Below are 56,661 nucleotides of genomic sequence, written 5' to 3'. Positions count from 1 at the left end.
TCCTGACCGACGCGGCCGTGGAGAACATCCTGCCGAGCCTGGGCAGGATGGCCGCGGGGTTCGCGGGGGGCGCGCTGGCCGGGGTCGTGCTCGGGCTGGCGGTGGGGCTGTCCGCCAGGGCGTACGACTATCTCGACGGGGTGCTGCAGTTCCTGCGCGCGATCCCGCCGCCCGCGCTGGTCACCGTCTTCCTCGTGGTGTTCGGGTTCGGGCTGCGGATGCAGCTGGCGTTCATCATGTTCAGCATCGTGTGGCCGGTGCTGCTCAACACCGCCGACGGCGCCCGCTCGGTCGAGCCGCTGCACCTGCAGACGAGCCAGGCGTTCCGGCTGTCGCGGGCCGAGCTGCTGCTGCGGGTGGTGGTGCCGTCCACGCTGCCCAAGATGTTCGCCGGGTTGCGGCTGGCCCTGTCGCTCTCGCTGATCGTCATGGTCTTCTCCGAACTGCTGCCCGGCACCACCAACGGCATCGGCTTCCAGATCACCGACGCGTACTCCACGTTCGACCTGCCCGGGATCTGGGCCGGAATCGTGCTGCTGGGCGTGCTGGGATACTTGCTCAACGAGCTTTTCCTGGTCGCGGAGCGCCGGGTGCTCGGCTGGCACCACGCCGCCCAGCAACTGGCGGCTCCGTGAGCGTCCCCCATGGCGGTTGCGCCCGTGAAAGACTGAGATCACGTTCCCAATAGGTTACCTAACCGACATGTCCGGCAATTTACCCTCCGATAAAGTTGTCGTCCCCGGCTCCGCAAGAGCCGCCGTGCAATCCGCGGCCTCGCCCCCAAGGACATCCATTGCTCGAGATAGACAACCTCTCCCACGTTTACGGCGGCGGCAGCCCGAACGCGCACCACGCCATCGACGGGCTCAACCTGAGCGTCGCGGCGGGTGAGCTGCTGTGCATCGTCGGCCCCTCGGGGTGCGGGAAGTCGACGCTGCTGCGCTCGATCGCCGGCCTGATCAACCCGACAGGTGGCGAGATCAGGGTCGAGGGCGACGTGGTGCGCCAGACCCCCGACAACCTGGCCGTCGTCTTCCAGGACTACAGCCGCTCGTTGTTCCCGTGGATGTCGGTGGCCGACAACGTGGCGCTGCCGCTGCGCCGCAAGAACATGGACAAGCGCCAGCGCCGCGAGGCCGCCCACGAGGCCCTGGAATCGGTCGGGCTGCAGGACGCGGGGCGCAAATATCCGTTCCAGCTCTCCGGCGGCATGCAGCAGCGGGTGGCGATCGCGCGTGCGCTGGCGTACCGGCCGACTCTGATGCTGATGGACGAGCCGTTCGGCTCGGTCGACGCCCAGACCCGCGAGGACCTGGAAGATCTGGTGCTCAAGGTGCGCGGCCACCACCAGATGACGATCGTGCTCATCACGCACGACATCGACGAGAGCGTCTACGTCGGCGACCGCGTGGTGGTGCTCTCCAAGGCCCCGGCGCACGTGGTGGGCGACCTCAAGGTGGAGCTGCCCGCGCCGCGCGACCAGATCTCCACCCGCGAGCACCCCGACTTCGTGCACCTGCGCGCCGAGGTCGGCCGTCTGGTCCGCGGCCACGCGACCGTGTGATCATCCGCACGTCCGCGCCCCTTCTGCCCGCAGCCACGCGGACGTGCGACCATCCCTCTTCAGGGCCGCGTCCGGCCCTGGGGTCCGCAGCCACGTGGGCCGTGCGGAAAAACCGCATTCTTTACGGCTGGCGCCAAGGTCACGCCACACGCCGCACGTGGCTGAGCGCCTCCAGGGGGACGCCCGCTGACCCGCACGGGGACGGCCGCCGTCACGGCGTGCCTTTGACCGGGTTATGTGGTTGTACTCCGGCCGGTCAGCGCATGAAAGCTTATTCTGGAAGTCGTGGCGGATGTGCTGGCAGGCCGGGGCTGCTCGTGGGAGTTCGAATCCGAATTCCTGCGTATCAAGCCCGAAAGCGGAAAAGCGCCCAAACTTCTCTCCGAACTCGGCGAGCGGGTGGTGCCCCACGAGGCGATCGCCAAGGTCACCCTCACTCCAGGCAAGCGGGGCACCGTGGTGTTGCGGGCCGACCTCAGGCGTGGGGCCGACCCTCTGATGGCCGCCGCGGCCGGGCAACTCAGGGAGGCCGCCGACCCCTACCGGCTGGTGCTGCCGGCCGACAAGGAGTCGCTCGCCGACTACTACGCGGATGAGCTGCGCTCGGTCCTCACCGACCGCGGTCCGGCCACACGTTTCCTGGTGTCCCCTCCCGAGCCGCCACGTGCCTTCAAGGGCTGGGACGGCGCGGCGGCCTTCGACGGCGAGACCGTCACCCTCACCTGGTTCTGGTCGGGCGCGACGTCGGCCAAGTACGCGGCGGGCGACCAGCGCTACACCCCCGCCGACCTGGAGGGTGTCGACTGGCACACGCCGGACGGAGGGAGCGGGTGCCTGCGGCTCAGGGTGCGCGGGCGGCGACCGCCTCCCGAGCCCGACAAGGATCCCGCCGCCGTCGTGTTCGGGCTGGGCTGGGGTGCCACCCACAAGTCCCTTCCCTTCGCCGCCGCCGTCCTCGCCGCCATCCCCGCCCCCGAGCCCGTCCCCGCGGCGAAGACGCTCCCCTGGGCCGTGGCCGACGTCGCCGGGTTGATCGTCAAGCTCGGCGAGCTGCGCGACGCCGGGCTGCTGACGGAGGAGGAGTTCCGGGTCAAGAAGGCGGAGCTGCTCTCCCGCATCTGAGGGCAGAGGCTCACACGAGTTCCAGGCCGCCGTCGACGGTGAGGACCTGGCCGGTGATCCAGGTGGCGGCGGGGTCGGCGAGGTGCACGATCCAGGCGGCCACCTCGTCGGGCTCGCCACGGCGGCCGAGCGGGATGCGGGCGGCCTCGTCCTGCTTGATCTGCTCGACCGTGTCCTGGGGCAGCCCGGAGGCGGCCAGTGCCTCGCTCTCGGTCGGGCCGGGGGCCAGGGCGTTGACGCGGATGCCGTCGGGTGCGAGCTCCAGGGCCCAGCTGCGGGTCAACTGCTCCAGGGCGGCCTTCGAGGCGGCGTAGTGGGCGGCGCCGGGCAGCGGGCGGTGCCCGTACGTGCTGGAGACGTTGACGATCGCGCCGCGGGCGGCCTTCAGGTGCGGCAGCGCGGCGCGGGCGAGCAGGCTGGGCGCGGTGACGTTGAGCGCGAACAGGTCCCCGACGCGCTCGGCGTCGGTGTCGGCCAGCGCCATCATGGCGGTGGCGCCGGCACTGTTGACGAGCACGTCGAGGCGCCCCCACCGCTCGATCGCCGCGCCGACGATCGTTTCCGGCGCGTGCTCGCCGCGGACGTCGGCGGCGTGGACGGCGATGGCGGGGTGCTGGTCCGCGGTCTCCCGCAGCACGTCGGCGCGGCGGCCCACCCCGAGCACGTGCGCTCCGCCGCGGGCGAAGGCGAGCGCGGCGGCGCGGCCGATCCCCGTGCCCGCCCCTGTCACGATCACCGCTCTGCCCTCCATCCGGCCGCCTGGTCGATCGGTCACGACGTTCCCCCATGTTCGATGTTCGTGAAACGTCGAACAAGCTAGCATGGACGCATGCATAAGGCACATCATCCCGAGTTGGGCGAGATCGCACTGACCGAGGTGATGGCCGCGCTGAGCGATCCGATCCGGGTCGGGCTGGTGCGCGTGCTGGCCGACGGCCGCGAGCGCGGCTGGGGGCAGCTACGCGCACCGGTGGCCAAATCGACGCTCAGCCATCACCTGCGCGTGCTGCGCGACGCCGGGCTGACCCGCACCCGCCAGGAGGGCACCCGTTGTTACGTGACCCTGCGCGGGGACGACTTACAGGCCCGCTTCCCCGGCCTGCTCCAGGTCGTGCTCGCGGCGATGGAGATCGACGACGTGGGCTGCCAGGTCGGCCTGCGCGACGACGCCGATCGTTGACGCCCCGCTCCGGCGAGCGCGCGGCAACCTTCCGGCACCACCGCGGGATCGTGGAGCGGTCGGGGTTCCGGCCGGTCCGGAGCCGGGGCAGCAAGCGGCCCGCCACCCCGGTCAGGCAAGGGTGGCGGGCCGTCGAGCCGGCTAGACCGGGCTGTGCATGCGGCGGGTCAGGGCGTGCTCGACCAGCGTGATCAAGGTGCCTTTGACGGATTCGCGCTGCCGGGCGTCCAGCCGCACGATCGGGATGTGGCCGCCGATCGACAGCGCCTCGCGGATCTCCTCCTCCGCGTGCGCGAACTGGCCGTCCCAGCCGTTGATGCCGATCACGAAGGGCAGCTTGGCCTCTTCGAAGTAGTCGATCGCCGGGAAACTGTCGGCCAGGCGGCGCGTGTCGACCAGCACCACCGCGCCGATGGCGCCGCGCACCAGGTCGTCCCACATGAACCAGAACCGGTGCTGCCCGGGCGTGCCGAACAGATAGAGGATCAGGTCACGGTCGAGGGAGACCCGGCCGAAGTCCATCGCCACGGTCGTCGTCGTCTTGTTCGGCGTGAGCGAGACGTCGTCGACGTGCGCCGAGGCGTCCGTCATGACCGCTTCGGTGGTGAGCGGCAGGATCTCCGACACCGCACCCACGAACGTCGTCTTCCCCACGCCGAAGCCCCCGGCCACGACGATCTTCGTCGAGGTTAGGCCGGGGCTAGAGCCTGCGAAGTCCACTGAGCACCCTTTCGAGCAAGTTGAGGTCCGGCTTTCCCGCGTCCAGCGCAGGCTGGTGCACGCGGATCAGGCCCTCCGACGCCATGTCGGCGATCAACACCCGGACCACACCGAGAGGCTGGCGTAAAAGGGCGGAGATCTCGGCAACCGACCTGACGTTCCGGGTCAGCTGAATGATCGCCTGATACTCCGGACTAAGTAGGGAAATGTCTTGGTATTCCGATGTCACGGAGGACACCAGGGCCTCCATGGCGAACTTCATCCGCGGCGCGGTACGCCCCCCGGTCACGGCATAGGGCCGTACCAGGGAACTCGGTTTCTGCGGACGGGGAACCGCCGGATGCGGCGGGGTACTATCACCAGCCCAACCCTGACCTGACACCATGATCTCCTGTCACCGCCCCCTAGCGGGGACGGGCCGCTTGCAGCTCCGCGCGCACCGCCGGAGTCAGCACCTGGCCCGCCCGCTCGACCAGCAGAGTCATCTGGTATGCCACCAGCCCCATGTCACAGTCTGGTGCGGCCAGGACAGCCAGGCAGGACCCATCGCTGATGGACATGATCATCAGGAGGCCCCGCTGCATTTCGATGACGGTCTGGGTCACCATACCGCCCTCGAAGACCCGTGCCGCTCCCTGGGTCAAACTGATCACGCCTGAGGCGACCGCGGCGAGCTGGTCGGCCCGGTCCTTCGGAAAGCCCTCGGAAAAGGCCAGCGGCAGCCCGTCGGACGACACCACGACCGTGTGAGCGACGCCGGGCACGTTGTTCACGAAGTCCGTGATCAGCCAGCTGATGCCGCGCGCTCCCTGGCTCATTTCTCTCATTTGTCCTCCTCATTTTCTTCTCCGCGGGTGAACGCTCGGCCTTGCCGGACACCCTGCTGGAAGCTGGAGAGCCTGCTGCGCAACCGCTCAGGTGAGATCTGCGGCGCCGGTGATGTGGCCTGGGGCTCGGCGAGGCTGGCCGTGCCGGGCACCAGGTTGGCCTTGGGGACGCGCCGGGGCAGCCCCGAAGGCGTCGTGCCGGCCTGCGCAGGCTGCGCGGCGGCCTGCGCGGCCTGGAAGCCGGTGTCCGCGGGCGAGGACCACGACGCGCCGGCGCCCGACTGCCCCGGCTTGCGCTGAGGCAGCTTGCCCGGCGTCTGCTGGGCGGGAGCGGCGGGCGGCGGGTCCGCGGGCACCGCCGGTTGCACCGCGGTGCTCTCGTGCTCGGGCTCGGGCTGCGGCTCGTGACGAGGCCGCAGCTGCTCCGGCTCCGGCCTGCGGAACCAGTCGGAGCCGACCGACGAGAAGATCGGCAGGAACTCCTCGCTCTGCTCCTCCATGGGCGAGTTGCGCACCGCGGGCAGCGGCCCGGTCATGTCCTGCGAGGAGTAGTCGCCCGGCCCGAACGGGTTGTAGGCGGAATTCCCGTTCTGCTCGAACTGGTCGGCGGGCTTGGGCTCCTCCGAGAACGGCGAGTGGTACGACGCGTCGAACTGCGGCCGCGGCCGGTCCTCCGCCTCGAACAACGACCTGCGCGGCAACGGGTCGGCGAACGACGACCACCGCGAATCGTCCTGCGGCTGCTGCTGCGGCGGCTCCGTCGCGAACGACGGCCAGCGCGGCTCGTCATCCTGCAGCGGCGGGGGCTGCTCGGCGAACGACGGCCACCGGTTCTCCGCGAACGGCTGCGACACGGAGGAGGGCGGGGGCTCGTCCGAGAACGAGGGCCAGCGCTGCTCGCCGAACGGCGACGGCGTGGCCGGCGGCTCCTGGGCGAAGGACGGCCAGGCCGGCTCCTCCTGCGCTTCCTGCGGCTGGCCCGCGAACGGAGCCGGCTGGTCGCCGAAGGCCGGCGGCTGCTCCCCGAACGCCGGCGGCTGCTCGCCGAACGCGGCAGGTTGCTGCTCGGGCTGCTCGCCGAAGGCGGCGGGCTGCTGCTGATCGCCGAACGACGGCCAGTTGCCGGTGCCCGGCGCGGGCAGCGACCCCGGCCACTGCGTGTCCACGACCTGCTCGGAGCTCTCGCCCGAGGGCGCCCCGGAGCGGGAGCCCGATCCGTTGGTGGACGGCTGCCCGAACATGCTCGGGTCGAACGTCGTGAACGCTTCGTACTGGCCGCCCTGCTGCGGCGCGCCCGAGCCGTCGCTGATGAGCATGTCGGGCATCATGACGAGCGCGCTCAGCCCGCCCGTCTCCCGCATGCTGAGCTGCACCCGGACGCCGTGACGCAGGGCCAGGCGGCCGACCACGAACAGACCCATGCGCCGCGACACGGACACGTCGACGACGGGCGGGTTCGCCAGCCGCCAGTTGGCCTCGGCCAGCTCTTCCTGGCTCATGCCGATGCCCAGGTCGTTGATCGACACGAGCACGCCGCCCTCGACCGGCGAGCTGGTCACCTGGACCTTGCTCTCGCGGGGAGAGAACGAGATGGCGTTCTCGATCAGCTCGGCGAGCAGGTGGACGGCGTCGGTGACGGCCGGGCCGACGATGAGGGTGCCGGACGCGATCTGGATCTGGACGCGTTCGTAGTTCTCGACCTCGGAGAGCGAGGCGCGGGCGATGTCGACCAGCGGCACCGGCTCGCTCCACTTGCGCGCGGCCTCCTGGCCGGCGAGAACCAGGAGGTTCTCGCTGTTGCGGCGCATGCGGGTGGCCAGGTGGTCGAGGCGGAACAGGTTGGCGAGCCGCTGCTCGTCCTCCTCGCCCTGCTCCAGGCCCTCGATGAGCTGCAGCTGCCGCTCGACGAGAGTCTGGCTGCGCCGGGAGAGGTTGACGAACATGGAGTTGACGTTCGCCCGCAGCTTGGCCTCGTCGCCGGCCAGCCGGATGGCCTCGCGGTGGACCTCGTCGAACGCCCGCGCCACTTCACCGATCTCGTCCCGGGTGTTGACGCCGACCGACGGCATCTCGGGCACGTGGGCGCCCTCGCCGGACTCGCGCAGCAGGCGGACGGTCTCGGGCAGCCGGGTCGTGGCGACCTGGAGCGCTTCGGCGCGCAGCCGGCGCAGCGGGCGGACCAGCGAGCCGGCCACGCGGGTGGTGATGATCAGGACGAGGAGCAGCAGCACGAGGATCATCGCACCGGACATGATCGCGTTGCGCTGCTCGGTGTCGCTGAGGTCGCGGGTGCCGGCCACGATCTTGGTGGCCAGGCCGTCCTCGACCTTGCGCATGGCGTTACCGGCCGCGGTGGTGCTCTCGAACCAGCGCGTACGGTCGGCGCGCGTGGTGACGTCGAGGTCCCTGATCCGGTTGAGGGCGCGCACCTGGGCGAGCGCCCGCTGCCGCATGGCGTCGGCGAGGTCGACCTCCAGGCCCTTGACGCCCTCGTGGAACGCCTCCAGGTCCGCCGGGGACGCCTCCTGCTCGAAGGTGAGCTGCTCGGCCTGCTGCTTGTTCCAGGAGCCGAGGAACTCCGCCCAGTCGTCGCTGTCGAGCTTGCTCTGGACGAGTGCCACGAGGAGGATGATCTGCTGCCGCGAGACCTCCTCCTTGACCCGCTGGAGCGCGCCGAGCGCGGCGACGTCGCCCAGGAGGGAGTCGTCGGTGACGCCGTCGCCCATGCCGGCCTGGACCGACGAGAAGACCTCGATCATCGTGGTGTAGGTGCCGATGACGGCGCGCGGGGGCACGTTGCCGACCATGGAGGCGCGCAGGCTGTCGAGGCCGTTGAGCCAGCGGTTCATGCTGGCGACGCCCTCGCGGACGCGGGCCGAGTGGGCGGCGTCGATGGCCGAGGCCGCGTTGACGACGTCCTGCTTGGCCTTGTCGGTCGTCTGCCGCTGGGTCTTGACCTGGACGAAGCGCTGGGCCTTCCTGCGGTCGGCGACGTACCACGCGGTGAGCGTGCGTTCCTTGCCCAGCTCGTGGTTGAGCGCGCCGATGCGCTGCACCAGCTCGGCGACCTGGGTGAGCCGGCGGTATTCGGCGCTGGTGCCGATGGCGTCGGCCAGCTGGATGCCGGCGAGCAGCACACCCACGACCGTGGGGATGAGGATCAGCGCGACCAGCCTTGAGCGCACACGCCAGTTCCCCAGCCGGAACCGTCCGCCTGTGTACTCCCCTGACCTCGTATGTCTGGGGTTATCCGTCCTCACTGACTCTCGCAACCTCTCGCCGGTACGTGCTCGAAAAAATCAGACACGCGTGTGGCGCATGGGATTCTGTCCGGCTGGGTAATTGGAACACAACCCGTACCAGATCGGCCAACCGAACATATCCCATCAAACACGCCCAAAGCAGCACTTCGGGGCGTCTACCGCCGTACACGTTTTCAGGCGGGCCGGAACGAATCCCGCTCGGCCGGTGCCGCGTGCTTCACCATGAGGTGGCGCGTCACCGAGTAGTCCTGCACCGCCTCCTGGCTCATGTCCTTGCCGAACCCGCTGCCCTTCACCCCGCCGTGCGGCGCCTCGCTGGCGATGGGCAGATGGTCGTTGACCCAGGTCACACCCACGTCGAGCCGATGCGACACGCGCATCGCCCGCGACACGTCGCGCGACCACACCGACGACGCCAGGCCGTACGTGGTGCCATTGGCCAGCCTGACGGCCTCGTCCTCGCCCTCGAACGGCAGAGCGACCAGCACAGGGCCGAAAAGCTCGCCTTGGACGATCTCGCTGTCCTGACCGACCTCGCTGACAAGCGTAGGCGAATAGTAAAACCCCGGCCCGTCGATCGGCGACCCCCCGTGGAGAATCCGCCCGCCCGACCTCGAGACGAACCCGTGCACCCGGTCCCGGTGGGCCGCCGAGATCAGGGGGCCGATGTCGGTCGCCGGGTCCCACGGGTCGCCGACGGTGATGTTGGCAAGAGTTGCCCGAATCGCCTCGACCGCGTCCGCGTACACCTCGCGGGCGACGTAGACGCGGGTGGCCGCCGTACAGTCCTGCCCGCTGTTGTACGTCGCCCCCATGGCCACGCCGTGAGCCATCTCGGCCAGATCGGCGTCCTCGAAGACCAGCGCCGGGGCCTTGCCGCCGAGCTCCAGATGGACCCGCTTGAGCGTGCCCGCCGCCCCGGCCATCACGGCGCGGCCGGTCTCCGTCGAGCCCGTGACGCTGACCATGTCGACCCCGGGGTCAGTGACCAGTGCCTGACCGACCTGCGCGTCCCCGGTGACCGCCTGGACGAGCCCTTCGGGCGCGCCCGCCGCGGCGAACAACTCCGCCAGCCGCAGCGTCGTGCGCGGCGTCTGAGGGGCGGGCTTGATCACCACCGCGTTGCCCGCGGCCACCGCCGGGCCGATCTTCCACACGGCCATGACGAAGGGGAAGTTCCATGGCGCGATCGACCCCACCACCCCGACGGGGCGGCGCAGCATGACCGAGGTGTACCCGGGGCTGAACACGCCGGCGCCCGACCCTTCGAGCGAGCGGGCGGCGCCGGCGAAGAAGCGCAGGTTGTCGACGGCGAACGGTAGCTCTCCGTCTCTGAACACCGCGGCGGGCTTGCCCGTCTCCTCCACTTCGAGCCTGGTCAGCTCTTCGGCGTCGGCCTCCACCAGGTCGGCCAGCCGCAGCAGCAGGCGCTGGCGCTCGGCCGGAGTGGTCTGCGACCACGTCTCGAACGCCGCGCGCGCCGACCGTACGGCGGTCGCCACGCCCTCCACCGGCGTGTCCGGAATTTCGGCACACGGGAGTCCGGTGGCGGGGTTGATCAGTTCACGCATCGGAAGACTTCGCTCTCAGGGGTCGTGCTACTTGCCGAGCTGCTCGATCAGGTCGGCGGCCTTGCGCAGCCCGTCGCGGCGCCGGATCTCCTCGCCCGCGGCGGCCAGCCTCGCGCGCAGCTCGGTGTCGCCGAGCAGCCGCGCGACCGCCCCCTTCAGCTCGTCGTCGGTGAAGGTATAGGTCGAAAGCCTGACACCATAGCCCAACTCATCCATTCTCTGGGCATTGTCGTACTGGTCCCAGAAGAGTGGCAGCAGGATCATCGGCTTGCCGAAGTGCAGCGCCTCGGTGGTCGTGTTGTTACCGCCGTGGGTGATGACGAGGTCACACAGTGGGATGATCCTAGTCTGCGGAAGGAACTCCGCGCCCCACATGTTGGCGGGAAGTTCGATCTCCTCGTGCAGCGGGCCCTTGGAGACGACGTACTGATGCGGAGTGTCGGCCAGCACGCCGATCACCCGCCGCATCAGCTCCACGTCGGACGAGCCCAGCGAGCCGAGCGAGAAGTAGATCAGCGAGCCCTCGCCACGCCGGAAGGGCAGTTCCCACTTCTCCTCCGTCTCGCGGACCGAGGAGTCGAGCCGGTGCCAGGTGTCGCCCAGCGGCCGGGCGTCGGCGTAGTCGGCGATCTCCGGATAGACGTAGAGGTTCAGGTCGCCGTTGTGCATGAAGTCGAGCTCCGGCAGCGGCTCGGCGCCCTGCTCGACGCACCACTCGTTCCAGGCGGCCCAGAGCTCGCGGTGGGTGCGGTCGTACTCCGCGCGGAAGGCCTCCCACTCCGAGCGGTCGCCGGCGGGGAGCCCGGAGAAGACCGGCGCGACGTTCTCGCCGCGGACCTCGAGCGGGTTGCAGGAGACGATGCGGACGAACTTCTTGCCCGCCGTGACCAGCGCCGGGAACGTGAGCACGTTGTCCTCGACGATGATGTCCGGCTGCACCCGCTCGATGATGGCCTTGAGCTGCGGCTCGCAGTATTTCGCGCCGTCGATCAGCTCGGCCCAGATGGGCTTGACGACGGTCTCGAGCTGCTCGCGGGTGCTCTTGCGGTACTCGGGCGCGGTCTCGCGGATGAAGTCCTTCCAGAACTGCCCGGGGTCCTGCTCCTCGGCGTCGTCGGGTGGCGGAGCGAGGTCGACCAGGTCCTCCTCGAAGCCGAGTGCTTCGAGCTTGCCCTTCCACGACGCCTCGGCGGCGAAGACGACGCGGTGACCGCGGCGACGCAGGATGTCGCCGATGCCGATGCTGTTGTTGGTGGGACCGTAGGCGCTTTCAGGCATGAACAGGATGGTGAGAGACATGGAGACTCCGGAACTGCTGATCAATTTGAAGGGGAATTCAAAAACGCATCTAGCGTGAAGGTCAACTTAAGGGCACTATGGTCACGGCCAACTGAACAGCAGCCGAACGGGTGAAGGTGGTGGGGGTGGCTCAGCGTAAAAGCCGGAGTGACCGGCGCATCGACTTGATCGAGGCCGCGCGCAGGGCCATCATCCGCCATGGCATCGACGGAGTACAACTCTCCCACGTGGCCGAGGAGGCCGGCCTGACCTCCGGAGCCGTGCTCTACCACTACCCCGACCTCAGCGAACTGCTGGTCGAGGCGCAGCACGCCGGCATGGAGCGCTTCTACGAGCAGCGGCTGCGCCGGCTCGCCGACTTCACCGATCCGGTGGAGAAGCTGGTCGTGACCATCAGGTCGGGGCTGCCGACCGGGCCGCTCGACCCCGACGTCCGCCTGCTCAACGAACTGGGCGGGGCCGCGGGCCGCAACAGGGTCTACGGCGTGTTGCTCACCTCGCTCTATGACCGCCAGGTGTCGATGTACCAGGCGATCCTCGACACGGGAGCGGCGCTGGGGGTGTTCCGGCTGAGCGCCGACTCGCTGACGGTCGCGCGCAATCTCGTGGCGCTGGAGGACGCGTACGGCTACCGCATCACGGCCAGGCATCCGGTGATCGGCCCGGCCGAGGCGGCCGAACTGATCCTCTCCTACGCCCGGGCGGCCACGGGCAACGACCTGTCTCACTGATCGACCGCCATGATGACGGCGTCCTCGGCGTTCCAGCGCACCTTGACCTTTGCCCCGGCCTCCACCGCGCTGGCGCCCTGGACGGCGACGAGCACCGGCTCGACCCGGCCCGGCACGTCCACGGAGATGTGCGACACGCCACCGTAGAAGCTGACGTCGAGGACGCTGCCCCGCAGGCCCGCGGTCTCGCTCTCGTCGACCAGCCTCACCCTCTCGGGGCGTACCGCGAGCAGCGCCTTGCTGCCCGCCGCGAGCTCGGTCATGGGCGTGCCCGCCAGCACGCCGAACTCCTCGCTCTCGAGCCCGTCGAGGCCGCCGGCGACGCCCTCGAACAGGTTGTTGGCGCCGACGAAACCGGCCACGAACGGCGACCGCGGCCGTTCGTACAGCGGGACGGGCTCGTCCACCTGGCACACCGTGCCGCTGTCGAAGACCGCGATGCGGTCGGCCAGCGACATGGCCTCCTCCTGGTCGTGCGTGACGACCACGAACGTGATGCCGACGTCGTGCTGCAGCCGCTTCAGCTCCAGCTGCATGTCGGCGCGGACCTTCTTGTCCAGGGCCGACAGCGGCTCGTCCAGCAGCAGCAGGCGCGGCCGCTTGACGATGGAACGGGCGAGCGCCACCCGCTGCCGCTGCCCGCCGGAGAGCTGGGCGGGCTTGCGCGAGGCGTGCGCGGTCAGCCCGACCGTCTCCAGCACCTCGCCGACGCGCTGCCTGATCTCCTGGCGGGGCAGGCGCTCCCGCTCCAGGCCGTAGGCGACGTTCTTGGCCACGGTCATGTGCGGGAACAGCGCGTACGACTGGAACATCAGGCTGATCGGCCTGCGGTTCGGGGGCAGGGCCAGCAGGTCCTCCCCGTCGAGGGTGACGGTGCCCCGGTCGGGCGTCTCGAACCCGGCGATGATGCGCAGCAGCGTGGTCTTGCCGCACCCCGACGGCCCGAGCAGGGCGAAGAACTCGCCCTGGCCGATCTCCAGCGAGACGCCGTCGAGCGCGGTGACGTCGCCGAACCTGCGCGTGATCCCGTCAACCTTCAGCACTCTGTCTCTCTCCGATCCTCGTCAGACGCTGGCCCGCGATCACCGCTACGAAGCTCACGAGGAGCAGGATCGCGGCCAGCGCGTTGATCTTGGGGGTCACCCCGAAACGGATCATCGAGTAGATGACGATCGGCAGCGTCGGCTCGGCGTTCCCGATGGTGAAGAAGGCGATCACGAACTCGTCGAGCGACAACGTGAACGCCAGCAGCGCCCCCGCCACGATGCCCGGCGCCAGCTGCGGCAGCGTGATCTTCATGAACGTGACCACGTGTCCCGCGCCGAGGTCGCGCGAGGCCTCCTCCAGCGAGGTGTCGGCCCCGGACAGCCGGGTGCGCACCACCGCGGCCACGAACGCCATGGAGAACAGGGCGTGCGCGAGGATCACCGAGTAGTGGCCGAGCGTCAGCGCGATCACGCCGTAGAAGAGCAGCAGCCCGATCGCCAGCACCAGGTCGGGCAGTACGGCGGGCATCAGCGCCAGCGCGTCGAGGGCCTTGGACCTGGAGTGGCGGGCCAGGCCGACGGCCAGCAGCGTGCCCAGCACGGTCGCGATCGCGGTCGACCCCACGGCCACGATCAGCGTGTTGATCAGGCCGTTCCTGACGCGCTCGTCCGCGGCCAGCTCGCCGTACCACTTGAGGCTGAACCCCTCATAGGTGTACGCCGACTCGCCGGCGTTGAACGACATGACGACGAGCACGACGATCGGCAGGTAGAGGAAGACGTACGTCACCCAGAGCGGGACGAACAGCAGCTTGGACCTACGCACGGCGCGCCACCCATGCCTGCGCCATCAGCAGCACCAGGAGCACCGCGATGAGCGCCAGCGCCAGCGTCGAGCCGAACGGCCAGTCGCGCGCCTTCAGGAACTGGTCGCGGATCAGGTTGCCGACCATGATCGACTTGTTGCCGCCCAGGATCTCGGGGATGACGAAGTTGCCGAAGCTCGGCACGAACACGAACAGGCAGCCGCTCAGCACGCCCGGGACCGTGAGCGGCAGCGTGACCTTGCGGAACGTGGTGAACGGCGAGGCGCCGAGGTTCGCCGACGCCTCCCTGAGCTGCGGGTCCAGCCGCTCGATCGCGGCGTACAGCGGCAGCACCATCAGCGGCAGGTACGAGTAGAGCAGCCCGGTGACGATCGCACCCTGGTTGTAGAGCAGCTCGTACGGCCCGAGCCCGATCGCCGCCAGCCCGCTGTTGACCAGCCCGGGACCGCTGAGCAGGATGATCCACGCGTAGACGCGGATGATGAAGTTGGTCCAGAACGGCAGCACGATCGCGACCAGGGCGATCGTCTTCCACCTGGGCGAGAGCCGCGCGATCGCGTAGGCCGTCGGATAGCCGATCAGCAGCGCGATGGCCGTCGTCAGGGCCGCGATGCGCAGCGAGCCGCCGACCACGCCCAGGTAGAGCGGGTCCATCAGGCGGGCGAAGTTCTCGGTGGTGAACTCGTACACGATGCCGCCGAAGCGCCCGCGCTGGAAGACGGTGTTGCTCAGCACCAGGGCCAGCGGCACCAGCAGGAGCACGACGAGGTAGGTCAGGCCCGGCGACAGGAACACGAACGCGCCCAGCCGGCGTCCGCGCGAAGGGGACGCCGACCGGGCCTTGAGCTCAGAGGTCACCGCTGTTACGACTGCGCCGTGACTTCCGTCGACAGGCGGGTGTACTTCGTGGACGCCTGTCCGAGGTCGACGATCGACTCACCGTCGAGCAGCTCGTCCGGCTTGATGCCGAGCAGCGAGCCCTTGGCGACCTTCACGCGCTCCATGGCGGCCTTGTTGGGCACCTTGTAGTTGATGTTCTCGGCGGCCCAGCTGTGGTTCTCGGGGGCGAGGATGTAGTTGATGAGGGCGTGGGCGGCCTCCTTGTTCTTGGAGGACTTCATGATCACCATGGTGTCCACCCAGAGGTCGCTGCCTTCCTTCGGCACCGCGAACGCGATGTTGCCCTTCGGGTCGGTCGTCGGGCACCAGCCGTCCCACGCCTCGACCATGATGGCCTCGCCGGACTTCAGCTTGTCGCCGAAGGTCGTGTCGTCGTAGCCGAGCAGATGTGGCTTCTGCGCCACGAGGAGCTCCTTGGCCTTGGCGATCTCCTCGTCCTTGTCGGTGTTGACCGAGTAGCCGAGGGCCTTGAGCGCCGGCAGCGCCAGCCAGCGTTCGGTGGTCATCATGGTGACCTTCTTGTCGGCCCAGGCCGGCGGCTTGAGAAGATCGTTCCAACTGGTCGGCTTCTTCTTCACCAGGTCGGTCCGGTAACAGATGCCGGTCGTGCCCCAGGTGTAGGGCACGGAGATCTTGTTGCCCTTGTCGTAGGAGAGCTGGGTGGCCTCGGGGTAGAGGTTGGCCAGGTTGGGGATCAGCTCGGGGTGGATCGGCTCCAGCAGGCCCTGCTCGTTGAGCGCCTGCGCGTACTGGCCGGACACGAACGCCACGTCGACCCCGCTGTCACCGGAGGCGGTGAGCTTGGCCATCGCGTCCTCGTTGGTGGCGTGCAGGGCGATCTTGATGTCCTTGACCTTGAGCTTGTCCTTGGCCCCCTTGGTGAACTCCTCGGGCAGGTAGCCGTCCCAAACGGTCACCTGGATCGACTGCTTCGTCAGGTCCGCGTTCGGCTTGAGGTCGTCGGCCGCCGCCGCGTTCGTGCCTTCTGGGCTTGTCGACGACTCACCGCCGCACGCCGCGACGGCAAGCGCGAGGCCGGCCACCGCGACGGCGGCCGGGAGACGACGGGTGAACCGGGTACGGGACACGGCCGCTACTCCTTCTTGAATTTGCGGTGTTAAGAGGGGTCGCGCGACCTTACCGGACACAGCGGACCAGATCAGGAGTGTTGCAGCAGATATCAACATGGGCAAGACTTTTTATGACATTGCTACCTGGAAGTTTGGCGATCGTGTTGAATTGGGATTCAATAGGGCCTCGGTTGATCTCTCTCGGTGAGAAGCCCCTCACCGGCCGAGATCGCGGGCTCACCACCGCGCTCGTGGGGCTGCTGGGCGAGGATCCGCCGCCGCCCTTCGCGGTGCGGCGCTTCCGCCCGCTGCCCACCTTCTCGTACGCCTCCGGGGATCTCCACACTGGGGCCCCAGGTGAGCGTGGTTTCGGCCCGCACGTGGACCAGACAAACCACTCCGTTGTCGTGGCCGAAAAGGTCGTTGTCAAGTGGCTGACCCCGCCGGCTCCCCTGCCGCATCCCGCCCCGGAACTCCTCGCCCATCTCGTTGAGGCGGGTTTCAACGACACCGCTCCTCCCTACGCGGCGCTGACCGCGGAGCTGGACGGCCGCGATCACCTCCTCGCCCTGGTCACGGGCTACCTGCCCGGGGCGCGGGACGGCTGGGAGTGGTGCGTCGACGAAGCCGCGTCGCCGGGGGGAACCGGTGATGGAACAGGCGCCACCGCCTTCGCCGCGCCGCTCGGCCGCCTGGCCGCCGACCTGCATCTCGCCCTCTCCACGCTGCCGCCGCCGCCCGCCGGGGCCGGCCCCGATCTGGCGGAGCGGGCGGGGTGCGCGCTCGCGGAGGCCCTGGAACTGACCGGCGGCGACGACGGCGAATGGCTGGCCGCCAGGTCCGCCGCCCTCCGGCGCGACCTGGCGCCGCTGGCCGTCCCCGCGGCCGGCCCGCGCATCAGGATCCACGGCGACCTGCACGTCGGCCAGATCCTCCGGTGGGACGGCGGGTACGCGGTGATCGACTTCGACGGCAACCCCACGGTCGCGGGCGCGGACCCGTACCAGCCGGCGGCCAGGGACGTCGCCCAGCTCACCACCAGCCTGGAGCACGTGGCGCAGGTGGCGATCAGGCGGCGGTCCACCCCGCCCGCCGAGGCCGCCGCGTGGGCGGCCGCCGCCCGCGCCGCCCTGCTGTCCGCCTACCGGGCCCGGCTGGCCGAGCGGGGCAGGCCCGACCTGCTGGACGACAGGCTGATCCGCCCGTTCGAGGTGGAGCAGGAGTGCCGGGAGCTCATCTACGCCGCCCGCCACCTGCCCCGCTGGCGCTACGCCCCCATGGGCGTCCTGCGCACCTGGTATCCCGAAGAGACCTCGTATCCCGAAGAGAACGCCGAGGACAACGCGTGAATCCCGAGCTCTACCTGTCCGACCTGGAGGCCAAGCCGGAGGCGCTGCGGAGCCTGGCCGGCGCCCTGGCCGAGGAGAACCCGTTCCTGGCCCTGCCTCCGGGCGTCACGAGGGTGCTCTTCCTCGGCATGGGCAGCTCCCGTTACGCCGCCGGGGTGGCGGCCCTGCGCCTGCGCGCGGCGGGCGTCGACGCGTACGCCGACTACGCCTCCGCCGCCGCCACCTGTCCGGCGAGGCAGGACACCCTGGTCGTGCCGATCTCGGCCACCGGCGCCAGCGGGGAGACCCTCGACGCCACGGCCCGCTACGCGGGCGGCCCTTCCCCCGTCGCCGTGCTCACCAACGCCCCGGGCTCGCCCCTCGCCGAGGCGGCCGACCTGGTGATCCCCATGCACGCGGGCGAGGAGCGCGGCGGCGTCGCGTGCCGGACGTTCCAGCACACCCTGGCGCTGCTGCTACTCATGGAGGCCACGCTCACCGGGCGGGACCGCGACGTCCCCGCCCTGGTGGAGCGGGCCGCCGAGGCCACCGCCGACCTGCTGGAACGCCGGGACGCCTGGCTCCCGCGGGCGCTGGAGCTGCTCGACGGCCCGCACGGCGTCTACACCGTCGCCCCCGCCGAGCGCCTGTCGTCGGCGGAGCAGTCGGCGCTGATGTTCCGCGAGGGCCCGCGCCGCCCGGCCGACGCGTGCGAGACGGGCGACTGGTCCCACGTGGACGTCTACCTCACCAAGACCCTCGACTACCGGGCCCTGCTCTACCCGGGCTCCCGCTACGACGACCAGGCCATGGACTGGGTACGCCTGCGGGGCTCGACCGTGCTGGCCGTCGGCGCGGAGGTGAAGGACGCCGCGGCCGCCATCCGCTACCGGCACGACGGCGACCCGGACGTGGCCCTGCTCACGGAGACCCTGGTGGCCGAGCTGGTGGCCGCCCACTGGTGGAGCGGCCGGTAGGTCAGCCGGCGCGTACGGCCATGGCGTGTTCGACGAGCGTGATGAGGGTGTGCTTGACCGCCGGGCGCGCCCGCGCGTCCATGCGGACGATCGGCACGTGCGTCGAGAGCGTGAGCGCCTCCCGCACCTCGCTCTCGACGTGCGGGAACTCGCCGTTCCAGCCGTTCAGGCCGACCACGAACGGGATCCGCGACTCCTCGAAGTAGTCGACGGCGGGGAAACTGTCGGCGAGCCGGCGCGAGTCGACCAGCACCACGGCGCCGATGGCCCCGCGGACCAGGTCATCCCACATGAACCAGAACCGGTACTGGCCGGGCGTGCCGAACAGGTAGAGGATCAGGTCGTTCGCCAGGGAGAGCCGCCCGAAGTCCATGGCGACGGTGGTGGTGGTCTTGCCCGGCGTGTGGCCGAGGTCGTCGATGCCCGCCGACGCGTCGGTCATCACCGCCTCGGTGGTCAGCGGCAGGATCTCGGACACGGAGCTCACGAACGTGGTCTTGCCCACGCCGAACCCGCCCGCCACGACGATCTTCGTCGAGGTGAGCCGGCTAGAGCCTGCGAAGTCCACTTAACACCCTTTCGAGCAGGTTTCTATCGGGTAATCCCGCATTCAGCTGCGGCTGGTACACCCTGACCAGCCCGTCCGCCTCCATGTCGGCGATGAGCACCCGCGCCACTCCGAGCGGGACGCTGAGCAGCGCCGAGATCTCCGCCACGGACCGCACCTGCCGGCACAGCTCGCTGATCGCCCGGAACTCGCGGGTGTAGGTCGAACCGAGCTGGGCCGAGGTCGCCGACGACACCAGAGCCTCCATGGCCAGCTCGGTGCGCGGCGCGGTCCTTCCGCCGGTGACGGCGTACATGCGGACGAGCGAGCTGCGCTCGGGCTCCGGCTCGCCGTTATCCCACGATGCCACGGTTCACTCCCTTGACTTCCTCCCCACGCCTAAAGGCAGGGGACTCCAATCCGTCACCGGATCGGGGTTCCTGTTTCATCGGGCCACGCCTCCCCGGAAGACTCCGGGGCCGGTCTTACCAGCCCTCCGCAGGCGTTTTACCTCTCGACCAGCCCGGCCGCGAGGATGTTCTTCGCCGCGTTCACGTCCCGGTCGTGGACGCTCCCGCAGGCAGGACAGGTCCACGAACGGACGTTCAACGGCATGGACCCGTTGACGTGCCCGCATCCGCGAGCCGAGCACAGCTTCGACGACGGGAACCACCGGTCCACGGCCGCCAGCGTCCGCCCGTACCAGGCGGCCTTGTACTCCAGCATCCCCCGCAACTCCCGCCAGGAGGCGTCGGAGATGGCGCGGGCCAGCGAGTGGTTCTTGACCAGGTTGCGGACGGTCAGGTCCTCGATCGCGAGCGTTTGGTTCTCGCGCACCAATCGAGTGGTGACCTTGTGCAGGAAGTCCCGACGCCGGTCGGTGACCCGGGCATGCGCCCGCGCCACCTTCAGCTTGGCCTTGGCCCGGTTCGCCGAGCCTTTCGCCTTCCGGGCCAACTCCCGCTGCGCCTTGGCCAAGCGCCGCCTGTCCCGTCGTTCGCAGCGCGGATTCGTGATCTTCTCGCCGGTGGAAAGCGTCAGCAGATGAGTGAGCCCGGCATCCATCCCGACCTGCGCATCCACGGGCGGCAGCGGGCTGATCTTCTCCTCGACCAGCAGGGACACGAACCAGCGTCCCGCCGCATCCTTCGACACCGTCACCATGGACGGCTCGGCTCTTTCCGGGAGCGGACGCGACCACACGATGTCCAGCGGAGCGTGCATCTTCGCCAGCTTCACCACGCCATCCCGGAACGAGAAGGCGTTGTTCTGGAACGTCGCCGATGCCCGCGACTTGTGCTTGGACTTGAAACGCGGGTAGCGGGCACGCTTGGCGAAGAAGTTGTTGAACGCTACCTGCTGCCGGCGCAACGCCTGCTGCAACGGGACGTTCGACACCTCGCGCAGGAACTCCAGTTCCGGGTCCTGCTTCCATGCGGTCAGCCACTTGGCCGTGTCCACGTACGAAGTCGAGACGTGCTCGTCGGTGTAGCGCCGGTTGCGTTCGGCGAGTGCCTTGTTCCAGACCAACCGGACACACCCGAACGTGCGGTTCAGCAGATCTGCCTGTTCGGGGGTCGGATAGAAGCGGTACTTGTAGGCCCGCTTCACGATCTGGGACATGCTTAACATGAGAGCGCTTGATCATGTTAAAGCTTGACCCCCATTCCGGCCTATCCCCAGGGCTGAAGCCCGGGGTCTGCGGCCTGTAAACACACATGATCACCACGGACGCGCGGCGGACAGCTCCGCCCGTACGGCGGGCGTGAGCACCTGGCCCGCGCGCTCGACCAGGATCGTCATCTGGTAGGCGACCAGCCCCATGTCGCAGTCGGGTGCGGCCAGCACCGCCAGGCAGGATCCGTCGCTGATCGACATCACGAGCAGCAGCCCGCGCTCCATCTCGACGAGCGTCTGGGTGACCCCTCCGCCCTCGAAGACCCGCGCCGATCCGTGCGTGAGGCTGACCAGGCCCGCCGCGATGGCGGCGAGCTGGTCGGCGCGGTCCTTGGGGAAGCCCCGCGAGTACGCCATAGGCAGCCCGTCGGCGGAGACCACGACGGCGTGCGCCACGCCGGGCACCTCTTCGACGAAGCCGGTGACCAGCCAGTTGACGTCCCTGGCGGCCTGGCTCAGCTCCTTCACGAGTCCTCCTCGAGCTCGGCACGGCCCTTGCGCACGCCCTGCTGGTAGCCGGCCAGCCGGGAACGCAGCCGATCAGGGGACAGCGGTGGAGCGGGAGCGGGAGCGGGCGCCGGATTCGCGGTGCCTGGTACCAGATTCGCCTTCGGCGTCCTTTTCGGCAAGCCCGAGTTCGTGGTGCCGCTCTGGGCGGGCTCCGCGGCCGCGCCCGCGGCCTGCCATCCCTGGTCGGCGGGCGAGCTCCAGGAGGAGTCGCGGTGGTCGGCGGTGGGGGCCGCCTTGCTGAACCAGCTGCTCTCCTCGACGGCGGCGAAGATCGGCAGGAACTCGTCCTGAGACGGCCCTGCCAGGTCGGGCGGCGGCTCGGCCGCTTGCGTGTACGGCAGCTGCTCGCCCGGATAGGTGTACGGCGGCTGCTCTCCCAGAGTGGGAGGCAGGGCGGGCGGCAGGGTGGGAGGCAGGGTGGGCGGCGGCGCGGCCGGCAGGGTCGTCGGCGACGGGCCGAACCACGACGACGGCTCGGCCGCCACGGGTGCGGCGTCGAACGACGGATGCCCGGGCGGAGGGCCCGTCAGCGAGGCGGGCGGGGGCGTGTGCACGGGGGCGGCGAAGGAGTCAGCGGTCCCGAAGGACGGCGTACGCACCTGCGCCTGTCTCGGCACCTGGACCCGTCCCTGCGCGGGCAGCGCGCTCGGCACCTCCGTGAGCAACATCGGCGGGATGAGCACCATGGCGGTCAGCCCGCCGATGTCCTGCGCCCGCAGCTGGACCTTGATGGTGTGCCGCAGCGCCAGCCGGCCGACCACGAACAGGCCCATGCGCCGCGACACCGACACGTCCACGACCGGCGGATTGGCCAGCCGCCAGTTGGCCTCGGCCAGTTCGTCGGGGCTCATGCCGATCCCCTGGTCGGTGACCGACACCATCAGGCTGCCCTCGTCGAGCCGGCCGCTGGAGATGAGGACCTTGGTGTCCCGGGAGGAGAAGGAGACGGCGTTCTCGACCAGCTCCGCGAGCAGGTGCACCACGTCGGTGACGGCCTGGCCGGCGATCGCGACGTCCGACTCGACCTGGATGCTGACCCGGTCGTAGCTCTCCACCTCGCCCAGCGCCGCCCGCACGATGTCCATCAGCTCGACCGGCTCGCTCCACTTGCGGGCGGCTTCCTGGCCGGCCAGGACGAGCAGGTTCTCGCTGTTGCGCCGCATGCGGGTGGCCAGGTGGTCGAGCTTGAACAGGTCGCCGAGCCGGGCGTCGTCGCGCTCTCCGCGCTCCAGCCGCTCGATCAGCGTGAGCTGCCGTTCGACGAGCGTCTGGCTGCGCCTGGACAGGTTGACGAACATGGCGTTGACGTTGGAGCGCAACCGCGCCTCGTCGCCCGCCAGCCGTACGGCCTCGCGGTGCACCTCGTCGAACGCGCGCGCGACCTCGCCCACCTCGTCCCTGGAGAAGATGCCGATGGGCGGCACCTCGGCGTTGACCGCGCCGTCGCGCGACTCCCGCAGGTGCTGCACGAAGTCGGGCAGGCGCCGGCCCGCGATCTCCAGTGCCTCGCTGCGCAGGCGGCGCAGGGGGCGTACGAGCGACCTGGCCACACCGGTGGTGATCAGCAGCACCGCCACCAGCAGCGCGAGGACCGCGCCCGCGGTCACGTACGCCTTGCGCCGCTCGTCCGCGCTGAGCGCCTCGCTGCGGGCCACGATGCCCTCCGCCTGGCGCCGCTCGACCGTGCGCATGGAGTCGACGACCACCGCGGCGGCGTCGTGCCACTCCTTGGCGTCGTCGCGCTTGGCCTGGTCGAGCCCGCGCAGCGGCAGCTCGTTGGTGGCCCTGATCATCACCAGCTCGCGCAGGAACAACATGCGCTCGGCGGACCTGCCGTTGACGGTCTCGTCGAAGAAGCGGCGCTCGCCTGAGGTGGCCTCCTCGGCGAAACCCCTGCGCTCGCTGGCCTCCTTGGACTGCTCGCCGAGGAAGCGTTTGAGCTGGTCGGGGTCGAACGCCCCCTCGACCAGCACGATCGTGACCAGCGCCTGCTGGTAGGAGACGCTCTCCTTGGCCCGGGCGAGCGCGTCGAGCATGCGGGTCTGGCGGAACAGCTCGTCGTCGACGCTGCCCTTGATCAGCTCGTTGTGCACGGACAGCAGGTCGGCGATCACGGTCGTGTAGAGCTCGACGGCCGGGCCGGGCAGCAGGTTGGCGTCGAGTGCCTGCGCGCGCAGGGTGCTCAGGTCGTTCAGGCGGCTGAGCAGGGTCTCGATCTGGTCCGCGGTGCGCCCGCTCACGTCGTTCAGCAGGGACTGCGCGAGGCCGCGCACCTGCTTGACGGACAGGTCGGTCTGGTCCATCTGGGCGCGCACCGTGCCGAGCTCGACCGCGGGCCGGTCGCGGGCGATGTACCACGCGGTCCTGGCCCGTTCTGTGGACACCTGGTGGGTGAGCTCGCCCAGCTCCGCGGACATCCGGGCGAACTGGTTCGTACGGGTGTAGTCGCCGGCGGCGGAGGTCGAGGCGAGCACCTGGACACCGCCGAGCAGCACGGCGGCGGCCGTGGGGATGAGGATGAGCGCGACCAGGCGCGCCCGCACGCGCCAGTTGCGCAGCCGCCAGCCGCTCTCGCCGGCCTGCCTCTCGCTCAGCTGTGTACTCACCGAACGCACCTCGCCCGAATCGGCGTATATGAGGGGCATACGCCCCGGGGGAAATCAGCAAGTGCGGGTAATTGGAACACATCCCATACAGGACGGCCAACCGAACTTAACGCGACAAAAGTCGAGTCGTGTGACTCCTGAGGATAGAACTTGGGACACCATGCGTGAAGCACCCGGGCGAGAGATTAACCCAGATCAAGATAGATGTCCGCTAATGAGCGATTAGTACGTTTCAACGCATAACACGGAAGCTGCACCGTGATCTCCGGAGTGTCACAGCGTTGAGAATGTCGCTAATCACCACATATGTTGAGCGACGTCATAACGAGGAGGCGAGTGTGGGCGATTCTCACAGCGCGGCCATCACCGTCGACGGCCTGTGGAAGATCTTCGGGCCCAAGGCACAGAAAGTGCTGAACAGCGAGGACAGACATCTCGATCCCGCCGCGCTGAGAGAGAAGACCGGCTGCACCGCCGCGGTCAGGGACGTCGGTTTCGAGGTACGCCCCGGCGAGGTTTTCGTGGTCATGGGGCTGTCCGGCAGCGGCAAGTCCACCCTCGTACGCTGCCTCACGCGGCTCGTCGAGCCCAGCGCCGGCGAGATCACCATCGGCGGCGAGGACATCGGCCGCGCCTCGCCCGCCCGGCTCCGCGAGATCCGGCGGCACCAGGTCAGCATGGTCTTCCAGCACTTCGGCCTGCTGCCGCACCGCAAGGTGATCGACAACGTCGCCTACGGTCTGGAGATCCAGGGCACGCCGAGGGCCGCCAGGCACGAGCGGGCCGAGGAGATCCTCGCCCTGGTCGGCCTCGACGGCCACGCCGGCGCCTACCCCGACCAGCTCTCCGGAGGCATGCAGCAGCGGGTCGGGCTGGCCCGCGCGCTGGCCGTGGACCCGCAGGTGATGTTGTTCGACGAGCCGTTCAGCGCGCTCGACCCGCTGATCAGGCGCGACATGCAGGCCGAGGTCATCCGCCTGCACCGGGAGGTCGGCAAGACGATGGTGTTCATCACGCACGACCTGTCGGAGGCGCTCAAGCTGGGCGAGCGGATCGCGATCATGCGGGCGGGCTCGATCGTGCAGCTCGGCACCGCGGAGGAGCTCGTGGGCGCGCCGGCCGACGACTACGTGGCCGACTTCGTCCGTGACGTACCGAAAAGCCACGTGCTGACGCTGCGCCGGCTCTGCCGGCCCCCCGAGCCCGGCGAGTCGCTGGACGGGCCCGAGTTACCGGTCACCACCGTCATCAGGGACGCCATCGCCGCCTCCGCCGCCTCCGCCCACCCGATCAGGGCCGTGGACGGCGACGAGCTGGCGGGCGTCGTGGACCGGGTCGACCTGCTGTCCTTCCTGTCGGGCCAGGAGAGCCCCGTGCGAGCGGGCGCATGAGCAGCGCCACGGCCGCCGGCAGGCCGGCCTGGCTCGGCCTGCCGGGGTGGGCGGCCCCCGCGGGGGCGGCGGTCCTGTTCGCGGCGGCGTACCTGGCCTTCCGCGACACGGCGACGCTGCCGCACAGCAGGGAGGCGGCGCCGTTCCTGGCCGTCACCGAGCTGCGCGAGTGGATCGACGACAACAGGAACGACAACCCGCTCTTCCTGTACTTCCTCAACTACATCAGGCTGTTCGTCGGCGGGCTCTACGACGCCTTCCACACCGTCCTGTTCGCGCTCGGCTGGCCCGGACTCACGGGCGTCATGGGTGCGCTGGGCTGGTTGTCCGGCGGCCGGTGGATCGCGGCGCTCGCGGTGGGCGGCGTGAGCGCGTTCGGCCTGCTCGGCCTCTGGGAGTCGAGCGTCGACACGCTGGCCCTGGTCGCGGTGGCGGTGCTGCTGTCGCTGGCCGTCGGCATCCCGCTGGGCGTGTGGGCCGGGCTCTCCGAGCGCGTGCGCAGGGCGCTGACGCCGGTCCTCGACGTCATGCAGATCATGCCGACGTTCGCGTACCTGGCGCCGCTCGCGCTGTTCTTCCACATCGGCGCGCCCGCCGGCGCCATCGCGACGATGATCTACGCGATCCCGCCCGCCATCCGCATCACCGCCCTGGCCATCTCGGAGGTCTCCCCCACGGCGGTCGAGGCGTCCGCCTCGCTGGGAGCCACGGGCCGGCAGACGTTGTTCAAGGTCTACCTCCCGCTGGCCAGGTCCACGATGGCGCTGGCGGTCAACCAGACGATCATGATGGCGCTGTCCATGGTCGTCATCGCGAACCTGATCTCGGCGCCCGGGCTGGGCGGCGACATCATCCGCGGCCTGTCGCGAGCCCAGGTCGGCATCATGCTCCCGGCGGGCGTGGCCGTGGTGATCATGGCGGTGACGCTCGACCGGATGACGATGGCCCTCTCCCGCCGGGACGCGCACGCCCGGACCTCACGGGTCGACCTGGCCGGGGCGGGAGCGCTGGCGCTGGCCGGGCTCGCGCTCATCCCCGTGTCGCCGCGCGTCTGGCCCGAGAACCTCACCCTCGACGTCGTGGCGGAGGTGAACGCCGCCGTCCGCTGGGCCGAGACGACCTGGTACCCGGTGACGACGTTCATCAGGGAAGCCACCACCCAGGCCCTGCTGAACCCGCTGCAGTCGCTGCTCACCTCGGCCCCCTGGTGGCTGGTGGCGCTCGCGGTGCTGGCGGCGGCCTGGCGGGTGAGCGGGCTGCGCCCCGCGCTGACGGCGCTGGCCTGCCTGCTGGCCATCGCGCTGCTCGGCCTGTGGGAGCACAGCATGATGACGATGAGCACGGTCGCCGTCGCGGTGCTCGTCACGCTGGCCATCGGCCTGCTGCTCGGGGTGGCCGCGGCCCGCTCGCCGCACTTCTCGGCCGTGCAGCGGCCCATCCTCGACGCCGCGCAGACCATGCCCGCGTTCGTCTACCTGCTGCCGGCCCTGGCGCTCTTCGGCACCACCAGGTTCACCGCGATCTTCGCCTCCGTCATCTACGCGGTCCCGCCGGTCGTACGCCTGGTCGAGGACGGCATCAAAGCGGTGCCCGCCACGGTCGTCGAGGCCGCCGCATCGGCGGGCTCGACCCCAGGCCAGCTGCTGTGGAAGGTGCAGCTGCCCATGGCGAGGAGGGCCATCCTGCTCGCGGCCAACCAGGGCATCGTGATGACGCTGGCCATGGTCGTCATCGGCGGCCTGGTCGGGGCGGGCGCGCTGGGCTACGACGTGGTCCTCGGGTTCTCCCAGCGGACCGACTTCGGCATGGGCTTCGTGGCCGGCATCGCCACGGTGCTCCTCGGAGTCATGCTCGACCGCATCACGCAGGGCGCCGACAGGCGCTCTTCCCCCCGAAAGAGGAAGTTCACATGAAGATTCGCCTGCTCGCAGGCCTTCTCGCCCTGGGACTCACCACGATGGGCTGCGGCGGAGCCACGGTCGACACCTCGACCAGCTCCGCCGCGCCGGAGGCCGGCGCCAGCGCCTCGGGCGCCTCCGCCGGCACGGTGAAGATCGCCATCAATCCGTGGGTCGGTTACGAGGCCAGCGCGAACGTCGTGGCGTACCTGCTGGAGAACGAGCTCGGCTACGAGGTCGAGCTGCCCGAGATCAAGGAGCAGCTGGCCTGGGAGGGCTTCGAGACCGGCGACGTCGACGTCATCATCGAGAACTGGGGCCACCCTGACCTGAAGAAGCAGTTCATCGAGGAGAAGAAGGTCGCCGTCGAGGCGGGCTCCACCGGCAACAAGGGCGTCATCGGCTGGTACATCCCCAAGTGGATGGCCGACGAGCACCCCGACATCACCGACTGGAAGAACCTCAACAAGTACGCCGAGCTGTTCAAGACCTCCGAGTCGGGCGGCAAGGGCCAGCTGCTGTTCGGCGACCCGTCGTACGTCAGCAACGAGGCCGCGCTGATCAAGAACCTCAAGCTCGACTACAAGATCGTCACCGGCGGCAGCGAGGCGGCCCTGATCAAGGGCGCCCAGCAGGCGCAGGCGCAGAAGAAGCCGCTGCTGTTCTACTTCTGGGACCCGCACTGGTTGTTCAGCCAGACCGAGCTGGTCCGGGTCAACCTGCCGCCCTACACCGAGGGTTGCGACGCCGACCCGAAGAAGGTGGCCTGCGACTACCCGGAGATGGACCTCGACAAGATCGTCAGCAAGAAGTTCGCCGACACCGGCGGCAAGGCGTACGAGCTGGTCAAGAACTTCAGCTGGACCAACGCGGACCAGAACGCCGTCGCCGACGACATGACCAACAACGGCATGACCGGCGAGGAGGCCGCCAAGAAGTGGGTCGAGGCCAACCCCGCCAAGTGGCAGGCGTGGATCCCCAAGTAGCCCCTCGACGACCCGGGTCCCGGCACGCGGGGCCCGGGCACGGAGACCTCTGATGCGAACGAAGACGCTCGTCGGGCCGCTGGTCGCGGCCCTGCTCCTGGCGGCCTGCTCCACCGGGGAGCCCGACTCGGCCACCGTGTCCAAGGGGACGGTCGCCATCGACGTCCACGCCTGGGTGGGCTACGAGGCCCAGGCTGCCGTGCTGGCGTACCTGCTGAAGCACGAGCTGGGATACGCGGTGAAGACGCGGAAGGCGGCGGAGGCGCAATCCTGGAAGGACTTCGAGTCCGGCAAGGTGGACGTGATCGTTGAGAACTGGGGGCACAACGATCTGAAGAAGGAGTTCATCGAGGAGAAGAAGGTCGCCCTGTCGGCCGGTCTCACGGGCAACAAGGGAGTGATCGGCTGGTACGTCCCCGAGTGGATGGCCAAGAAATATCCCGACATTACGGACTACCGAAACCTCAATAAATACGCACACCTCTTCCGCACCCCAAAGACGGGAAATGCCGGACAGATCCTGGACGGCGACCCGTCGTTCGTGACAAACGACGAGACACTCGTCAAGAACCTCAACCTCAACTACAAAGTCGTCTACTCGGGCAGCGAGGAGGCGTTGATCAAGGCGGCCCAGTCCGCGACGAGGAATCGGACGCCCTTGCTCATGTATTTCTACGAACCGCAATGGTTGTTCACCAAGGTCAGACTCGTCAAGGTCGCGCTGCCCCCGTACGCGGTGGGCTGCGACGAGGTCCCGGCCAAGGTCGCCTGCGACTACCCGCCCTACCTGCTCGACAAGATCGTCAGCCGGCGGTTCGCGGAGACCGGCGGGCCGGCGTACGAGCTGGTGCGCAACTTCAGCTGGACCAACGACGACCAGAACACCGTGGCCAGCGACATGATCAACGAGAAGATGACCGCCGAGCAGGCGGCCGAGCGATGGGTCGCCGAGAACAAGATCGTGTGGAAGGACTGGATTCCCCGTTGAGGTACGACTACGTCATCGTGGGCGGCGGCAGCGCGGGCTGCGCCCTGGCCAACCGGCTCAGCGCCGACCCCTCGACGTCCGTGCTGGTGCTGGAGGCGGGCAGGCCCGACTACCTGTGGGACGTGTTCATCCACATGCCCGCCGCGCTGATGTTCCCGATCGGCAGCCGCTTCTACGACTGGAAATACGAGTCCGAGCCCGAGCCGCACATGCACGGCCGCCGCGTCTACCACGCCCGAGGCAAGGTGCTGGGCGGCTCCAGCAGCATCAACGGCATGATCTTCCAGCGCGGCAACCCGCTCGACTACGAGCGCTGGGCCGCCGACCCCGGCATGGAGCGCTGGGACCACGCGCACTGCCTGCCCTACTTCAAGCGCATGGAGACCTGCCTGGCCGAGCCCGGCACCGACTTCCGCGGCGGCGACGGCCCGCTGAAGCTCGAACGCGGCCCGGCCCGCGGCCCGCTCTTCGAGGCGTTCTTCGAGGCCGTGCAGCAGGCCGGCCACCCGCTGACCGACGACGTGAACGGCTACCGCCAGGAGGGCTTCGCGGCCTTCGACCGCAACGTCCACCGCGGCCGCCGGCTCAGCGCGGCCCGCGCCTACCTGCACCCCGTACGCCGGCGGCGCAACCTCACGGTCAGAACCCGCGCGTTCGTGGAGCGCGTGCTCTTCGACGGCACCAGGGCCGTCGGCGTGCGGTGCGACGGCGAGCGCATCGAGGCGGGCGAGGTCATCCTGAGCGCCGGCGCCGTCAACACCCCCCAGCTCCTGCAACTGTCCGGGGTCGGCCCGCGCGAGCTGCTGGAGCCCCTGGGCGTGAAGATGGTGCACGACCTTCCGGGCGTGGGCGAGAACCTGCAGGACCACCTGGAGGTGTACGTCCAGCACGGCTGCAGGCAGCCGGTCTCGCAACAACCGTCGCTGGCCAGATGGCGCAGGCCCTTCATCGGCGCCGACTGGCTCTTCCGCAGGAGCGGCCCGGGCGCCACCAACCACTTCGAGGCCGGCGGCTTCATCCGCTCCAACGACGAGGTGGCGTACCCGAACCTGATGTTCCACTTCCTGCCGATCGCGGTCCGCTACGACGGCTCAGCCCCGGCCGGCGGCCACGGCTACCAGGTGCACATCGGCCCGATGTACTCCGACGCGAGGGGCTCGGTGCGGATCGCGTCGGCCGATCCCCGCCAGAAGCCGGCCCTGCGCTTCAACTACCTCTCCACCGACCAGGACCGCCGCGAGTGGGTGGAGGCCGTCAGGCACGCCAGGACCATCCTGGCCCAGCCCGCCTGGGCCGGCCTCGACGCCGGCGAGCTCTCCCCCGGCCCCGCCGTGCAGAGCGACCAGCAGATCCTCGACTGGGTCGCCAGGGACGCCGAGACCGCGCTCCACCCCTCCTGCACCTGCAAGATGGGCACCGGCGAGACGGCGGTGGTGGACCCGGGGACGATGCGCGTCCACGGCCTCGACGGGCTGCGCGTGGTGGACGCCTCGGCGATGCCGTACGTCACCAACGGCAACATCTACGCCCCGGTCATGATGCTCGCGGAGAAGTCGGCCGATCTCATCCTCGGCAACACCCCGCTGCCCCCGGAGCCCGTGGAGTTCTACCGCCACCCCCGGCCGGCCTGACCCGCGCTCCTTGGCTCCGGATCGTCGGTGCGCGGCCACTACCGGTCCCACAGCGCACTGATCGGCAGGGCGGTGAGCCGATCCCCGAAGGCGAGTGACCGCTTGCCGGTGTAGAGGACGAACCCGTGACTCCTCCGCTCCCTGAAGGCAGCGGCTTCTCGCCCCGCTTACGCGGGAGACGACGGCCAAGCCCTGACCGATGCCCGAAAGCACAAGCACCATCCGCAGGAGGCGACGGTGTCCGAGGTTCTGCCACTGAACGCCCGGGCCTTGGCGGCCCTCCCGCTCCCTGCAGATGGCGACCACTTCCGACATCACACATGACTGCCGTACGGTGTACCGTACGACGGTGACCCTCGAGTATTCGGGCAAGGGCGACCCGGCGCGCAGCCTGGCGCTGCTCTGGCGCACCGGAGAGCGGGCCAGCCGCAAGGGCAAGCCGGAGCTGAGCGTCGACCGCATCGTGCGGGCCGCCATCGAGGTCGCCGACGCGGAGGGCCTGCAGGCGCTGTCCATGCGCCGCGTGGCCGAGCGGCTGGGCGTCGGGACGATGTCGCTCTACACGTACGTGCCCGGCAAGCCGGAGCTGTTCGACGTCATGCTGGACACCGTCTACGGCGAGACCGGCAGGCCGGAGGACGTGCCCGGCGGCTGGCGGGGCCGGCTGGAGCAGATCGCCAGGGCGAACTGGGCACTCTACCTGCGCCACCCCTGGCTGCTGCAGGTGGCGACGAGCCGCCCGGTGCTCGGCCCGAACGTCACCGCGAAGTACGACTACGAGCTGCGCGCGATCGACGGGATCGGGCTGACGGACGTGGAGATGGACTCGGTGATCACCCTGATCACCGGTTTCGTGCACGGCACCGCCCGGGGCGCGGTGGAGGCCGCGCAGGCCGAGACCCGGACGGGCATGACCGACGAGCAGTGGTGGGCCGCGCACTCGCCCTTCCTCGGCAGGATCGCCGACGTCGACCGCTATCCCACGGCGACCCGGGTGGGTCAGGCGGTGGGGGAGCAGCTCAACGCCGCCTACAGCCCCGAGCATGCCTTCGAGTTCGGCCTCCGGCGCGTGCTCGACGGCATCGAGGCGCTGGTGGACAGCCGGGCCGACAAGGGCGGTCAGGCTCCGGGCAACGCCCGCTCGTAGCGGGAGCGCTAGCGCACGGGAGCGGAGCGCAGCCGTACGACGTGCTCGACCAGCGAGATCAGCGTCGACTTGACCGCCTCGCGGTTGCGGGCGTCGGTGCGCACGATCGGCACCTGCGGCGACAGCGCCAGCGCCTCCCTCACCTCCTGGTCGGAGTGCGGGAACTGGCCCTCCCAGCCGTTGATGCCGATCAGGAAGGGCAGCTTGGCCTCTTCGAAGTAGTCGATGGCCGGGAAACTGTCGGCCAGGCGGCGCGTGTCGAGCAGCACCACCGCGCCGATGGCGCCGCGCACCAGGTCGTCCCACATGAACCAGAACCGGTGCTGCCCGGGCGTGCCGAACAGGTAGAGGATCAGGTCACGATCCAGCGACAGACGGCCGAAGTCCATCGCCACGGTCGTGGTCTGCTTGTGGGGCGTCAGGCCGAGGTCGTCGATGCCCGCGGACGCGTCGGTCATCACCGCTTCCGTCGTGAGCGGAAGGATCTCGGACACCGCCCCCACGAACGTCGTCTTGCCGACGCCGAACCCGCCCGCGACGACGATCTTGGTCGACGTGAGGCCGGGGCTAGAGCCTGCGTAGTCCACTGAGCACCCTTTCGAGCATGTTGAGGTCTGGCTGTCCCTCGCTGAGGTGCGGCCGGTGCAGGCGGACAAGCCCTTCATCGGACATGTCCGCCACGAGCACCCTGGCGACGCCCAGCGGGACACGGAGCAGGGCCGAGATCTCGGCGACCGACCGGAACGTCCTGCACAGCTGCATGATGGCCTCCTGCTCGGGGGTGAGCAGGGCCATCTCCTCGTCCGGGATCGACATCGACGAGATCAACGTCTCCATCGCGAGGTGATAGCGGGGCTCGGATCGACCGCCGGTCACCGCGTAGGGGCGGAACAAGGGCTCGTCGTCCCCGGCCCCGTCAACGCCGTACACGACCCTCTCCCATCAGTTCATCACCGCGTCCTGGCCGCCTGAAGCTCCGCGCGCAGGGCCGGGGTGAGCGCCTGTCCCGCCCTGTCCACCAGCAGCGTCATCTGATAGGCCACGAGCCCCATGTCGCAGTCGGGCGCGGCCAGCACCGTGAGCACGGAACCGTCGCTGATCGCCATGACCAGGAGCAGGCCACGCTGCATCTCGACGACGGTCTGCGTCACCGACCCGCCCTCGAAGACCCTGGACGCGCCCACGGTCAGGCTCAGCAGGCCCGCCGAGACCGCGGCGAGCTGGTCGGCCCTGTCAGGTGGGAAGCCCTCCGACGCCGCCAGGCACAGGCCGTCGGCGGAGACGACGACGGCGTGCGCCACACCTGGCGTGTTGCGGACGAAGTCGGTGATCAGCCAGTCGAAGCGATGTGCCTCATGGCTCAGGGTTGTCACGCATCCTCCCCAGCGGGACGCTCACTCACTCTTGTTCCTCCTGTCCACGTACTTCCTGGCGGGCCCGTCGCACACCTTGCTGGAAACCGGCCATCCTGCTGCGCATCCGGTCTGCGGAGACCGGTTGCGCCGGCGCCGGCCGCGACGGCTGTTGCTGCTGTGCCGCCTGGCCGGCCGCCGTGCCGGGGACCAGATTCGCCTTGGGGGTGCGCTTCGGAAGCCCGGCGGCGGTGATCCCGCCGAGACTCGGCTCGCTCGCGGCGGCCGCCGCCTGCCAGCCGGCGTCAGCGGCCGTTCGCCACGCTTCCTCCCCAGAGCGTACGGCCTGCCCCGGCGTGGCATCGCCGCCGCCCTCCGCCTGCGCCGCCTGCTCCTCCGGCGGCCTGCGGAACCAGGCCGACTCCACCGACGCGAAGATCGGCAGGAACTCCTCCTGCTCCTGCCCCACCGGCGACACGTCGACCGAGGGGACCGGGTCCGGCCTGCGCACGTCGTTCGTGGAGTACGACGGCGGCGGCGTCTGGAACGCGCCATTTCCGGATGGCGGAGAGCCCTTGCTCGGGTACGACGGGTAGGTTCCCGAGTCGAACGAGGCCGGCTGCCTGCGGTAGGAACCGCCGTCGGTGTCGGCGGTGAAGCCGTTGACACCCGCCCTGCCGGGGTCGGACGGGTGCGTCCCGAACGCCGGCCTCGGCGTCCCCGGCGCGCTGTCGTACGTGGCGGGGCCGGGCCGGGGCGCTCCCGTGACCCTGCCGTTGCCGCCCGGGCGGAAGGAGCCAGGGTCGAAGGAGTCGAAGCTGCCGAACGACCGGAACGTCCCGTTCTGGGCGGGCTGACCCGCCTGGCCGGGCACCGGCACACCCGCCGGACCGGGCACGCCGGCCTGGCCAGGAACGCCGGCCTGGCCTGGGGCGGCCGCCTGACCCGGCATGGTCCCGCCGCCGAACGCCGGCCGCTGCGGCAGCGGCTGCTGCGCTCCGTCGGCGATCAGCGCGGGCGGAAGCAGCACCATGGCGATCAGCCCCGCGCCCTCGCCCTTCCTGAGCTGCACCCTGATGCCGTGGCGCAGCGCCAGCCGGCCGACCACGAACAGGCCCATGCGCCGGGAGACCGACACGTCCACGACCGGGGGCTCGGCCAAACGGCGGTTGGCCTCGGCCAGCTCCTCCTCGGTCATGCTGATGCCGGTGTCGGTCACCGACACCAGCGCGCCGCCGCCCTCGATGAGGCTGCTGGTCACCGTGACCTGGGAGTTGTTCGGGGAGAACTGGATGGCGTTCTCGACCAGCTCGGCGACCAGGTGGACCAGGTCGTTGGCGGCGCTGCCGACCACCGAGGTGGCGCGGTGCACCTTGACCTGGACACGCTCGTAGCCCTCGACCTCCGACAGCGCGGCGCGTACGACGTCGACCAGCTTGGCCGGCTGGCTGCGCCGGCGGGTGGCCTCGTGGCCGGCCAGGACCAGCAGGTTCTCGGAGTTGCGTCGCATGCGGGTGGCCAGGTGGTCGAGCTTGAACAGGTCGGCCAGCCGGCCGCCGTCCTGCTCGCCCTTCTCCAGGCCGTCGATCAGCGAGATCTGCCGCTCGACCAGCGTCTGGGTCCGGCGCGAGAGGTTGACGAACATCGAGCTGATGTTGCTGCGCAGCTCGGCCTCCTCGCCCGCCAGCCGCACGGCCTGCCGGTGCACCTGGTCGAAGGCCCTGGCCACCTCGCCGATCTCGTCGTTGCCCTCGACCTCGATGGGGCGTACCTCGCCCACGGAGCCTTCGCCGCTGACGCGCAGCCGCCGGACCACGTCGGGGAGCCGGAAACCGGCGATCTCCAGGGCCTCGGTGCGCAGCCGGCGCAGCGGGCCGACCATGGACCGGGCGATGGCCACGGTGAGGAGCAGGACGAGCAGCAGCAGCGCCACGATGAGCACTCCCGCGATGACCGCGTTGCGGATCTCGGCGCTGCGCAGTTCCTGGCTGCGCAGGCCGACCTTGCCCGCCAGGTCCTCCTCGATCCCGTGGAGCACGTCGATGGTGGTCGTGTTCTGCTTGAACCACTGCTCGCGGTCGCCCGTGGCGGAGATCAGGTTCTCGGTGATCCGCGCGCCCGGCGACCGGCCGCTGACCAGCGTGATCGCGCGTGCCTTGGTCAGCTGGACGTTGACGTACTCCTCGGTGCCGGTCAGCTTCCTGGACAGGGCGAGCCCGACGTCGGGGCCGGCCTCCGCGCCGACGGCGGCGATGTCGCTCTGCTGGCGCGCGTTGGAGGCGATGAACGCCTCGACCTCGTCGGCGCCCACCCGCTGGGTGTTGTAGGAGGCCTGGATCAGCTGGACGCGCTGCCGGGAGATCTCCTCCTTGGCCGACGCGAGCGCGCTCAGCGCGCGGAACTGGCCGATGATCTGCGAGTCGTCGGACAGCAGGCTCAGCTCGTCGTGCAGCCTGAGGAGGGTGTCGGTGAGGAAGTCGTAGCGGACGGGGTCGGTCTGGCCCTCTTCCCTGATCTGCTCCAGCCGGCTCAGGTCGTATCTCGCCTGCGCGGCGGCCTTGACGATGCGGGGACCGTAGGAGGTGTCCATCGTGTCGAGGTCGGACCGCACGGCCCTGACCAGCGTGTCGACGGCGGCCTTGCGCTGCTCCAGCGGGGCGGCGAGCTTCTTGCGCACGGCGCGGCCGGCGCCCGCCCATCCGGCGGTGTCACGCTCAAGCCCGATCGCCTGCACGAGGTCACGGATGCGCCCGGACTGCTCGGCCCCGATGGCCGTGCGGTCGTAGACGCCGATGCTCTGGACCGACTCGACCACGCGCGCTCCCCCGAGCACGACGCCGGCGATGGTGGGCACCAGGATGAGCGCGGTGAGCCGCCACCGCACGCGCCAGTTGCGCAAGCCGAAACGAGGCAGTGACCGCCGTTCGCGGTCCCGCTGCGCGGCTGGGCCGCCGCCGGAGTTCCCCGTAGTCACTGCTTCCGCTACCCCTCAATCGTCCCCTCAGTCAACGGGCCCTCAAGCCGTCCACAAGGTATCCACAGCATCCGACTTACCAGGCATTTCGGACACCATTGTTACAAAGATGTCCGCCAGTCGTGTGCTGTTGGTTATCTCAGTGCGGCAAGCACCTGATCACGGACTTGAGCCCTCTGCGCGTCGCCGCTGAGGGAGCGACCGGCGCGATCCACTACGTAGAAGACGTCCACCGCCTCCGCGCCGAGAGTCTCCACGCGGGCGGCCCTCACGTCAAGACCGCACTCGCCGAACGCCCGCCCGATGCGCCACAGCAGCCCCGGCCTGTCATGGGCTCTGACTTCCACCACGGTGGCGGTCGCGGAAGCGTCGTCCACCAACGTCACGCGGGGTGGGGCGACGGGCACGCGAGGCGGCCTCATGGAGCGTGTACGGCGGGCCAGCCGCTGCTCGATGTCAAGACGCCCAGCAAGGACGAGACGGAGATCCGCCTCCAGCGTCGCGGGGTCGGGCGGCGAGCCGTACTCGGGGATGACGGAGAACTCGATCACGGCCGTCGACCCCGCGGAGGCGGCCGAGGCGGAGCGCACGACGAGCCGGTGCGCGGCGAGCACGCCCGCGGCGCTCCACAGCAGGCCCACCCGGTCGGGAGCGACGACCGTGACCGCTCCCCCGTTGACGCGCACGGCCCCGCCGCCGTGCCGGGCGAGCGCGGCCTGCTCGGCCGAGAGCACGGGCGGCCTGGGCGGGGGCGAGCCGGCGAGCACGGACCTGACACGGCGTACGAGGTCGGCGACCAGCCCCTCCTTCCAGCCGTTCCACGCCGCCGGGCCGGTCGCGTTGCCGTCGGCGACCGCCAGCGCGGCCAGCAGGTCGAGAACCTCCCGCGTGCCGACCGTGGCCGCGACCTTCTCGATCGTGACGGGGTCGTCGAGGTCCCTGCGGGTGGCGGTCTCCGGCAGCAGCAGGTGGTGGCGGACGACGGTCGCGAGGGTATCCACGTCGGACGGGGGCAGGCCGATGCGGGTGGCGATGTCGCGGACCACGACCTCGCCGGTCACCGAGTGGTCGCCGGGCCACCCCTTGCCGATGTCGTGCAGCAGAGCACCGATCAGCAGGAGATCGGGACGGGAGACCTCGCGGGTGTGGCTGGCGGCGTTCGCGGCGGCCTCGATCAGGTGCCGGTCGACCGTGAACCGGTGGATCGGGTTGCGCTGGGGACGGTGGCGTACGCGCTCCCAGTCAGGAAGCAGCTTGACAAGGATGCCCGCCTGGTCGAGCTCCTCCCACACGGGCACGGCGGCACGGCCCGCGCCGAGGACCGACACCAGCGCGTCGCGCGCCTCCTCGGGCCACGGCACCGGCATCGGCGGCGACTGAGCAGCCAGAACGGACACCGTGGCAGGGGCGAGCGGCAGCCCCGAGTCGGCCGCCGCGGCGGCGGCCCGCAACACCAGGACGGGATCCTTGCGCGGGTCGATCCCCCGGGCGAGCACCACCTCGCCGCCGTGCTCGACCACGCCGTCCGCCAGCGGGCGGCGGCCCCGGGGAGCGGGGCCTGACAGGAGCCTGTCAACGGTGCGCCAGGTGGCGTCGAACGCGTGGGAGACGGTGCGGCCCGCCTCGGCGAGCCTGCGCATCAGCGCCTCGGCGTCGAGCAGGCCGAGCAGCCCGGCCACCGCGTCCTGCTCCTGCAACACCAGCCGGTCGGTGCCACGGCCGGTGACGACGTGCAGCGCGTGCCGCACGTCGAGGATGAGCTCGTACGCCTCCCGCGCCCGAGGGCCGGGTGCCGAGGCGACCCAGGCGGCGGACACGGCCTGCATGGCCTGGACGTCGCGGAGCCCGCCGCGGCCGTCCCTCAGATCGGGTTCGAGGAGGAAGGCCAGCTCGCCGCTGGCGCGGGCCCGCTGGTCGGCGGCGGCGCGCAACTCGCCGAGCCGGCGCCGGGAGTCGGCCCGCCACTCGGCGAGCACCGCCTCCCTGGCCTTGCGGGTCAGCTCGGGATCGCCCGCCACGTGCCGGGCCTGGATGAGGCCGAGCACGGCCTTCAGGTCCTGGCGGGCGACGGTCACCGCCTCCTCGACCGTGCGGACCGAATGGTCGAGGTTGACCGCCGAATCCCAGATCGGATACCAGATCCGGTCGGCGATCCTGGCGACGTCGGCCCGCCCGTTGTGCAGCAGGACGAGGTCGAGGTCGCTGCCGGGGGCCAGCTCGCCCCTGCCCAGGCTCCCGACGGCGACCAGGGAAACGTGCCGGCCGTCGCCGGCCGTACGGAAGAGATCCTTGAGCCAGCGGTCGGTGTCCGCGGCCCGCTCCTTGCGCGCCGCGGCGTACGAACGGGCCTCGCCCCTCACTCCTGCGCCCCCTTGCCGAGCTCCGCCCGGACCCCGTCGTCCGGGCGTCGCCTGGGTTTCCTCACAGGGCCTCCGGGCCCCTCTCCCCTGTGCGCACGCGGATGACGGTGTCCACGGGCACGGACCAGACCTTGCCGTCACCGATCTTGCCGGTGTGCGCGGCCTTGACGATGACGTCGATCACGTCCTCGGTGTCGTCCTCTTCGGCGAGGACCTCGACCCTGACCTTCGGCACCAGGTCGACCTGGTATTCGGCGCCGCGGTAGACCTCCGTGTGGCCGCGCTGGCGGCCGTAGCCGCTCGCCTCGCTGACCGTCATGCCCTTGATGCCGAACTGCTCGAGGGCGGCCTTGACGTCATCCAGCTTGAAGGGCTTGATGATCGCTGTGATGAGCCTCATGCGTCCACCTTCTTCGTCGCGGGAGCGGTGACAGGGCCGTTGGGCGAGCTCACGCCGGAGGCGTGCACGGTGCCGAGGTCGTAACCCGTCTCGGCGTGGGTGGTGATGTCGACGCCGGTGACCTCGTCCTCGGAGGAGATGCGGAAGCCGATGGTCTTGTGGATGATCGTGCCGATGACCCACGTGATGACGAAGGAGTAGGCGCCGACCGCGACGGGGCCGAGCACCTGCAGGCCGAGCTGCCCGAAGCCACCGCCGTAGAACAGCCCTTCGCTCTGCTGGTCCGTGGCGGGGTAGGCGGCCAGGAAGCCGAGGGCGACGGCGCCGACCACGCCACCGACCAGGTGCACGCCGACCACGTCGAGGGAGTCGTCATAGCCGAGCCGGTACTTCAGGCCGACGGCGTAGGCGCAGCTCGCGCCGGCCAGCAGGCCGATGACCATCGCCGCCCACGGGTCGACGAAACCACAGGCCGGGGTGATGGCGACCAGACCGGCGACCGCGCCGGAGGCGGCGCCCAGGCTGGTGGCGTGCCCGTCGCGCAGCTTCTCCACGAGGAGCCAGGCGCCCACGGCGACCGCGGTGGCCACCTGCGTGTTGATGAAGGCCAGCCCGGTGATGCCGTCCACGGCCAGCTCGGAGCCGGCGTTGAAGCCGAACCAGCCGAACCAGAGCAGGGCGGCGCCGAGCAGCACCAGCGTCAGGTTGTGCGGCCGCATCGGCTCCTTGCGCCAGCCCTGCCGCTTGCCGAGCACGAGAGCGAGCGCGAGCGCCGCGGCTCCGGCGTTGATGTGCACGACGGTGCCGCCGGCGAAGTCCTCGATGCCCATGGTGTTGAGCCAGCCGGTGCCCCACACCCAGTGCGCGACCGGGAAGTAGACGACCGTGGCCCAGATGGCGGTGAAGAGCATCCACGCCCCGAACTTCGCCCGGTCCGCGATCGCGCCGCTGATCAGCGCGACGGTGATGATGGCGAAGGTCATCTGGAACATGGAGAAGACGAGGCTCGGCATGCCGGTGCCGTCGTCCGCGGTGGCGGTGTCGACCAGGCTCTGCAGCCCCAGGGCGTCGAAGCCGCCGACGAAGGTGTTGAGGGCCGAGCTGGGGTTGTCGGTGAAGGCCAGCGAGTGCCCGAAGAGCATCCAGGTGACGGTGACGGTGACGATGGCGCCGAACGACATCATCATCATGTTCAGGACACTCTTGGCCCTGGTCATGCCCCCGTAGAAGAACGCGAGGCCCGGAGTCATCAACAGCACCAGTGCGGCGGCTGTGAGCATCCAGGCAGTCGTGCCGCTATCGATCTTCACGACGCGACCCTCCTTACATGTGACGTGTGGCCACAGCGTGTTCGGCCGGGGTTTCGTGGCTCGACCAGGTGTGTTTCACGTTCGTGAATCTCGCCGTACGGGTGTTTCGCCGACGTTTCGGCCTTCTCACAGGACCATTTCCGCACCGCACTATCGGCGCGTGGGATACTTAGGCTTGCCTAACCTAACGATCAAGGAATGCCCATGCGTCTCCGCCTGGCCCTCGCCGCCGCGCTCTCCTTCACCCTCGTCGCCTGCGGCAGTTCCACCTCCTCGCAGGAGGCCGGTCCCACCCGGACCGTCAAACACGCCATGGGAGAGACCAAGGTGCCCATGGCCCCCAAGCGGGTGGTGGTGCTCGACACCGACAAGCTCGACAGCATGATCTCGCTCGGCCTCACGCCCGTCGGCGCCGCGCAGGCCTCCCAGAACCAGACCTGGCCCGAATACCTCGGCCCCGCGCTCAAGTCCACCAAGGCGGTGGGCACCCTCCAGGAGCTGAACCTCGAGGCCATCATGGCGCTGCGACCAGACCTCATCCTCGGCTCCAAGTTCCGGCAGGCCCCCTTCTACGACAAGCTCAGCAAGATCGCGCCCACCGTCTTCACCGAGCGCGTCGGCATCACCTGGAAGGAGAACTTCCTGCTCGACGCCGAGGCACTGGGCAAGAAGGCACAGGCCACGCGGCTGCTGTCGGACTACGAGGCACGGGCCGAACAGGTGGGGGCGAAGTTCTCGAAGCTGGAGGTCAGCATCGTGCGGTTCATGCCCACCGAGATCCGGATGTACGGGCCCGAGTCGTTCAGCGGCATCGTGCTGGGCGACGCGGCCGTCCCGCGGCCCGAAGCGCAGCAGCTGGCCGGCCAGGACGACAGGCGCTTCGGCAAGCTGAGCCAGGAGAACATCGCCAAGGCCGACGGTGACGCCATCTTCTACAGCGCGTACGGCGAGGCCGCCGCCAAGTCACAGGCCACGGTCACCGCCGGTCCCCTGTGGAAGAACCTGAAGGCCGTCACGTCGGGCCACGCCCACCCCGTGGACGACGAGATCTGGATGACCGGCATCGGCGTCACGGCTGCCGGCAAGATCCTCGACGACCTCGACGAACACCTCACCCCGCTGGCGTGACCCGATCGCCCTTCCTGACCGGACCGGGCCGCAGCACCCGCGCGTAAACCCCCGCGCACGGCTGCGGCCCCATGTCGAGCACCGGCACCCGGTTGTGCCTGGCCACGGTGCGCAGGGCCTCCGTGTCGCGATCCAGCGGCCCGTGCGCCAGAGTCGGCACGGCGCAGCGAGGCGTGGCCACGATCACCTTGAGCACCAGCTCGTCGCCCACATGCAGCTCCCGGCCCGCCCAGGCGTTCTCCGGGAACCCCTCCTCGTCCGTCGCGATCACCAGGTTGGGCCGGTAACGGACCGCCTCGACACGCCCGCGCGGGCTCAGCGCGCCGATCCGCTCGACAGCGGACGTGGAGATCAAATGAATCGGGGCGAAATCGAAGAACGTGCCGTCCGGAGACGCCCCACCGAGCGTGCCCACCGTGTGCGGCACCTCCGCCTCGATCCCCTCCGCCAGCACCTGCTCCGGCACCGACCGTTCGAACTCGGCGCCCGCCGGCGGCACGTCGATCACCCGCACCTCGCGACCGAGCATCCGCGACAGCTCCACGTCACCGGGGACCCGCGCACCCTCGATCGTCAGCAGGCCACGCCAGAGCCGCGGGTTCTTCGCGCTGGCGATCTTGCCGGTGGCGACGTCGAGCACCGCCCGCACCCGGTCCCCCGCAAGGCCGCGCTCGGTCACCTCGCTCTGCCCGACCTCCTCGCCCAGCATCGACTTCACCGGATACCGCCGCAGCATCTCCACACGCATCCCCCGACCCTACGTGTGCGTGCTTCGCAGCGTGCCGGTGGTCCCCCAGAGAAGCCCCGATCTGCTTGCTTCTGCCGGTGGGGCTGCTCAGGTCGCGTTCGGGCTGCTCCCTTGAGAAGCTTTCTTGGGAACCCCCTCGGGCCGGGCGCCGCACTCCCGCTCATCCCGCCGTGAACCTCAGGCGGCGGCCGTGGCCATCTTGCGCAGGCGGGCCAGCGCGTCCCGCTCGATGCGGCGGGCGCGGTCGCGGCCGATGCCGTAACGCTCACCGACCTCCGTGAGCGTGTGCTCGCGCCCGTCGAGCAGGCCGTAGCGCCAGCGCAACATCTCGCTGGTGACGCCCTCGAGCCCGGTCAGCCACTCGTTCAGCCGCTCCCGCTCCAGGATGTCGATGGCCTGCTGCTCGGGATCCGCCCACGTCTCGTCGGCGATCATGTCGCCCAGTTCGGTCTCGTCCTCGTCGCCCACCCCGAGCTGGAGCGAGACCGGATCCGACGCCCACCGCCGCAGCTCCCGCACCCGCTCGATCGGCAGGTCGAGGATCTCGGCGAGGTCGTCGTCGGTCGGCTCGGCGTCGAACTCCGCCAGGATGTCGCGCCGCACGCGCATCAACCGGGTCATCTGCTCGCCCGCGTGCGTGGGCAGCCGCACCGGCCGCGCCTGCTCGTGGATGGCCCGCCCCACCGACTGCCTGATCCACCACGTCGCGTAGGTGGAGAACTTGTAGCCCCGCCGGTAGTCGAACTTCTCCACGGCGCGGACCAGGCCGAGGTTTCCTTCCTGCACCAGATCGATGAGCGGCATCCCCCGGCCGGAGTATTTCCTGGCCACCGCCACCACCAGGCGCAGGTTGGCCTGGATGAACTCGTCTTTCGCCCGCTGGCCGGAAATGGCCAGGCGCTCCAGCTCCTCGTCCGCCGCGTCCCCGATGCGCGGCTCCGAGCCCCCGCTGTCGAGCAACTGCTCGGCGAACAGCCCCGCCTCTATCCGCTTGGCGAGCTCCACCTCTTCCTCCGCCGTGAGCAGCGGGACCCGGCCGATCTCGGCCAGATAGGTCCCCAGCAGGTCGCGGTCGGCGACATGCTGCTCTTGCGTGCGACTCCCCGTAGGCCTTGCCATCCCCAGGCACCTCGTTCCCGCAGCTGCGTTCCCTACCGGGCCAACGTCCGGCCACAGGCAAAGATTCCCTAAAGCACTACGTCGGAGGGAGGGTTCTGGATGTCCTCCTCAAGGAGGAGGCCGCCGTGAAACACCTGGTGGACAAGGGGAACGCCAGGTCGGTAAGCGAGGTGCGCATAAGAGGGGGCGTCGAGGATGACGAGGTCCGCGCGGGCTCCGCGCCGCAACCAGCCTACGTCCGCACGCCGGAGCGCGCGTGCCCCGCCGTACGTGGCCGCCCTGATCGCCTCCAGCGGCGTCATCCGCATCTCGCGTACGGCCAGCGCCACGCAGAACGCCATCGACGACGTGAACGACGACCCCGGGTTGCAGTCGGTCGCCAGCGCCACCGTCGCTCCCGCGTCGAGCAGCCGCCGCGCGTCCGGGTACGGCGACCGCGTGGAGAACTCGGCCCCCGGCAGCAGCGTCGCCACGGTGCCGGAGGAGGCCAGCGCGTCCACGTCGGCCGGCGTGAGGTGGGTGCAGTGGTCGGCGGAGGCGGCGCCGATCTCGCAGGCGATCCGCACGCCCGGCCCCTCCGTCAGCTGGTTGGCGTGCACCCGCGCCCCGAGCCCCGCCTTCACGCCCGCCGTCAGGATCTCCCGCGTCTGGTCGCCGTCGAACGCCCCGCGCTCGCAGAACACGTCCACCCACTTCGCGTAGGGGGCGCACGCTTCGAGCATCTCCCCGGCGACGAGCCGGACGTACGCGTCGGAGTCCATGCCGGAGGGAACGACGTGCGCGCCGAGGAAGGTGGTCTCGTCGGTCAGCGCGGTGGCGATCTCCAGGCAGCGGCGCTCGTCCTCGACCGACAGGCCGTAGCCGCTCTTGATCTCCACGGTGGTCGTGCCCTGGGCGAGCATCTCGTTCACCAGGCCGAGGGCGCGGGTGGCCAGCTGGGCGTCGCCGGCCGCGCGGGTGGCGGCGACCGTGGTCCTGATGCCGCCTCCGGTGTAGGGCTCGCCGGACATGCGGGCCTGGAACTCGGCGGTCCTGTCGCCGGCGAAGACCAGGTGGGCGTGACTGTCGACGAAGCCGGGGATGACGGCCCTGCCTCCGGCGTCCACGCGCTCGTCGGCGTCGGGCGCCCGGCTCGCGGGCCCGGTCCAGGCGACCTGGCCGTCGTCGATGACGAGGGCCGCGTCGGGGATCTCCTCGCGTTCCGGGTCGCCGGTGTACAGGAGCCCGATCCCGTCGATCAGCGTCGTGCCCGTCATGGTTCCTCCTGAGTGGTCGGTCTTGGCAGGGGCGCCGATCTACGCGGTCACCGCGGGGTGGCGCGCCGGGATCCGGTCCGGGCGGTCATCGCAGGGCGCCGATCGCCTCGGCGAGCATGGCGCCGACGTCGCCGAGCCGGTGGCGCCCGTCGGTGACCACGCGCCGGCCGCCGGAGACGACCGTGTGCACGTCGGCCGCCGTGGCCGCGTACACCACGGCCTCCAGCCCGCGCGCGCCCGCCGTGCGCACGGAGTCGAGGCGTACGGACACCAGGTCGGCCCACGCGCCCGGCACGAGCAGCCCCGCGCCAGGGAAGCCGAGCGAGGTGTGCCCCGTGACGGTGGCGGCGGCGAGGAGCTCGTCGGCGCGCCAGTGGCCGCGCTGGTGGCTGGCCAGCCGCTCGTCCAGCTCGACCGCCCTGGCCTCCTCGAACAGGTCGATCACGGCGTGGCTGTCGGAGCCGAGCGTGATGGACGCCCCGCGGTCGGCCGCCGCCCTGGCCGGGCCGACGCCGTCGGCGAGGTCGCGTTCGGTGGTGGGGCACATGCAGATGTAGGAGCCCGACTGGCCGAGCAGCTCGATGTCCACGTCGGCCAGGTGGGTGGCGTGCACGGCGGTCGAGCGGGGCCCCAGCACGCCCCGCTCGTGCAGCACCTGGACGGGCGTGGCCGCGTACGTCTCGACGCACGCGGTGTTCTCCGCCCGCTGTTCCGAGACGTGCACGTGCAGGGGCGCGGCGTTACGGTGGGAGAACTCGGCCACGACCGGCATCTGCTCGGGCGGCACCGCGCGCACCGAGTGGACGGCCGCGCCGATCTCCACGTCGGGCTGCCCTTCGTACGCCGCCGCCAGCTCCTCCGCCCTGGCGTCCCAGCCTTCGGCGTCGCCGTCGGTAAAGCGCAGCTGCGTGCCGTCCAGGGGCACGCCGATGCCTCCGGACAGATAGCAGGTGTCGAGCAGCGCGATGCGCAGGCCGGCGTCGCGGGCGGCCTGGATGAGGGCGTGCCCCATCGCGTTGGGGTCGTCGTAGGGGTGACCGTCCGCGGCGTGGTGCAGGTAGTGGAACTCGCCCACGCACGTCACCCCGGCCAGCGCCATCTCGGCGTAGACGGCCCTGGCCAGGCGGAGATAGGAGTCGGGGTCGAGCTTGGCGGCCACGGTGTACATCCGCTCGCGCCAGGTCCAGAAGTCGCCCTTGCCCTCCTGGGCGCTGCCGCGCAGCGCGCGGTGGAAGGCGTGGGAGTGGGCGTTGGCCAGGCCGGGGATGGTGAGCCCCGCCAGCCGCTCGGCGGAGCCAGGCGGGCCCTGGCCGATGTGCGCGATCCTGGCGCCCTCGATCTCGATGAGCACGCCGTCGGTGACGCCGTCGGGCAGCCACGCCTGCTCGCACCAGTACACGCGGGGGGTCTCGCCCTCCGCGACCCCCTCGAAAGGCACGGCGCTCCGCTCGCCCATCAGGATCTCGACTTCGTCTCGGTCAGCGACACAGATCCTCCAGCACGTTCGCGAGTGCCACGACTCCCGCTTCGCAGTCTGCCCGTTCGGCGTGCTCATCGGGCGAGTGGGACACGCCGGTGGGGTTCCTGACGAACACCATGGCGCTCGGGACACCCGCCGTCGCCAGGATTCCCGCGTCGTGCCCGGCTCCTGTCGCCAGGATCGGCGCGGGCGTGTCGCCTCCGGCCACCCTGGCCAGCCGGTCCCGCAGTGCCACGTCGAAGTCGACGACCGGCGTCCACGACTCCTCCCGCACGTCCGCCGGGGCCTCGGCCGTCAGGTCCGCGACAAGGGCGCGTACGGCCGCCTCGCCGGCGCCGCGCGCGTCGAGCCAGGCCGAGACCAGGCCGGGGATCGCGTTGGCGTTGCCGGGCGAGACGCGGACCTTGCCCACCGTGGCCACCACGCCGTGCCGCTCCGCCAGCTCCCGCGCGGCCTGCACCATGCGGGCGAACGGCACCATAGGGTCGTCGCGGTCGGCCAGCCGGGTGGTGCCCGCGTGGTCGGCCCGGCCCCGGAAGTCGAACCGCCACCGCCCGTGCGGCCAGATCGCGTCGGCCACCCCCACCGGGCGGCCCTCCGTCACGAGGCCGCGCCCCTGCTCGACGTGGAGCTCGACGAACGTGCCGATCATGGCCAGGGTCTCGCCGTCACGCCCGATCGCGCGGGGGGTGCGCCCCGCCCGGGTCATGACGTCGGCCAGCGTGTCGCCGTCGTCGTCCTTGAGCCCGAGCGCCCGATCGGGCTCAAGGAGGCCGGTGAGCAGCCGCGACCCCATGCAGGGGACGCCGAACCTGGCGCCCTCCTCGTCGGTGAAGCAGGCGACCCCGACGGGCACGGCGGGGGTGACGCCGCGCGTTCTCAGCAGGTCGAGCGCGGCGAAGGCCGACACGACGCCCAGCGGCCCGTCGTACGCGCCGCCCTGGCGCACCGAGTCGAGGTGGCTGCCCGTTACCACGCCGGGCCGCCGCGGCGAGGGGTCGCCCCACCATGCCCACAGGTTGCCGTTGCGGTCCTCGCGCAGGTCGAGCCCCCTGCGCGTGGCCTCTCCCGCGAACCATTCGCGTAGCTCCAGGTCAGCGGGCGACCAGGCGTCTCTGACGTAGCCGCCGGTCGCCGGATCTCGTCCTACGTGCGCGAGTGGTTCAAGCATGACCCCACTCTAGTGAATGGACCCATTCAGCCCCGGGGCCGGATGGTCAGCTCGGTGAGGTGGGCGTCGGGGCCCGCGGTGACGGCGGCCAGCACCGCCCGCGCCACGCTCTCCGGGGTGAGGTAACGCTCCGGCTCGAAGTCCCCGCCCTCGAACTCGCGCACGCCGCGCTGCATGTCGGTGGCCGTACGGCCGGGGTAGACCGTGGTGACCCGCAGCTCGGGCTCCTCCAGGCGCAGCGCGTCGGCGAGGGCCTTCAACGCGAACTTGCTGGCGGAGTAGGAGCCCCAGCCGGGGTTCACCCGCTGGCCCGCGCCCGAGTTGACGCAGACGACGTGGCCGCCGGCCCGCCTGAGCGCGGGCAGGAGCAGCCTGGTCAGCTCGGCGACGGCGACGACGTTGACGTCCATGGTCCTGCGCCACACGTCGGCGGGCTGGTCGGCGATCCGGCCCAGCTCGCTGATCCCGGCGCAGTGCACGAGCACGTCGAGCCGCTCGACGTGCTCGACGTCGGCCTGCGTGACCCGTGTCAGCTCCACCGTCCACGGCCGCGCGCCGGGCAGCTCGGCCGCCGTCGCGGCGAGCGCGGCCTCGTCGCGGCCGCCGAGCAGGACGTCGTGCGTCGGGGCCAGGGCCCTGGCGACGGCCGCGCCGACGCCCCGGGAAGCGCCGGTGACCAGCGCCGTCGGTCGTTCACTCATGAGCCCAGCTTATGGACCTTGACAGGGCACGCTGGAGCCGTCGACCCGCCGCGGTTCATGGATTGGCCGAAAAAGAGGGAGATTCCAGGCGCCTTGTGTGGCAAGATGCCTCAGCTCGCGATGAGCGCGAAGACCTTCGAACACGTTTCAGGCGCCGGAGGACGTCACGGCGCCCCCGGCACCCGGGCGGGAAACCCCGCCTGACCAGAGCCATGCCGAAAGCCCGGGCCGGCCGGCGATCGGGCAGCTCGAAGTGGGCGAGTCGCCCAGAAGGAGCGAGAATCCTCATGATCATTCAGGCAGACGGCCTGCGCAAGACGTTCACCACCAGGAGCAGGAAAGGCACACAGACCGTCGAGGCCGTACGCGGTGTCGGCTTGGAGGTGAAGAAGGGCGAGATCTTCGGCGTGCTCGGCCCCAACGGCGCCGGAAAGACCACCACGATCCGCATGCTCTCCACGCTGATCGCCCCGGACGCGGGCACGGCCGTCATCGCCGGCCACGATCTGCTCAAGGAGCCCGCCGCCGTCCGCCGCAACCTCGGCTACGTGAGCCAGGCCGGCGGGGTGGAGGACACCACGAGCGCCAGGGCCCAGATCGTGATGGCCGCCAGGATCCACAACGTGGCCGATCCGAAGCGGGCCACGGCCGAGGTGCTGGAGCGCTTCGACCTGACCGAGATGGCCGACCGCCCGGGCCGTACGCTCTCCGGCGGCCAGAAGCGGCGCGTGGCCATCGCCATCGGGCTGGTGCACAGCCCGCCGCTGCTCTTCCTCGACGAGCCCACCACCGGCCTCGACCCGCAGAACCGCGCCAACCTGTGGGAGCGCATCAGGCAGTTGCGCGAGGCGGGCACGAGCGTGCTGCTCAGCACCCACTACCTCGACGAGGCCGACGCCCTGTGCGACCGGCTGATGATCGTTGACCACGGCGAGGTCGTGGCGGAGGGCACCCCCGGCGACCTCAAACGGCAGGTGTCCGGCGACGTGATCACGCTCAGGGCGGACGACCTCGGCAAGGCCGCCGACACGCTCAGGCCCCTGGCCCGCGAGGCCCGCGTCGACGAGGACGTGCTGCGCGTCTACGTCGACGACGGCGAGCACACGCTGCCCGCGCTGCTGCGGGCGCTGGAGGAGCAGGGGATCGGGCTGAGCTCGATCGCGCTCGACAGGTCCACCCTCGACGACGTCTTCCTGGCCAAGACCGGCCGCACCCTTCGTGACGCTGGAGCCGGCTCATGATCCGCCACACCGTCCTGTTCACCGGCTACGAGCTGAAGAAGTCGTTCAGCAATCCCGTCTGGCCGCTGTTCGGCATCATGCAGCCGGTGCTCTATCTGCTGATGTTCGCGCCGCTGCTCAAGACCATGACCCCGGGCGGCACCACCGTCGACGCGCTGCGCATGTTCACGCCGGCGTCGATGATGATGATCGCGGTCTTCGGTTCGTTGTTCTCCGGGTTCGGCCTGATCGCCGAGTTGCGCAACGGCTCGCTCGAGCGATACGCCGTCAGCCCCGCGTGGCGGCCGGCCATCGTGCTCGGGCGGGTGGCGAAGGACATGGTCGTGCTGGTGTGCCAGGCGATCCTGGTGCTGGTCGTGGCGACCGCGATGGGCGTGCGCATCGGGGTCGTCGAGCTGGTGCTGGTGCTGCTGCTCATGGCGGCCACCGGGTTGTTCGCCTCGGGACTGTCGCAGGGGCTGGCGCTGACCGTGCGCGACGAGAACGGCATGTCGCAGACGCTCAACCTGTTCATGCTGCCGATCATGCTGCTGGCCGGGTTGTTCGTGCCGATCTCGTTCGCGCCCGACTGGATGAAGGCGCTGGCCCCGATCAACCCGCTCTACCACGCGGTCGAGGCCGGGCGGGCGTTGTTCGCCGGGCGGCTGTCCGACTCGTCGATCCCGGTGGCGTTCGGGCTGTTCATCGTGCTGGCGGTGCTCACCACGATCTGGTCGATGCGCTCGCTACGCAGGATCGCCGGTTAGGAACGTGCCGGTCTCGTCCGTCATCCGCTCGTACTCCTCCAGCCGCGCCTGGGTGCGCAGCGGCGCCGCGTCGGCCATGGCCTCCACCAGGGCCATGGCCAGGGCGAGCGGCGCCGCGTGGGAGTCGAACACCAGCCGGTCGCCGACCGGCGCGTCCAGCACCACCTCGGCGGGGAAGTCGGGCCGGTCGCAGATCGCGGCCACCCGGTAGCCGAGCTTGTCCGCGTATTCCAGGGCGTTCATCACCTCGACCGGGTAACGCGGCAGCACCACGGCCACCAGCCACTCCGCCCCGGCGCGGCGGGCGGCGTGCAGGCCGTCGATCAGCTCCGAACCGCCGTGCGCGAGCAGGCGCACGTCGGGATGGACGCGCCGGCCGTAGTAGGCGAACGTGGTGGCCAGCCCCGCCGAGACGCGCAGGCCCAGCACCGGGAGCGGCTCGGCGGCGGCCAGGCACTCGCCCAGCTCCTTCAGCGGGAGTGACGGCAGCCGGTCGCGCACCGAGGCCAGGTTTGTGATCTCGCGGTCGATGGCCCCTTTGATGAGGCTCTCCTGCGGGCCCTCCGGCGGCCCGCCCAGCACCAGCGGGCGCAGCGCCTGCCGCAGCTCCGGATAGCCGGCGAAGCCGAGCACCATCGCGAACCTGGTCACGGACGGCTGGCTCACCCCCGCCCGCTCGGCCAGCTCCACGCTCGACAGGAAGATGGCCTCCTCCAGGTGTTCCGACAAATAGAGTGTGATCCTCCGCTGCACCGGTGAGAGCCTGCGACCGTCGAGCAACCGGTCCAGCCCGCTGTGATATGCGCCCGTCACGCCTCCTCCAACGCCGCGACCCCGGCGTCCTCATCCCACATCGGCATCAGGAGTCACTCAGGATTCGCGCATCGGGATGCGGACGCCGCGTTCCTCCGCCACCGTGACCGCCTCGTCGTAGCCCGCGTCGACGTGGCGCATGACGCCGGTGCCCGGGTCGTTCGTGAGCACCCGGTCGAGCTTCTCTCCGGCGAGCGGGGTGCCGTCGGCGACCGTTACCTGGCCGGCGTGGATCGAACGCCCGATGCCGACCCCGCCGCCGTGGTGGATGGACACCCAGGCGGCCCCCGAGGCGGTGTTGAGCATGGCGTTGAGCAGCGGCCAGTCCGCGATCGCGTCGGACCCGTCGGCCATGGACTCCGTCTCGCGGTAGGGGGAGGCCACCGACCCGCTGTCGAGGTGGTCGCGCCCGATCACGACGGGCGCCTTGAGCTCGCCGGACGCCACCATGTCGTTGAACCGCTCGCCCGCCAGGTTGCGCTCGCCGTAGCCCAGCCAGCAGATGCGCGCGGGCAGGCCCTGGAAGTGCACCTGCTCGCCGGCCTTCCTGATCCACCTGGCGAGCGCCTCGTTCTCCGGGAAGAGCTCCAGGATCGCCCGGTCGGTGGCGGCGATGTCCGCCGGGTCGCCGCTCAGCGCCGCCCACCGGAACGGGCCCTTGCCCGCGCAGAACAGCGGCCTGATGTACGCCGGCACGAACCCGGGGAAGTCGAACGCCCGCTCGTAGCCGGCCAGCCGGGCCTCGCCGCGGATGGAGTTGCCGTAGTCGAACACCTCGGCGCCGGCGTCCTTGAAGCCCACCATGGCGCTCACGTGCCGGGCCATCGAGGCCCGCGCCCGCTCGGTGAACCCGGCCGGGTCCTTGTCGCGCTCGGCCGCCATCTCCTCGAAGGCCACCCCCTCCGGGAGGTACATCAGCGGGTCGTGGGCCGAGGTCTGGTCGGTGACGATGTCGATCTCCGCGCCGCGGGCCAGCAGGTCGGGCACCGCCTCCGCGGCGTTGGCCACCACCCCGATCGACAGCGGCCTGCGGGCGTCGCGCGCCTCGTAGGCCAGCCGCAACGCCTCGTCCAGCGACTCCGCGGCCACGTCGAGGTAGCGGTGCTCGATGCGGCGGGTGACCGAGCGCGGGTCGCAGTCGACGCAGATGACCACGCCGCCGTTCATGGTGACGGCCAGCGGCTGGGCGCCGCCCATCCCGCCGAGCCCGGCCGTCAGCGTGATCGTCCCGGCCAGCGACCCGCCGAAGCGCCTGTCGGCGACCGCCGCGAACGTCTCGTACGTGCCCTGCAGGATGCCCTGCGTGCCGATGTAGATCCACGAGCCGGCGGTCATCTGCCCGTACATGGTGAGGCCGGCCGCCTCCAGCCGCCGGAACTCCTCCCAGTTCGCCCAGTCGGGCACCAGGTTGGAGTTGGCGATGAGCACCCGGGGCGCCCATTCGTGGGTGCGGAACACGCCCACGGGGCGCCCCGACTGCACCAGGAGGGTCTCGTCGCCCTCGAGCGTCGTCAGCGTCCTGACCAGCGCGTCGAACGACGGCCAGTCACGTGCGGCGCGGCCCGAGCCGCCGTAGACGACCAGCTGCTCGGGGTGCTCGGCCACCTCCGGGTCCAGGTTGTTCTGGAGCATGCGGAGCGCCGCCTCCTGCGGCCACCCCTTGGCGGTGATCGTCGTGCCTCGCGGCGCGCGCACGCTGCGGCTCATGGTGACCCTCCTGAATGAGAGCATTCATCAATGTCACCCGCAGACTACATCGGCTAGCTCACCAGGAACTGGGTGGCCGCCAGCTCGCGATAGAGGTCGTCCAGGCCGACCAGCTCGTCGTGCGTGCCGACCGCGCGCACCCCTCCGCCCTCCATGACCACGATCCGGTCGGCGTTGGTCACGGTGGACAGGCGGTGCGCGATGACGAGCACCGTGGTCTCCGCGGCCACCTCAGCGATGACCTCGCGCAGCCGCAGCTCGTTGACCGCGTCGAGCTGCGAGGTGGCCTCGTCGAGCAGCAGGAGCCTGGGCTTGCGCAGCAGCGCCCTGGCGATGGCGACGCGCTGCCGCTCGCCGCCGGACAGCAGCACCCCGCGGTGCCCGACCGCCGTCTCCAGCCCTTCGGGCAGCCTGGCCACCAGGTCGTCGAGCCGGGTGCGGGCGATCGCGCGGCGCAGCTCCTCCTCCGTGGCGTCCCTGGCGGCGAAGAGCAGGTTCTCCCGCAACGTGCCGGCCAGCACGGGGGCGTCCTGCTCGACGTAGCCCAGTGCGGCCCGCAGCTCGCCGAGCGGCCAGTCGCGGATGTCGCGGCCGCCGATCCTGATCGTGCCGCCCTGGTGGTCGTAGAAGCGTTCGAGCAGGGCGAACACCGTCGACTTCCCCGCCCCCGACGGCCCCACCAGCGCGGTCAGGCCGCCGGGCGGCACCTCGAAGGTGACCCCGTCGTGCACGATCGGCCGGTCGTCGCCGTACCGGAACACCACGCCCTCGAACGTCACCCCGACCGGCTCGACGCTGCCCTGGGCGACGCGGACCGGCTCGGTCGGCTCCGCGGGCAGCTCTTCGATCTCCTTGATCCGCTTGAGCGCGGCCAGTCCCTGCTGGAGCTGCACACCGCCCTGGACCAGCTGCCCGATCGGCGGCACGAGGTAGAACAGGTAGAGCAGGAACGCGATCAGCGACGACACCTCGAGCGTGCCGGAGGCCACCCTCGACCCGCCGACGCCCAGCACGCACAGGAACGCGATCTGCACCGCCATCCACGTCGCCACACCCGCGAGCGAGGTCCACCCGGCGACCTGCAGGCCCCTGTCACGGGCGCGGACCGCCGCCTCGCCCACCTCGGCGATCTCCCGTTCCTCCGCGCCGCTCGCCTTCACCGTCCTGTACGCCTGCAGCGCCCGGTCCAGCACGGCTCCCATCTCGCCCACGGCCTCCTGGGCGTGCGTCTGGGCCCGCTGGATCCTCGGCATGATCAGCGCGACCAGCCCGCCGATCACCACCACCACGAGCAGCGTGATCAGCAGCAGCACGCCGTCCATGGCCGCCATCATGACGATGGCCCCGACCAGCATGAACGCCGCGCTCACCGACTCGACGATGCCGTTGGTCAGCACGGCGCGCAGCAGCGTCGTGTCGCTGGTCACCCGCGACATCAGGTCTCCGGGCTTGAGCCGGTCGACGTCGGCGACCTTGAGGCGCAACATCCGGTCCACGAGCCCGCGCCTGGCGCCGAGCACGATGCCCTCGCCCGTGCGTTCCATCAGGTAGCTGCCACCGGCCGACACGACCGCGCCCACCAGCACCGCGACGGTGAGCCCTAACAGCGGTCCGGCCATCGACGTGTTCTGGCCGAACGCGTCGACGACGTACTTGGCCAGCAACGGCATCGCCAGACCCGCCACCGAGCCGATCAGGCCCAGCAGGCCGCCCAGGAACAGGACCTTTCTGTGCGGGCGAACGTAGGCGAGCAACTCCTTGACCACCGCAACCCCCTTCACGACATTTCTCGACTTTGCTCCAACGAACGGGAGCCCTCGATCGACACCGATCGCCAGAGTCAACCTAAATTGACGACCCTAGTATGTCAACTTTGGTTGACTCCTCCTTCGTGAGGAGGAGACGGCATCCGGAAGCGGCGCATTCCGACGACCTCCGAGGCGCCGACCGCACCCGGCCGGACATTCGCGGAACTGGTCGGCGCGGACTCGCTGACGGGCTTGCAGGAGATCAGTCGATGTCCGGCAGATCGGGATCGTCATGGCCGGCGTCACCGTCGTCGACCCGCCGCAGCTTGAGGTCCTCCACCCAGCCCTGCACGAACTGCCGGATCTCCACGATCCGCGCTTCGTCCACGCCGTACGCCTCGAACGCCTCAACGGTCATGCCCTCGACGCGCTCCAGCCGCATGAGCAGCTCATGAGGCGAGAAGCCGTCATGGTGCACGGCCGCGAGCCGTTCGAGGCGGCTGCTGGAACGCCTCGCGCAGCAGGTCGATCGCACACCTTTCCCCGGTCGTCATGTCCTCGACCATCAGGCGCGCCGTCCGCGGCGTGACGTCGGTGATCGATGCCCGCAGGCCCGCGTCCAGGAACGCGCCGGCGACGCCGCCCGCCACCTCGCGAAGGGATGTCTCCATGGCGGTGGCGAAGTCGAGGCCGGCGCCCGGCCGGTCGGTGAAGCCATGAGCTCTCATGGCGTAACCGCCCGCGAGCACCAGACCGTATGTCTCACACACGGGTGACACGGCCTGGAGCAAACGCCGCTGGAAGGAAGGAAGCTCCATGTTTCAGGCGTTCCACCGCCCGCGCCGCGTGGACGGCAGATCGTGCCGCCCTGAGAGGAACTCCTGGAAGGCGATCTTCGCCTTGATCACCGGCCGCCGCCAGCGTTCCTCCCGGTGGATCGCCTTGGCCATCTTGCGCGGTGACTGCCTGGTGAAGAACCAGTGGGCCCAGGGCGAGCCCGGCCGCGCCAGGCGGAACGCGCCCACCACCAGCATGGGCGGGATGAACAGCCCCGCCATCCCGGTCCAGATCTTGCCCTTGAGCAGGGTGACGACGGCCAGCGCCAGGTTGGCGATGATGAGCACGGCGGGGTTGACCGGGGTGCCGTAGTCCCAGGTGAGCGGGCGCAACCCCATGAGGAGCAGGCCGGTGACGGCGACCGCGATGAAGACGGCGTCCACCGAGGTGCGCCCCTCCTCTTCCCAGTAGACGTCGTGCAGGTGCAGGATCAGCGCGAACTCGTCCAGCACCAGCGCCGATCCGATGCCGAACACGCACGCCGCGGCCGCCGTGCCCGCGTGCGAGGCGGGCGGGACGATGAGGCCGGCGACCCCGCCGGCCATCATCAGCACGACGCCGAACACGACGTGGTGGATGTGCATCTCGCCCACGCTGACGTTGCGGAACCAGCCGATCTTCGCCCTGATCAGGCGGACGTTGATGCGCGTGGCGATGAAGGCGACGATGAGCGCGACGAAGTAGCAGAACAGCGGCAGCCGTCCTGTGGCGATGATGGTGTGCTGAAACCAGGTCCCCATGATGCTGGAAACGATGCTACGAGCCGATGAGCCCTTTATGCGCGCAACCGGCGGCCCTCAGGCCAGGAACGCGCGCAGGAGGGCCGCCGTGCCCTCCAGGTGTTCGGCCACCGCCTGCCGGGCCGCGTCGGGGTCGCCCGCCAGGATGGCGTCGACGATGGCCTGGTGCTGCACGGCGGCGTGGTCGAGGTTGACCTGGAGCATGGGGATGGCGTTGAGCAGGTCGCTGACCCGCGAGCGGGCGTCCGCGCAGGTCGTGGCGAGCAGGGGCGAGCCCGTCAGCTCGGCGATCGACAGGTGGAAGGCGGTGTCGAGCCGGCGGTAGTCGTCGAGGCCGGCCTCGTTCACGTCGGCGAGCCGGCGTACGAGCACCGCCCGCTGCTCCTCCGCCGGCCGGGACATCGCCAGCACCTGGGCCGCCCCGCACTCGACCGCCAGGCGGAACGTGAGGGCGTCCGACAGGTCGGCCATGCCCATCTCCTTGACGGCCTCGCGCAGGTGGCCGGCGTCCGGCTCGGGCGGCGCGTACGTGACGAACGCGCCGCCGTAACGGCCCCTGCGCACCTCGAGGTATCCCGCGTCGGACAGCGCCCGGATGGCCTCGCGCAGCGTCACCCTGCTGATGCCGAGCCTGACGGCCAGCTCGCGCTCGGGGGGAAGCTTGTCGCCCGGCGCGACCAGGCCGAGCTTGATGGCCTGGAGCAGGCGTTCCACGGTCTCCTCGAAGGCGTTGCCGGCCCGGACCGGGCGCAGCACCGTCATCAAACGCGCCGACTCGTCCAACGTGTCCTCAGGTCTTGACAAGGGATCCCGCCATACACATCAATGGTCTAAGACTAGCCCAATCAATGGGGACGCGTGTCAGCGCAGATCGGAGCGGCGTAGCGTGAGCGATGGAGCGAGCACCGGATACCTTTCCGTCAGCGAGCTGCGCGACGAGGTGGCGTCCGGGCGGATCGACACCGTGCTCCTCGCGATCGCCGACATGCAGGGCAGGTTGCAGGGCAAGAGGCTGTCCGCACGCTATTTCCTCGACGAGGTGCTGCACCACGGCTCCGAGGGGTGCAACTACCTGCTCGCGGTC

53 protein-coding genes (2 of these 53 only partly in view) are annotated in these 56,661 nt (G+C 70.4%); 17 read left to right on the top strand and 36 right to left on the bottom strand.

Going from position 1 to position 56,661, the window contains the following annotated elements:
* The 3 genes from ACZ6SA_RS42730 to ACZ6SA_RS42720 form a co-directional block, all read left to right on the top strand.
* Positions 1-635, top strand: the 3' portion of a protein-coding gene (locus tag ACZ6SA_RS42730) for an ABC transporter permease (protein ID WP_347649968.1). The gene continues 172 nt to the left of window position 1, outside the view; 635 of the gene's 807 nt are visible here — the last part of the coding sequence; the start codon falls outside the window, past its left edge; the stop codon is at positions 633-635.
* A gap of 158 nt (positions 636-793) precedes the next feature.
* Positions 794-1,564: an ABC transporter ATP-binding protein gene (locus ACZ6SA_RS42725; protein ID WP_347649969.1), complete on the top strand. Its 771-nt coding sequence runs from the start codon at positions 794-796 to the stop codon at positions 1,562-1,564.
* Between the two features lie 285 nt (positions 1,565-1,849).
* Entirely contained in the window at positions 1,850-2,686 is an 837-nt protein-coding gene (locus ACZ6SA_RS42720; protein WP_347649883.1) for a DUF4429 domain-containing protein, read from the top strand.
* Between the two features lie 10 nt (positions 2,687-2,696).
* On the opposite strand, the gene ACZ6SA_RS42715 is transcribed toward ACZ6SA_RS42720, so the two are convergent.
* Positions 2,697-3,461: an SDR family NAD(P)-dependent oxidoreductase gene (locus ACZ6SA_RS42715; protein WP_347649882.1), complete on the bottom strand. Its 765-nt coding sequence runs from the start codon at positions 3,459-3,461 to the stop codon at positions 2,697-2,699.
* Between the two features lie 54 nt (positions 3,462-3,515).
* Here ACZ6SA_RS42715 and ACZ6SA_RS42710 point away from each other — a divergent pair, with 54 nt between their 5' ends.
* Entirely contained in the window at positions 3,516-3,866 is a 351-nt protein-coding gene (locus tag ACZ6SA_RS42710; protein WP_465834787.1) for an ArsR/SmtB family transcription factor, read from the top strand.
* A gap of 141 nt (positions 3,867-4,007) precedes the next feature.
* Here the strand turns inward: ACZ6SA_RS42710 and ACZ6SA_RS42705 are convergent, their stop codons facing one another.
* The 6 genes from ACZ6SA_RS42705 to ACZ6SA_RS42680 all read right to left on the bottom strand — a co-directional run bounded on the left by ACZ6SA_RS42705 (position 4,008) and on the right by ACZ6SA_RS42680 (position 11,546).
* A complete protein-coding gene (locus ACZ6SA_RS42705) occupies positions 4,008-4,538 on the bottom strand; it encodes a GTP-binding protein (RefSeq protein WP_347621886.1) in 531 nt (176 codons plus the stop codon).
* A 28-nt stretch (positions 4,539-4,566) separates the two neighbouring features.
* Positions 4,567-4,971 carry a DUF742 domain-containing protein gene (locus ACZ6SA_RS42700; RefSeq protein ID WP_226898832.1) on the bottom strand — a complete coding sequence of 135 codons (405 nt, stop codon included), beginning with the start codon at positions 4,969-4,971 and terminating at the stop codon, positions 4,567-4,569.
* A gap of 19 nt (positions 4,972-4,990) precedes the next feature.
* Positions 4,991-5,413: a roadblock/LC7 domain-containing protein gene (locus ACZ6SA_RS42695; RefSeq protein WP_090935862.1), complete on the bottom strand. Its 423-nt coding sequence runs from the start codon at positions 5,411-5,413 to the stop codon at positions 4,991-4,993.
* The gene (locus ACZ6SA_RS42690; protein WP_465834784.1) at positions 5,410-8,598 is read right to left on the bottom strand and encodes a sensor histidine kinase; all 3,189 of its coding nucleotides are present in this window, start codon (positions 8,596-8,598) and stop codon (positions 5,410-5,412) included. Before ACZ6SA_RS42690 ends, ACZ6SA_RS42695 begins: the two co-directional genes overlap by 4 nt.
* Positions 8,599-8,849: 251 nt before the next feature.
* Entirely contained in the window at positions 8,850-10,247 is a 1,398-nt protein-coding gene (locus ACZ6SA_RS42685) for an aminobutyraldehyde dehydrogenase (RefSeq protein ID WP_347649878.1), read from the bottom strand.
* A 27-nt stretch (positions 10,248-10,274) separates the two neighbouring features.
* Complete coding sequence (locus ACZ6SA_RS42680) at positions 10,275-11,546, bottom strand: glycosyltransferase (RefSeq protein ID WP_465834782.1); 1,272 nt, start codon at positions 11,544-11,546, stop codon at positions 10,275-10,277.
* Positions 11,547-11,671: 125 nt separating this feature from the next.
* Between ACZ6SA_RS42680 and ACZ6SA_RS42675 the strand changes: the two genes are divergently transcribed.
* A complete protein-coding gene (locus ACZ6SA_RS42675; protein WP_347621882.1) occupies positions 11,672-12,277 on the top strand; it encodes a TetR/AcrR family transcriptional regulator in 606 nt (201 codons plus the stop codon).
* Here ACZ6SA_RS42675 and ACZ6SA_RS42670 read toward each other — a convergent pair.
* From ACZ6SA_RS42670 to ACZ6SA_RS42655, 4 genes are read right to left on the bottom strand one after another with little or no spacing between them, the layout of a single operon-like run.
* Positions 12,271-13,320 carry an ABC transporter ATP-binding protein gene (locus tag ACZ6SA_RS42670; protein WP_347649876.1) on the bottom strand — a complete coding sequence of 350 codons (1,050 nt, stop codon included), beginning with the start codon at positions 13,318-13,320 and terminating at the stop codon, positions 12,271-12,273. The two genes, ACZ6SA_RS42675 and ACZ6SA_RS42670, sit on opposite strands and share 7 nt — an antisense overlap.
* Positions 13,307-14,089, bottom strand: a complete 783-nt coding sequence (locus ACZ6SA_RS42665) for an ABC transporter permease (protein WP_347649875.1) — start codon at positions 14,087-14,089, stop codon at positions 13,307-13,309. Before ACZ6SA_RS42665 ends, ACZ6SA_RS42670 begins: the two co-directional genes overlap by 14 nt.
* Complete coding sequence (locus ACZ6SA_RS42660; protein WP_465834779.1) at positions 14,082-14,948, bottom strand: ABC transporter permease; 867 nt, start codon at positions 14,946-14,948, stop codon at positions 14,082-14,084. The genes ACZ6SA_RS42665 and ACZ6SA_RS42660 overlap by 8 nt, the downstream gene beginning before the upstream one ends.
* Positions 14,949-14,953: 5 nt before the next feature.
* A complete protein-coding gene (locus ACZ6SA_RS42655; RefSeq protein ID WP_347649873.1) occupies positions 14,954-16,078 on the bottom strand; it encodes a polyamine ABC transporter substrate-binding protein in 1,125 nt (374 codons plus the stop codon).
* Positions 16,079-16,251: 173 nt separating this feature from the next.
* On the opposite strand from ACZ6SA_RS42655, the gene ACZ6SA_RS42650 reads away from it, so the two are divergent.
* Positions 16,252-17,409 (top strand): hypothetical protein, encoded by a 1,158-nt coding sequence (locus tag ACZ6SA_RS42650; protein ID WP_465834776.1) that lies wholly within the window; start codon positions 16,252-16,254, stop codon positions 17,407-17,409.
* Positions 17,406-18,365, top strand: coding sequence for an SIS domain-containing protein (locus tag ACZ6SA_RS42645; protein WP_465834774.1), 960 nt, complete (start codon positions 17,406-17,408; stop codon positions 18,363-18,365). Before ACZ6SA_RS42650 ends, ACZ6SA_RS42645 begins: the two co-directional genes overlap by 4 nt.
* Position 18,366: 1 nt before the next feature.
* On the opposite strand, the gene ACZ6SA_RS42640 is transcribed toward ACZ6SA_RS42645, so the two are convergent.
* The 5 genes from ACZ6SA_RS42640 to ACZ6SA_RS42620 form a co-directional block, all read right to left on the bottom strand.
* Entirely contained in the window at positions 18,367-18,933 is a 567-nt protein-coding gene (locus ACZ6SA_RS42640; protein WP_347649870.1) for a GTP-binding protein, read from the bottom strand.
* A complete protein-coding gene (locus tag ACZ6SA_RS42635) occupies positions 18,914-19,228 on the bottom strand; it encodes a DUF742 domain-containing protein (protein ID WP_443155588.1) in 315 nt (104 codons plus the stop codon). The genes ACZ6SA_RS42640 and ACZ6SA_RS42635 overlap by 20 nt, the downstream gene beginning before the upstream one ends.
* Positions 19,229-19,419: 191 nt before the next feature.
* Positions 19,420-20,535: an RNA-guided endonuclease InsQ/TnpB family protein gene (locus tag ACZ6SA_RS42630; RefSeq protein ID WP_465834772.1), complete on the bottom strand. Its 1,116-nt coding sequence runs from the start codon at positions 20,533-20,535 to the stop codon at positions 19,420-19,422.
* Positions 20,536-20,634: 99 nt separating this feature from the next.
* Entirely contained in the window at positions 20,635-21,057 is a 423-nt protein-coding gene (locus tag ACZ6SA_RS42625; RefSeq protein ID WP_347649868.1) for a roadblock/LC7 domain-containing protein, read from the bottom strand.
* The gene (locus ACZ6SA_RS42620) at positions 21,054-23,705 is read right to left on the bottom strand and encodes a sensor histidine kinase (RefSeq protein WP_465834770.1); all 2,652 of its coding nucleotides are present in this window, start codon (positions 23,703-23,705) and stop codon (positions 21,054-21,056) included. Before ACZ6SA_RS42620 ends, ACZ6SA_RS42625 begins: the two co-directional genes overlap by 4 nt.
* Before the next feature lie 287 nt (positions 23,706-23,992).
* Between ACZ6SA_RS42620 and ACZ6SA_RS42615 the strand changes: the two genes are divergently transcribed.
* From ACZ6SA_RS42615 to ACZ6SA_RS42590, 6 genes are all read left to right on the top strand, one after another.
* Positions 23,993-25,096: a quaternary amine ABC transporter ATP-binding protein gene (locus ACZ6SA_RS42615; protein ID WP_465834768.1), complete on the top strand. Its 1,104-nt coding sequence runs from the start codon at positions 23,993-23,995 to the stop codon at positions 25,094-25,096.
* The gene (locus tag ACZ6SA_RS42610; RefSeq protein ID WP_465834766.1) at positions 25,093-27,009 is read left to right on the top strand and encodes an ABC transporter permease; all 1,917 of its coding nucleotides are present in this window, start codon (positions 25,093-25,095) and stop codon (positions 27,007-27,009) included. The genes ACZ6SA_RS42615 and ACZ6SA_RS42610 overlap by 4 nt, the downstream gene beginning before the upstream one ends.
* The gene (locus tag ACZ6SA_RS42605) at positions 27,006-27,980 is read left to right on the top strand and encodes an ABC transporter substrate-binding protein (protein ID WP_443155533.1); all 975 of its coding nucleotides are present in this window, start codon (positions 27,006-27,008) and stop codon (positions 27,978-27,980) included. Before ACZ6SA_RS42610 ends, ACZ6SA_RS42605 begins: the two co-directional genes overlap by 4 nt.
* A gap of 52 nt (positions 27,981-28,032) precedes the next feature.
* Entirely contained in the window at positions 28,033-28,968 is a 936-nt protein-coding gene (locus tag ACZ6SA_RS42600) for an ABC transporter substrate-binding protein (protein WP_465834764.1), read from the top strand.
* Positions 28,965-30,599, top strand: a complete 1,635-nt coding sequence (gene betA / locus ACZ6SA_RS42595) for a choline dehydrogenase (RefSeq protein WP_465834762.1) — start codon at positions 28,965-28,967, stop codon at positions 30,597-30,599. Before ACZ6SA_RS42600 ends, betA begins: the two co-directional genes overlap by 4 nt.
* Before the next feature lie 349 nt (positions 30,600-30,948).
* Positions 30,949-31,746 carry a TetR/AcrR family transcriptional regulator gene (locus ACZ6SA_RS42590; protein ID WP_465834760.1) on the top strand — a complete coding sequence of 266 codons (798 nt, stop codon included), beginning with the start codon at positions 30,949-30,951 and terminating at the stop codon, positions 31,744-31,746.
* Between the two features lie 8 nt (positions 31,747-31,754).
* Here the strand turns inward: ACZ6SA_RS42590 and ACZ6SA_RS42585 are convergent, their stop codons facing one another.
* The 7 genes from ACZ6SA_RS42585 to ACZ6SA_RS42555 all read right to left on the bottom strand — a co-directional run bounded on the left by ACZ6SA_RS42585 (position 31,755) and on the right by ACZ6SA_RS42555 (position 40,142).
* Entirely contained in the window at positions 31,755-32,333 is a 579-nt protein-coding gene (locus tag ACZ6SA_RS42585; protein ID WP_347649860.1) for a GTP-binding protein, read from the bottom strand.
* Positions 32,314-32,676, bottom strand: a complete 363-nt coding sequence (locus tag ACZ6SA_RS42580) for a DUF742 domain-containing protein (RefSeq protein ID WP_347649859.1) — start codon at positions 32,674-32,676, stop codon at positions 32,314-32,316. The genes ACZ6SA_RS42585 and ACZ6SA_RS42580 overlap by 20 nt, the downstream gene beginning before the upstream one ends.
* 20 nt (positions 32,677-32,696) lie before the next feature.
* On the bottom strand, positions 32,697-33,119 hold the full coding sequence (locus ACZ6SA_RS42575; RefSeq protein WP_132330743.1) for a roadblock/LC7 domain-containing protein: 423 nt from the start codon (positions 33,117-33,119) through the stop codon (positions 32,697-32,699).
* A 25-nt stretch (positions 33,120-33,144) separates the two neighbouring features.
* The gene (locus ACZ6SA_RS42570; RefSeq protein WP_347649858.1) at positions 33,145-35,997 is read right to left on the bottom strand and encodes a sensor histidine kinase; all 2,853 of its coding nucleotides are present in this window, start codon (positions 35,995-35,997) and stop codon (positions 33,145-33,147) included.
* 209 nt (positions 35,998-36,206) lie between these two features.
* The gene (locus ACZ6SA_RS42565; protein ID WP_443155537.1) at positions 36,207-38,432 is read right to left on the bottom strand and encodes a [protein-PII] uridylyltransferase; all 2,226 of its coding nucleotides are present in this window, start codon (positions 38,430-38,432) and stop codon (positions 36,207-36,209) included.
* Between the two features lie 61 nt (positions 38,433-38,493).
* Positions 38,494-38,832, bottom strand: a complete 339-nt coding sequence (locus ACZ6SA_RS42560) for a P-II family nitrogen regulator (RefSeq protein WP_347649856.1) — start codon at positions 38,830-38,832, stop codon at positions 38,494-38,496.
* Complete coding sequence (locus tag ACZ6SA_RS42555; protein ID WP_443155538.1) at positions 38,829-40,142, bottom strand: ammonium transporter; 1,314 nt, start codon at positions 40,140-40,142, stop codon at positions 38,829-38,831. Before ACZ6SA_RS42555 ends, ACZ6SA_RS42560 begins: the two co-directional genes overlap by 4 nt.
* 204 nt (positions 40,143-40,346) lie before the next feature.
* On the opposite strand from ACZ6SA_RS42555, the gene ACZ6SA_RS42550 reads away from it, so the two are divergent.
* A complete protein-coding gene (locus ACZ6SA_RS42550) occupies positions 40,347-41,270 on the top strand; it encodes an ABC transporter substrate-binding protein (protein WP_465834755.1) in 924 nt (307 codons plus the stop codon).
* On the opposite strand, the gene ACZ6SA_RS42545 is transcribed toward ACZ6SA_RS42550, so the two are convergent.
* The 6 genes from ACZ6SA_RS42545 to ACZ6SA_RS42520 form a co-directional block, all read right to left on the bottom strand.
* Positions 41,254-42,018, bottom strand: a complete 765-nt coding sequence (locus tag ACZ6SA_RS42545; protein WP_347649853.1) for an MOSC domain-containing protein — start codon at positions 42,016-42,018, stop codon at positions 41,254-41,256. The genes ACZ6SA_RS42550 and ACZ6SA_RS42545 overlap by 17 nt on opposite strands.
* Before the next feature lie 177 nt (positions 42,019-42,195).
* Positions 42,196-43,137: a sigma-70 family RNA polymerase sigma factor gene (locus ACZ6SA_RS42540; protein WP_132509943.1), complete on the bottom strand. Its 942-nt coding sequence runs from the start codon at positions 43,135-43,137 to the stop codon at positions 42,196-42,198.
* A 68-nt stretch (positions 43,138-43,205) separates the two neighbouring features.
* Entirely contained in the window at positions 43,206-44,393 is a 1,188-nt protein-coding gene (gene hutI / locus ACZ6SA_RS42535; RefSeq protein ID WP_465834752.1) for an imidazolonepropionase, read from the bottom strand.
* A gap of 85 nt (positions 44,394-44,478) precedes the next feature.
* The gene (locus ACZ6SA_RS42530; protein ID WP_347649851.1) at positions 44,479-45,849 is read right to left on the bottom strand and encodes a formimidoylglutamate deiminase; all 1,371 of its coding nucleotides are present in this window, start codon (positions 45,847-45,849) and stop codon (positions 44,479-44,481) included.
* A 22-nt stretch (positions 45,850-45,871) separates the two neighbouring features.
* The gene (locus ACZ6SA_RS42525) at positions 45,872-47,044 is read right to left on the bottom strand and encodes an allantoate amidohydrolase (RefSeq protein WP_347649850.1); all 1,173 of its coding nucleotides are present in this window, start codon (positions 47,042-47,044) and stop codon (positions 45,872-45,874) included.
* 26 nt (positions 47,045-47,070) lie between these two features.
* Positions 47,071-47,745, bottom strand: coding sequence for an SDR family oxidoreductase (locus ACZ6SA_RS42520; RefSeq protein ID WP_465834750.1), 675 nt, complete (start codon positions 47,743-47,745; stop codon positions 47,071-47,073).
* A gap of 287 nt (positions 47,746-48,032) precedes the next feature.
* On the opposite strand from ACZ6SA_RS42520, the gene ACZ6SA_RS42515 reads away from it, so the two are divergent.
* Positions 48,033-48,986, top strand: a complete 954-nt coding sequence (locus tag ACZ6SA_RS42515) for an ATP-binding cassette domain-containing protein (protein ID WP_465834748.1) — start codon at positions 48,033-48,035, stop codon at positions 48,984-48,986.
* On the top strand, positions 48,983-49,732 hold the full coding sequence (locus ACZ6SA_RS42510; RefSeq protein ID WP_443155546.1) for an ABC transporter permease: 750 nt from the start codon (positions 48,983-48,985) through the stop codon (positions 49,730-49,732). Before ACZ6SA_RS42515 ends, ACZ6SA_RS42510 begins: the two co-directional genes overlap by 4 nt.
* On the opposite strand, the gene ACZ6SA_RS42505 is transcribed toward ACZ6SA_RS42510, so the two are convergent.
* From ACZ6SA_RS42505 to ACZ6SA_RS42475, 7 genes are all read right to left on the bottom strand, one after another.
* Entirely contained in the window at positions 49,712-50,545 is an 834-nt protein-coding gene (locus tag ACZ6SA_RS42505; protein ID WP_443155547.1) for a MurR/RpiR family transcriptional regulator, read from the bottom strand. The genes ACZ6SA_RS42510 and ACZ6SA_RS42505 overlap by 21 nt on opposite strands.
* Before the next feature lie 57 nt (positions 50,546-50,602).
* Complete coding sequence (gene hutU, locus ACZ6SA_RS42500) at positions 50,603-52,252, bottom strand: urocanate hydratase (RefSeq protein ID WP_465834746.1); 1,650 nt, start codon at positions 52,250-52,252, stop codon at positions 50,603-50,605.
* 53 nt (positions 52,253-52,305) lie between these two features.
* Entirely contained in the window at positions 52,306-54,033 is a 1,728-nt protein-coding gene (locus ACZ6SA_RS42495; RefSeq protein ID WP_443155549.1) for an ABC transporter ATP-binding protein, read from the bottom strand.
* A gap of 229 nt (positions 54,034-54,262) precedes the next feature.
* Entirely contained in the window at positions 54,263-54,442 is a 180-nt protein-coding gene (locus ACZ6SA_RS42490; RefSeq protein ID WP_347649843.1) for a hypothetical protein, read from the bottom strand.
* Positions 54,443-54,467: 25 nt separating this feature from the next.
* A complete protein-coding gene (locus ACZ6SA_RS42485) occupies positions 54,468-54,728 on the bottom strand; it encodes a hypothetical protein (RefSeq protein WP_465834743.1) in 261 nt (86 codons plus the stop codon).
* Between the two features lie 93 nt (positions 54,729-54,821).
* Entirely contained in the window at positions 54,822-55,577 is a 756-nt protein-coding gene (locus tag ACZ6SA_RS42480) for a hypothetical protein (protein WP_347649841.1), read from the bottom strand.
* Between the two features lie 57 nt (positions 55,578-55,634).
* The gene (locus tag ACZ6SA_RS42475) at positions 55,635-56,339 is read right to left on the bottom strand and encodes a FadR/GntR family transcriptional regulator (RefSeq protein WP_347649840.1); all 705 of its coding nucleotides are present in this window, start codon (positions 56,337-56,339) and stop codon (positions 55,635-55,637) included.
* 124 nt (positions 56,340-56,463) lie between these two features.
* Between ACZ6SA_RS42475 and ACZ6SA_RS42470 the strand changes: the two genes are divergently transcribed.
* On the top strand, positions 56,464-56,661 hold the 5' end (the start) of the coding sequence (locus tag ACZ6SA_RS42470) for a glutamine synthetase family protein (protein WP_347649839.1). It continues 1,173 nt past the right edge of the window; only the first 198 of its 1,371 coding nucleotides appear in the window; the start codon lies at positions 56,464-56,466; the stop codon falls past the right edge of the window.

The sequence above is a fragment of the Nonomuraea sp. NPDC049378 genome (assembly GCF_055586745.1).
This window is presented reverse-complemented; position numbering and strand designations above follow the sequence as displayed.

What these genes read in the sequence shown, in the direction of transcription:
- ACZ6SA_RS42710 (WP_465834787.1), top strand. Translation starts at nt 3,516, where the DNA reads ATGCATAAGGCACATCATCCCGAGTTGGGCGAGATCGCACTGACCGAG.
- ACZ6SA_RS42700 (WP_226898832.1), bottom strand. Translation starts at nt 4,971, where the DNA reads ATGGTGTCAGGTCAGGGTTGGGCTGGTGATAGTACCCCGCCGCATCCG.
- ACZ6SA_RS42695 (WP_090935862.1), bottom strand. Translation starts at nt 5,413, where the DNA reads ATGAGAGAAATGAGCCAGGGAGCGCGCGGCATCAGCTGGCTGATCACG.
- ACZ6SA_RS42685 (WP_347649878.1), bottom strand. Translation starts at nt 10,247, where the DNA reads ATGCGTGAACTGATCAACCCCGCCACCGGACTCCCGTGTGCCGAAATT.
- ACZ6SA_RS42680 (WP_465834782.1), bottom strand. Translation starts at nt 11,546, where the DNA reads ATGTCTCTCACCATCCTGTTCATGCCTGAAAGCGCCTACGGTCCCACC.
- ACZ6SA_RS42635 (WP_443155588.1), bottom strand. Translation starts at nt 19,228, where the DNA reads ATGTACGCCGTCACCGGCGGAAGGACCGCGCCGCGCACCGAGCTGGCC.
- ACZ6SA_RS42630 (WP_465834772.1), bottom strand. Translation starts at nt 20,535, where the DNA reads ATGTCCCAGATCGTGAAGCGGGCCTACAAGTACCGCTTCTATCCGACC.
- ACZ6SA_RS42615 (WP_465834768.1), top strand. Translation starts at nt 23,993, where the DNA reads ATGTCGCTAATCACCACATATGTTGAGCGACGTCATAACGAGGAGGCG.
- ACZ6SA_RS42610 (WP_465834766.1), top strand. Translation starts at nt 25,093, where the DNA reads ATGAGCAGCGCCACGGCCGCCGGCAGGCCGGCCTGGCTCGGCCTGCCG.
- ACZ6SA_RS42605 (WP_443155533.1), top strand. Translation starts at nt 27,006, where the DNA reads ATGAAGATTCGCCTGCTCGCAGGCCTTCTCGCCCTGGGACTCACCACG.
- ACZ6SA_RS42600 (WP_465834764.1), top strand. Translation starts at nt 28,033, where the DNA reads ATGCGAACGAAGACGCTCGTCGGGCCGCTGGTCGCGGCCCTGCTCCTG.
- ACZ6SA_RS42560 (WP_347649856.1), bottom strand. Translation starts at nt 38,832, where the DNA reads ATGAGGCTCATCACAGCGATCATCAAGCCCTTCAAGCTGGATGACGTC.
- ACZ6SA_RS42550 (WP_465834755.1), top strand. Translation starts at nt 40,347, where the DNA reads ATGCGTCTCCGCCTGGCCCTCGCCGCCGCGCTCTCCTTCACCCTCGTC.
- ACZ6SA_RS42545 (WP_347649853.1), bottom strand. Translation starts at nt 42,018, where the DNA reads ATGCGTGTGGAGATGCTGCGGCGGTATCCGGTGAAGTCGATGCTGGGC.
- ACZ6SA_RS42540 (WP_132509943.1), bottom strand. Translation starts at nt 43,137, where the DNA reads ATGGCAAGGCCTACGGGGAGTCGCACGCAAGAGCAGCATGTCGCCGAC.
- hutI (WP_465834752.1), bottom strand. Translation starts at nt 44,393, where the DNA reads ATGACGGGCACGACGCTGATCGACGGGATCGGGCTCCTGTACACCGGC.
- ACZ6SA_RS42530 (WP_347649851.1), bottom strand. Translation starts at nt 45,849, where the DNA reads ATGGGCGAGCGGAGCGCCGTGCCTTTCGAGGGGGTCGCGGAGGGCGAG.
- ACZ6SA_RS42525 (WP_347649850.1), bottom strand. Translation starts at nt 47,044, where the DNA reads ATGCTTGAACCACTCGCGCACGTAGGACGAGATCCGGCGACCGGCGGC.
- ACZ6SA_RS42520 (WP_465834750.1), bottom strand. Translation starts at nt 47,745, where the DNA reads ATGAGTGAACGACCGACGGCGCTGGTCACCGGCGCTTCCCGGGGCGTC.
- ACZ6SA_RS42515 (WP_465834748.1), top strand. Translation starts at nt 48,033, where the DNA reads ATGATCATTCAGGCAGACGGCCTGCGCAAGACGTTCACCACCAGGAGC.
- ACZ6SA_RS42510 (WP_443155546.1), top strand. Translation starts at nt 48,983, where the DNA reads ATGATCCGCCACACCGTCCTGTTCACCGGCTACGAGCTGAAGAAGTCG.
- hutU (WP_465834746.1), bottom strand. Translation starts at nt 52,252, where the DNA reads ATGAGCCGCAGCGTGCGCGCGCCGCGAGGCACGACGATCACCGCCAAG.
- ACZ6SA_RS42490 (WP_347649843.1), bottom strand. Translation starts at nt 54,442, where the DNA reads ATGCGGCTGGAGCGCGTCGAGGGCATGACCGTTGAGGCGTTCGAGGCG.
- ACZ6SA_RS42485 (WP_465834743.1), bottom strand. Translation starts at nt 54,728, where the DNA reads ATGAGAGCTCATGGCTTCACCGACCGGCCGGGCGCCGGCCTCGACTTC.
- ACZ6SA_RS42480 (WP_347649841.1), bottom strand. Translation starts at nt 55,577, where the DNA reads ATGGGGACCTGGTTTCAGCACACCATCATCGCCACAGGACGGCTGCCG.
- ACZ6SA_RS42475 (WP_347649840.1), bottom strand. Translation starts at nt 56,339, where the DNA reads ATGACGGTGCTGCGCCCGGTCCGGGCCGGCAACGCCTTCGAGGAGACC.